The following is a 56,994-nucleotide window of genomic DNA, read 5'->3' as shown; positions in this document are numbered from 1 at the left end:
GATCGGGCAGTAGCACCCTGCGCTTCGAGCTCGCGCGTTATCACCTGCTCGCGCAGACCCGCTTCGCACTCGCTCGCACGCCCGACGCGGTCGACCTTGCGTCGTTGCATCGCCTGCATGACGACACGGTCTCGCGGGGGGACCGATATGCGGCGGTGACGACCGCACTGTTGCTGATCGAAGCGCTGCTGGCGGCGGATCGCCGGGAGGAAGCCGCCGAAGCGCTCGTCGCGCTGTTGAAACAGGCTGCCGATGCGGGGCTATATCAGACGCTCATCGACTGCGGCGAGCGCGTTGCAGGGCTGATCGATGCCGTCGTCGCCGAGGAAATCATGGTCGCGACGGAGGTCCGCGAACTGCTGCCTTATGCACGCGCGCTGATGGCACGGCGCCGGCAGGGCGCGGCCCGCAAGGAGGCAGAAGGCGAGTCGATCCGGGACGCCGCTCGACCGGCGACGAGCGCGGGCCTGAGCGAGCGTGAACATGCGATCATCGGACTGATGGGGTGCGGGTTGACCAACAAGCAGATCGCGATGCGCCTGCGGATAGCGCCGGAAACGGTCAAGTCGTATGCCAAACATCTTTACGCAAAGCTCGGGGCGAGGAATCGGACCGAAGCATCGATGCTGGCGAGCCGTCTGGGACTGATCCGGCTCTCAGGGAGAGACCTCGATTGACCTCAGGGATTCCAGTCAGGACGAAAATCCAGTTCGGAAGCTTTCAACTGGATCTGCTTGATCAGTGCGTTTGGCGATTGCACGATTCGAATGGGACGTCGGGCGAGGACGTGCGCATCGATCTGCCGCCGAAGGCTTTCGACGTACTGCGTCATCTGGCCGAGCATGCCGGAGCGCCCGTCACGTCGGATGCACTGCTCGATGCCGTGTGGCCCGACACGCACGTGCAGCCCGAAGTGCTGAGAAGCCATATCGCGTCGATCCGGCGCGCGCTCGGAGATAATGCGCGGCAGCCGCGTCTCGTCGAAACCCTGCGTGGGCATGGCTATCGGTTAGTCGCCGGCGCCCGGGCCGTCGCGCCCGACGACACGCCGCGCGCGGCCGCGCAGGGGCCGGAGGCGTTCGTCGGCCGCGTGCGCGAGCTGAATGTGCTGCAGGCGGCACTGCAACGCGCGCGCTCGGGCGTGCGGCAACTCGTGGTGGTTGCCGGCGAGGCCGGCATCGGCAAGACCGCGCTCATCGACGGATTTCTCGCGAGGATCGGAGGCGACGAGGTACGCGCTTGCCGCGGCGGATGCGTCGAAGGCCATCGCCGCGGCGAGGTGTTCTATCCCGTGCTCGAAGCGTTGGGACGCTTGTGCCGCGGTGCGCGAGGCGAGGAGGTCGTACGGTCGATCGTGACGATTGCGCCCACCTGGGCGGCACTGATGCCGGCCCACGTGCCCGAAGCGCAGCGCCGGGTTCTGCGGGCCGAGGTCATGGGCGCCGGGAAAGACCGGATCCTGCGCGAAGGCTGCGCGCTGCTCGAGGCGCTCGCCGCCGGGCGGCCATTGCTGCTTGTCCTCGACGATTTGCAGTGGTCCGACTTCGCCAGCGTCGAACTGCTGGAGACGCTGGCGCAGCGCGATGCACCGGCGCGCCTGATGATCGTCTGCAATTGCCGTATCGAACGAACCGGCGTCGAGCGCCCGCCGATGCTGCAATTGAGCGCAGTGCTCGCCTCGCAGCGCCGCTGCGGGTGGTTGCCGCTCGCACAGCTCGCCCTCGATGAGGTCGTCGCGTGGCTGACCGATGGCGCGCCCTCGACCCCGGCCGACGAAGAATTTGCGCACCTTCTTGCCGAGCGTTCCGGCGGGAACCCGCTCTTCATCCGAGCGATCCTCGACCACCTGCTCGACGCGTCGCTCGCCTGCCGGAACGGGCGCGGATGGCGGGCGACTGCGCCGGCCGCGGCGATTCGCGCCGCTCTGCCGCCGACCATCGCGCAGGCGATCGATGCTCGCATCCGACGGCTCGACGAGCCTACCCAGAGGCTGCTCGAAGCGGCCAGCGTCGCGGGGCAGGTATTCTCGTCGGCAACCGTCGCAGATGCCGCGCAGCTGTCCTGCGCGGCGTTCGACGCGCTCTGCGATGCACTCGTGCGCACCGGGCATTTCATTCGCCATGCCGAAGCGCTGGTGCTTCCGGACGGTTCGACATGCCGGCGTTTCAGCTTTCTTCACGCGCTGATCGGCCAGGTGTTCTACGAACGGCAAGGTCTCGCGCGGCGCTCGGCAACGCACCGCCTGATTGGCGAGCGCCTCGAACAGTTGTTTCTGCCCGGGCAGCGTGACGACGTGGCCGCGGAACTATGCCGGCATTTCACCGATGCAGGGCTCTGGAGCAAGGCGCTCGACTGCGTACGCCTCGTGCTGCGCCCGGCGAAAGCGCGCAGCGCGTATCGCGACGCATTGGCGATACTCGATCAGGGCGATGCGCTGCTTGCCAGGCTGCCGACCGACGCGCAGTGGCGCTGGCGTGTCGAGTTCGGCGAGGCGCGCGCGACGCTGCTGGCGGCCGCGCACGATCCGCTTGCGCTCGATGTCTACGTCGCGCTGGTCGACGACGCGGCTCGCGCGGGCATGCTCGACGCCCAGCTGCGCGCGCTGATGGGACTGTCGTACGTGTCCGGCTGGAGCGATCAGACGCGCTCGATCGCCTGTCTCGACGAAGCGCTGCGTCTCGTCGCATCGCATCCGGATCGGCGCGTCGGCGCGTTGACGCAGGTGATCTGCCGCGTCAGGCGAGTGTGGGCCCTCGGCTGGCGAGCGGCTGACGACGAGGCTTGCCGTGCGGCGCTGGCGACGCTGCACGAGACCGGCGACACGATTGCGAGCGCGCGCGGACAGCTCGAATACTCGATGCTCGAGATCGTCTCCACGCGTTACGGCGATGCGCTGAAGAACATGCAGACGGCGCACCGCACGTTGCATGACCACGCGCTGGAGCATCCGCAATTCGATATCGCACGCGGCATGTGGATGATTCGCCTCGGATCGGCATGGGCGTATCTTGCGCTCGGCGAACTGGGCCGCGCACTCGACGAGTTCGATAGCGGCATTCGCTTCTTTCATGACAACGGCAACTATTTTGCCGCACGAACGCTACAGGTGTACCGCGGCTGGCTGCTTGTGCACTCGATGGACTACGAGATCGTCGTCGAACTCGACCAGCAGTTGCGCCGGACGGCGCTGGGCGCGGATGTCGGCGACCGCGATACGCTGCCCGGTCCGCAGCGGCGGGCATGGACGATTGTGGCAGGACTGGCGCACGCCGGCCTCGGCGATGACGCGACTGCATCGGCACGGTTCAGCGAGGCCGAAGCGGAGATGGACCGGGAACCGGTCATGTTCGACTGGTACTGGCGGCTCGCACTCGATTGGGGGCAGGCCGGGCTCGCGCTGGCCGACCCGGCCTGCCGCTCTGCGGCTATGCCTGCACGGCGGTTTCTCGACCGCGCGCTTGCGACCGACGAACGGTTCTGGCATGCGCTGGCCTGGGAGCGGATGACCGAGGCCGCGCTGCGCGATGGCCGCCTGAACGACGCCGCTTCCTGTCTGAACGAGGCGTTCGCGGCCATCGACGGATTTGCGACGCCGCTCGCCGACTGGCGGCTGCATCGCACGGCGGCCGGCGTGCATCGAGCACGTGGCGACGGGAGTGCCGGAGCGCTTGCGCAGTGGCGCGCCGACGAATGCCGCTGTCGCCTGGCGGCTTCGATTGCGTCGGAGCAGGGCATCGGTCGCCGTCTCGCAAAGTTCGACGACGGTTAGCGCATCTCGAACGAACCGCGACGTCGATGCTCCGATGGCAGCGTTGCGCAGGGCGCGTCCTTCATCGTCTTGCCGGGCTTCGCGTCGGCATCGCGGGTCGTTTCGCAGGCCGCCGCAGTTGCGCATCCCCTTCCGCGTTGCTCGTTTACGGCGTGCCCGGCAAGTTGCCCGGAGACATTTCGCGTGCAGCGTGCGCTGCCGTGAAGAGCCATGCCCGGTCTTCCAGCAGCTCGGCTTCGGCCGTCGCGCGTGCCTTGTCGGGCAGGTTGGCGACGAGCATCAGTGCGCGGTCGATGACAGTGACCGCGTCGTGATAAGCGCGGCGTTTCTTCGCCGCCTCGCTCGCGATGCGCAGGTAACGGAGCGCGCGCTCCCAGCTTTTTGCCGCTGCGAAGTGTTGCGCCAGTTCGGCGGCCAGGCCATCGCGCTCGCCCCGTGCGAACCGGGCTTCGAGCACCTCGGCGATGCGAAGATGCGAACCGGCCGTGCGCAAAGCACCCTGCCGATCGTAGAAGCTCTGACGATAGATCGCATGGCGGAACGCATAGAGACGCGCCGGCAAGCGGTAGCCGGACGTCGAGACGGGCTCGCGGCGAATGAAGCTTTCCTGGCGGCAGAGCGCTTCGCAAATGTCTTCGAAACTTTCCGCGTTCATTTCCGCGGCCGGTGCGGCCGTGGCCGCGCTGAATACGGGACCGGCCACGCTGGCGGCTTCGAGCACACGTTGCTGCACGGTTGTGAGCTTCCTGATGCGGCGTTCGATGACCTGGTTCAGCGAAGGTGGCACCTCGATCTGCAATTCCCGCGGTGAAACGCGCAGATGCCATCCATCCGGTGTCGACTCGGCGATGCCTTGCTCGACGAGGTGGTCGAGCGTGGCGATCATGAACAAGGGATTGCCGCCGGAGTGCTCGCGCATGCGCTGCGCGAAGCCCGTCGTTCCCTCGTTCTGTCGAGCCGACAGGGCGCCGCAGCCGAGATATTCTGCTATGGCGCATTCGGCGAGCGGTTCGAGGACGATATCGTGACAGAGTTTGCGCAGCCGCAGGTCACCGGTCAACTGGCTCAGTGGATGCCGTGCGACCTCGACGTCCTCCGGCCGGTACGTGCCGATGATCATCAAATGCGCATGGCTGGGGCGGCGGGCCAGGGCGGACAGCATATCGACCGTCGAATAATCGGACCAGTGCAGATCCTCGAAGATCAGTACGAGCGAACGCTGTTGCGACAGTGCTTCGAGAAATTCGCAGATTTCGCGCAGCATGCGGTCGCTCGACGCGCCGATCATCTGGCGCTGAAGGGCCGGGCGGTACTGCTGAGGCATCGACCCCGACATCTGCAAGGCCCAGCTCGGCGCCACCGACATCAGTGTGTGAGCGATCGTCCGCCCCGCTTCGCCGTGGATCAGCTGCGTGAGCGCACCGAGTACCGGGTAGTACGGCTCGATGCCGCCATGGCCCTCCACGCAATGCCCGAGCGACGTCAGTACCGTGGAATCCTCGCCGAGCGAATCCAGAAACCGATTGACGAGCGTTGTCTTGCCAATGCCCGGCTCGCCGGCGACGAAGACGATGCGCGATGCCCCCTCGCGTACCTCGTCAAACAGCTTCCTCAACTGGTTCAGTTGCGGCAGGCGGCCAACGAACGTGCCGTGGTCGCCCGGGTTCGACGGCGGGGGCGTCTCGGTGGAATTCGTCAGCACAGGCGCGATGAAGCGGTAGCCGCGGCCACGGCGGGTTTCGATAAAGCGCGGACGCTCGGGATCGTCCCCGAGCGCCGTCCGGATGGCCAGGATATGCGTCTTCAGTACCTCGGGTTGAACATGGACATTCCGCCAGAGCGCATCCAGGAATTCGCCGTGCGTGATCAACCTGCCGGCGTGATCGACGAGGTACTGGAGTATGTCGTAAGCGCGCGGAGCAAGCGGAAGCGGGCTGACCGAGCCGTCGACGTCGCGCGCCCAGACGCACCGGTTTTCGTGATCCAGGCGGAAAGGAGGGAAATCGATCACATCGGTTCTCCGATTGGGCGACACCGCAGGTTCAGTGCGATGATCGGCCCGCTGTGGGGCCCCAGGCAATGCAGAGGAAAATATGTCGGCAACGTCATTCACGAGTCTTGTTTCTGCAGATTGAATCAAGCCGCGCCTTTAAACGACGTCGGTCCTGGCGAATTGCCGCCGTGTATTTCCGCGACGCGAGTCTGTCAAACCTGGTCGAGGTTTCCCGCGACAGGTGCGAGCGCCCAGTCGAGAGCGAGGTCGGCGACCTGCTCCCAGCCATGCTCGCCGCAAGTGTAGTGGCTGCGGCCAGGGAATAGTTTGTATGCCGTGACCGCCTGCGAGCGCCTGGCGTTCTTCTCGAAATTCTCCCGCTGCACCGCGGGTGGCAGGATGTGGTCGTTCCCGCCTGCGATGAAGAGCAACGGCGCGCGATCGTCGTTCGCAAAGTTGCAGGTCGTCGAGGCGTTCGGGGTGAAATTCGCGAGTCCCCCCTGGAACAATATCCGCCCCGACACGGGGACGGCATAGCGGTCGTAGACGGCCTTCGATTCCTCGATGCTCAGGTTGTTCGTGAACGCGTAGTGGAAATCCTTCGCGGTGATCGGCACTGCGCGGCGCAGGTTGGCCGGGTTGCGCAGGACCGGGAACGTCGCCTTGATCTCGCTGAAAGGAAGTGCCATCACCCCCTTCACCGCCGCGCCGTCGATGGATATGCCGGCCGCGCCGAAGCCAGCGTCGAGCAGGAGCTGAACAAAGGTCCCGCCGAACGAATGCCCCATGATGACGGGTTTCGTATCGAGGGCGCCGACGATCCCGGCCAGGTGGTCGAAAACCTCTCGCACGCCCAGACCCGCCAGAGGCGATGGATCTCTCCGGAGCGCCTCGACTCCCTCTTCGCCCGGCTCGATGCCCGGGTATCCCGGGGCAATCACCCTGAAGCCCCGTTTCTCGTAGTGGACTACCCAATGCTCCCATGACAAGGGCGTCATCCAGAGGCCGTGAATGAGTACGACCGTGTCCGCATGCATTTCGGGCTTCATGTACCCACTCTTCGTTTTATGGTTGGCGGATTACAAAATCCGATGCCCAGGATTCATCGAGGTTTCCGGATTCGCTTCTCCGATGCCTCGTTGGGTTCGTATGGAAGCGATCCGGTGTCGCCACGCGTTGTATGGCGAAAGCGTAGTCTTTGACATCGGGGCGCGCTATGTGAATGATGCGCCCATCATAAAGATCATCCAGGTACGCGACATGGCTAAAAAACCGGAATTCTTTGCTGAAACGCCGACCGGGCTGGATGACGGATCAGATCCCTTTGCATTCAGGCGAGATGCCTTTTCAGATGTGCTGGAGCTGATCCGCGTCCGCGGCAATACGGTCTTTACATGCGCAGCATCTGCACCTTTCGGGCTGCGCTTTCCAGCCGGCAAATGCCGTTTGCACATCATCAGAAGCGGGAGCGTGGCGATCGAAGTGGAGGGGGACGATGAGCCGTACCACGCCGCGCAGGGAGATCTGGTCATGCTCATGCACGGTCATGGCCATGTGATATCGGATCGGCTTGGGCGTTCCGCAACGCTTCTCACGGATCTCGCGCTCCATCACTACGATCGGGAGCGCCTGACGATCGGACATGGGGATACTACGTGGCTGTGCGGGGATTTCGGCTTTGACGGCGTGTTATCGCAACGCCTGCTGTCGGTGCTTCCACCCGTTCTGATCCTGAAGGGCTTGCGAGAGCGGCCCTTCGAGTGGCTGGAGCTGAGTTGCCGTTTCATTCTGGACGAAGCGTTGAATCCGCGCGCGGGCGCTGCCGCCATGATCTCCCGACTGCTCGACGTAATCTTTGTTCAATTGCTGCGTACCTGGGCGACGGATGGTACTGTCGGTCGTGGCTGGCTATCTGGCGCGATTGATGCCCGTATCAATCCTGCGATGTCCGCCATACACGCCGACCCAGGCCGGACATGGACCGTCGGCGACCTCGCCGGGTTGTCGAATCTGTCCCGGTCGGCTTTCGCGGATCGGTTCCAGCGTGTCGTGGGGATGGCGCCGCTGAGCTATCTCACAAGCTGGCGCCTGGATCGGGCCGCAGAGTTGTTGCGATACAGTCGCGCACCGATCTCGGATATTGCGAACCGGGTCGGGTATACGTCCGAGGCCGCGTTCAGTCGAGCGTTCAGAGGAAGATACGAAATGTCCCCCATGCAATGGCGGAGAATCAACGCCGACTAGAATTTCGGGCAGGACGGAACAGGCTCAGATCCGCTGGATCGGGTTGGGGTTGGTGGTCGGGGCGGTGCCTCGGCTGTAACCCCTTTTTCGTCGGGTATCTCAGCCTCTGCGACACCGTGCGTGCGATCGTTGCCCGCAATCTGCGCCACTTCTTCCGCGGACAATCCAAACGCCTCATACAGCAGGCGGTCGATTTCCCGCGAGCTTGCCTCGGCTTCGGCAGCAAGTCCCGCGCGTTGGTACGCCAGTAGCTCGTCGACCAGACCGGCCAGCGCGCTTCTCGCTTCAGGCGCTCGCGGCACCGGCACCGAATCGATCATGGCCTTGGTGAACGCAATGCCCCCGTTATAACTGGCCGAGGGATAACGCGCGCGCAGATAAAACACCGCAAGCGGGCAATTCAGCACCGCGGCCGCGAACTTCAGCAAGCTGTCGTCGCTGGAGCGCAGGATCAGCGTCGTTTTGCCCGGGATCGTGTCGCCGGCGAGATCGAGCGCGGCGTCGAGCCGCGTGAGTCCCTTCACGATCACTTTCTTTGCCCCGGCCTTTCCGCCGTACGCGTTCGCGAACTCCGCGGCGAAACGCGCGCGATCCACGACGGGTGCCTGATACCGGTTGCCGAGATAGGTCATCGGCCTTTTACCCCAGCGGGAGATGAACTGCCCCAAAGTGCCCGTATTGACCACGCGGAATTGGCGCTGCGGATCGAAGCGGCCATTCGCTTCTTCGACGAGCGGTTTGAGCCGGTAGGCGTCCGAGGTTGCGCACGCGTTTTCACAGCGCAGCAACGATCCGAGCGTTGCGTGCGAGTGCGCCATTTTCTGCACGAACGCATGGTCGGGCGAGAGCAGCGCGTCGAGCCTCCACGGCGCGGCGAGCGCGGACTTGCGCGCATGGGCGAGCGGGATCAGCACGCCCGTTTCGATGCGCGCAGTCGAAACGAACCCGGTGCCTTCGTTCGCGTAGAGCGTGACGATCGAGTCCACGCGCGCACGGTCGAACACGCCGCGGCCTAGCGCGGCGATGCGCTCGATCTTGTCGAGATAGCGCGCGCGGAACGCGTCGCCGAAGGGCTTGGCGAGCCACTTGTCCGGCGTGAGGCACGCCATTGCGCCCGTCGGGGCGAGAAGCGACAGGCCGAGTTCCATGAAGACGACGTACAGATCCCAGTTGCCTCGCGCGGCTGGCCAGCGCTGCGCGAGATGTTCGCGCACGGCCAGCATGCCTTCGTTCGCCATGCGCTCGGAGTCGATGTAGGGCGGGTTCGCGACGATGGCGTCGAAGCCGGGGAACGCGCCTGTGTCGTCGAGGACAGGCGCAAAGGCGGTGCGCCATTCGAAGGCGTTGTCATAGAGGGATGAGGTCGCGCTCGACTTGTGCGGTGCCTCCGGTTTGAGGTCGGGTTCCAGGGGCGACGGGAATCCGGACCGCTGGATTGCGGCATTGCCTTGCTGGATAGGGATGTCGAGATTGGGCAGGGCGGCGAACTGTCCGTTCGCGTCGTACCCGGCATGTTCGAGCAGCTCGATCCAGAGCCGCAGTTTCGTCAGCCGCACCGCATCGGGATTGATGTCCACGCCGAACAAGCCGCGTTCGACGATGGCGCACTTCTCCCTGAACAGGGCAGCGTCGAGGCGCCGGCGTTCTTCCTCTGGCAACGCGCTATCGAGCGATGTGCCGTCTTCCCGTTTCACCGTGAGCCGGTCCGACTCGATCTCGAAACAATAGCCGCAAAGCGGGTTGTCTGCGGCGTCGGTCAGCAAGCCGAGGCGCGACTTTAGCGCCACGCGCGCGTTGAGCGCCGAAACGAGCAGGTGCCCGGAGCCCACCGCCGGATCGCAGACGCGCAGTGCATCCACGACTTCGCGAGCTTCGTTGCGATTCGCAATCGCCTGGCATAACTGATCGATGGATTCGCAGTGCCAGCCTTTGAGCCGGTTGAAGCGGCGGAGCGCAGCCGACTCGATCGCGGCGCCGGCCAGGTACGTCGCGACGCTGCCCGGCGTGAACCATGCGCCTTCCCGATAGCCGTTGAACTTCTCGAAGATCAGGCCGAGCGTTGCCGTATCGACCTTCGGTTTTCCCGCGTTGCCAGGCTGCGTTGCGCGCGGGGAAAAGTCGTAGGCATCGAGAAAATCGAGCAGATAGTGCACGGGGTCCAGCGCTTCTCCAGCCTGCCTGAGCGCGGTTTGCGCGAAAACGGGCAGCGGCGGCGAATCGGCCAGCGCGCCGAGCGGGATTCCCGCGTTTTCCCGATCCTCCGAAACGAGAGCCGAACCCTCGAAGCGCGGAATCAGCGGGAACTGCGCGCGGGATGCCGGGGGCTCGTTCACGAGCACTTCGCGGCACAACGCATCGAGTTCAGCGAAGGAGCGAATACGGCTCGAGCGCAGAAATGCGTAAGCGGGATCGCCGTTGTGCAGCGCGAGAAGCCGTGTTTCGAGCAGCTTGAGAAAGACGAGGCGGCTGAGCCATGCGATGCAAAGGCGCAGCACCGTCTCGAATCGGGCCTGCGGGTTCTCTTGAGCAAGGGGACCGTCGCGCGCCTCGATGCGCGCCAGCGCGTTTTCGACCAGCGCCCCGGGCACCCTTGCGTGCTCGGGGCAGCGGGCGATGGCCGGCTTGCCGCCCGTCACGGTTTCGCGCAAACCCGCGATATGCAGCAGTTCCGCGTAGAAGCGTTGGTCGAGCGTTGCGTGGCGAGGGCGCACGCGTCTCGTCTTGTTGGTCTCGGGCATGATCTTGTTGGGGCAGCGTTTGCCGCGCGTTGCCTGCCAGTTCGCGTGAGGCGCCGGTTGCCGCCCATTTTAAGCGCGTCGCGCCGCCGCGCGCCCTCTGACTTTCGGACGAGTCGATGGACGCGCTCGCGTAGGCGATCATCGTGACATGCTTCGAGTCCCGCAACGCGCCGCTGTGCTCTGCTATATGATGGCGCCGCCGCGGCCAAGCCGTTTTGCCTGTGAATCCTATGACCGACATTCCCACCCTGAGCTGGCCCGATACGGATGGCCCGCGCACCGTCCGCTGGCGTTCGGAGGCCGGCGTCGCGCCGCCGAAGCGCGTGGTGCTCGCCGACGACCGTACTACCGCCGACGCGGCTTACCGGCTCGCCTGCGAAGGCACTGCGCTCCTGTGGCGCGGCGACTACCAGAACGCCCGCCAGTTGCTGCAGGCGATGGCGCGCCGCGCCGACCGCAAGCCGCCCAAAGCACCCGCTTCGCCGCTGGACGCCTTCAACCTGCACCGCCAGGCGCAATCGCAGCGCGCGCGAACGCTCGGCATGGTGCTGATCCCGCTCGAAGGCGACTACACGATTGCGCTGCGCCGCGCACCCGAGGTGCGGCTCGCCTGCGAGGAGGCCTGGGGTCCGGCCACGGGCGAGGCATCGGCGGTTTCGCTGCGCGAGCTGCTTGGCCTCGTCGGCGCGCACGAATGGCGCAAGAAGGGCGTCGAGATCCCGGCGCTTGGCGGCGAGCGCATTCATCCGTACTACGGCGTGTTTTCCCCCGTGCGCGGGGAGTATGTCGATCTCGTCGCGCGCACGCCGCTGCCTTCGTTAGATAAGGCGTTCGACATCGGCACGGGCACCGGCGTGCTGTCCGCGGTGCTGGCGTCGCGCGGCGTGGAGCGGGTGGTCGCCACCGACCAGGACCCGCGCGCGCTCGCTTGCGCGCGCGAGAACCTCGCGCGACTGGGTTATGCCGATCGTGTCGAAGTGATCGAGGCGGATCTCTTTCCGCCGGGGCGTGCGCCGCTTGTCGTCTGCAATCCGCCCTGGGTGCCGGCGCGGCCCGCTTCGCCCATCGAATATGCCGTATTCGATCCGGATAGCCGCATGCTGCGCGGCTTTCTCGACGGCCTGAAGGACCATCTGGAGCCGGACGGCGAGGGCTGGCTGATCCTCTCCGATTTTGCCGAGCATCTCGGGTTGCGTACGCGCGCCGCATTCATGGAAATGATTTCGGGTGCGGGGCTGGAGGTGGTGGGGCGTGAGGATATTCGTGCGCGTCATCCGAAGGCGGCGGACCGCAGCGATCCGCTCCACGAGGCGCGCGCAAAGGAAATCACGTCGCTCTGGCGGCTGAAGGCGGCGAAAAAGTGAGACCGCCGAAGCGTGGGCGCGGGGCCGGCGCTTCGGTGGGATGGGGGGGCAGGGCCGGTCGGCGTTCAGCCTGGATAGGCTTCGTCGACTTTCAGTCCCGCGAGCTTGAAAATCACGCGTAATGTCTGCGGTTTGATGTCCCGGCGGGCCGCGAGGGACGACATCACGAAGTCGAGAACCTTTGCGTATTTCAGCAGGATCAGGCAGGTTTCGAGATCGCTTGCGCCATCGCGCATTTCCTCGGCAATGCGCAACATCTCAACCGATATGTCGCGCGCCATTTCGAGTTCCAGCTGCTGCTTCTCGGTCCACGAAGGAACATCGAGCAGCTTGGTGAGCAATTCCTGAAATTTCTGCTCGGCATTTCCGTCTGGTTTCGTATTCATTGCAAGCCTCGTGCAAGGACGTGCAGCATCGTGCGCTTCCCGAGCAACGATAGACTGCCACGTGCCTGTTCTGTCGCCGCCGGTGGTGCCGGAGCGACCTCCCATACGCGCCGGCCGGTGCATTGCCGGCTGGTCACGCTCCCAGTGGTCCTTTGTGGACATCGGGGACGGATGTCCGCCGTGTCTCTTTTAATCAACCCCTCCCTGCCGTCCGGACGTGGGGTCAGCGTTCCGGACGCTGCGGGCCGCCTGCGACTTTTGCTTTATGACGGCCACGTCGTGCTTTTTTCGTAAAATGGCAGGTAAATCTTCTTCCTTCCGTCGCCTGTCGCACGTTTCCCGATAAAAGACGTCTCTCCTTCGCCCGCACGATGTCCAGCAAGACTTACGAAATCCGTCCGAACCAGTCTGTCGAACTCCTCCAGGAGCTCCACATCCTGACGCGCGACGGCAAGATGAATCAGGATAGCCGCCGCAAGCTCAAGCAGGTCTATCACCTGTTCCAGTTCATCGAGCCCCTTCTCAAGGACCTCAAACAGGATGGCCGCGACATCACGCTCGTCGATCACGGCGCCGGCAAGTCCTATCTTGGTTTTATCCTTTACGACCTGTTTTTCAAGGCGCTTCATGACCAGTCGCACATCTTCGGCATCGAAACGCGCGACGAACTCGTGCAGCGCTCGCGCGATCTTGCGAAGCGGCTAGGTTTCGAAGGGATGTCGTTTCTGAATTTGTCCGTGGCGGACTCGATCGCGTCGGATGCGCTGCCGCCCACCGTCGATATGGTGACGGCGCTGCACGCCTGCGACACGGCCACCGACGACGCGCTACGTTTCGCGCTCAAGAAGCGCGCGCGCCATATCGTGGTCGTGCCGTGCTGTCAGGCCGAGGTGGCGGGCGTGCTGCGGCGCAACAAAGGCAAGTCGCTTGGCCAGGCGCTCACCGAAATCTGGCGCCATCCGCTGCACACGCGCGAGTTCGGCAGCCAGATCACGAACGTGCTGCGCTGTCTGCAGCTGGAGGCCCACGGGTACCAGGTGAGCGTGACGGAACTGGTGGGGTGGGAGCACTCGATGAAGAACGAACTCATCGTTGCCCAATACAAGGATCTGCCGCGGCGTCGGCCCGCCGAACGGCTGACCGAGATTCTCGCGACCTTCGGCCTTGCCGAACTCAACGAGCGATTCTTCGTCGACGATGCCGGCAACGGGCCGTCCCATGCGACTGCGGACGAAGAACCGTCTGCCTGATCTGATTAATCGGCCTGATCTGACTGATCGGCCTGAGCGCCGGCCCGGCGGGGGGCGTTGCTGCCTCCGCCACTGTCGCCACCTTCGCCGTCGCCGCCGGCCATCCAGTCCTGCCAGCCTTGCAGGCCGAGCCGGCGCAGCGTCGCCTGATTGCGTTCGTAGATATCGGCGGCATCCGGGAATGCTTCGGTTGCGCGCTCGATGCTCGCTTCGCGCAGCAGATGCAGGATCGGATAAGGGGTGCGGTTCGTGTAATTTTCGATGTCGCCCGGCTCGCTGCCGTCGAACTGGTACTGCGGATGAAAACTCGCGATCTGCAGCGTGCCTTCGAGCCGTAGCTGCTGAAGCAGCCGGTCGGCGAAATAGAGCGCGTCGTTGAAATCCAGAAAATCGGCTAGCGCGCGAGGCAGAATCAGCAGGGTCGTGTCGATCTGCTCGGGGTCGGCGGCGTCGAGTGTCTTGAGTTCCGCTTCGAGATCGACAAGGACGCCTTCCAGACCGGTCGCCTCGCTCACCACATAGCGGATCTGCTGCTTCACGTGCACGCTCTTCGCGAACGGGCACAGGTTCAGGCCGATCACGGCGCGCGTGAGCCAGTGGCGCGTGGCGGCAAGAACGTCGGCGTGGGCGGGGGCTGAGGCGGTATCGGTCATCGCGCTATTTTACCGGCGCCGGGCAGGCCGCCTCGATCAGCCGCTTCGCCATGCGCGGTCCGGCGAGGATCGGGCCGCAACCCGGGCCGTAGGTCTGGCTTGCCGCATAAATACCTTCGATCAGCAGGGCGAGTTCGTCGGCGAGGGCCGCGGGGTCCGCGGCCTGCGCTTGCCCGGCGAGCGTGGTGAGCCGCGCGATCAGCTTCGCCTTGTTCTCGGCAACCGAATGGCGCGCCGGGTGCGAAGCGTCCGGAAATTCGGCTGCGACGTTCACGAACGGGCAGCCCCGGTAATCGGCCGCCGAGGCGCGCTGCGCCAGGTCTTCGAAATACTGGAGCAACTGCTTGACCGGCTCGCCCGGATGTTTCGCGACGCTCGCTTCCAGGCGGTCGAAAAAGCGCTCGTCGCAGCGCTTCAGATACGCGACGACCAGGTCGTCCTTCGACGAGAATTGGCGGTACAGGCTCATCTTGTTGACGCCCGCGCGCTCGACGACGGCCTCGACGCCCACGGCGCGCACGCCTTCCCGATAGAACAGTTCGTCCGCTGCGAGCAGCAGATGCTCCTGCGCGCGCGGCTTGCTCGTGCGGCGCGCGCGCGGGGTGGGGGAATGATCGGTCATGGAATTCTCGCCGGTGGTTGCTGCTTGACATGTTACCGAGCGGTCACTACTATCGCAACACACTTGTGACCGATCGGTAACAAATTGTTGCTGCGGCGTCCATGAGGCGCAATCGACGATCGGGGCTGGGCACGGTACAACAGGAGCGAGGATGAACTGGGCAGCGAGGATGGTCGGCGGGCGTTTCCACTACGGGTGGCTCGTCGTGGCGGTGGTGTTTCTGGTGCTGCTGGCGGCCGCGGGCACGCGCGCCACGCCGAGCGTGATGATGGTGCCGCTCGAGCATCAGTTCGGCTGGAGCCGCGCGACGATTTCGCTCGCGATTTCGGTGAACATTGCGCTGTACGGCCTGATGGGACCGTTCGCGGCGGCGGCGATGCAGCGCTTCGGCGTGCGCCCGACGCTCCTTGCCGCGCTTGCCACCATGGGCGCGGGCGTGGCGCTTTCGTCGCTGATGACACATCCGTGGCAGATGGTGCTGATCTGGGGCGTGATGGTGGGCGGCGCTACGGGCGTGGCCGCGCTTTCGCTTTCGGCCACCGTGGTGACGCGCTGGTTCACGTCGCACCGCGGCCTCGCGATGGGCATTCTCACTGCGAGCTCGGCCACGGGGCAACTGGTGTTCCTGCCCTTTCTCGCGGCGATTGCGCAGAAGTACGGCTGGCAGCCCGTGGTGCTCGTGGTGGCGGCAGCGGCGGCCGTGGTGATTCCGCTCGTGGCCTTTCTGCTGCCCGAGCGGCCCGCCGACATGGCGCTGCGCCCCTTCGGCGAGGGCCACGACACGCCCGTCGCACCGCCGCAGCCGCAGGGCAATCCGCTCAAGATCGCATTCGGCGCGCTCACCTCGGCCAGCCGCACCCGCGACTTCTGGCTGCTCTTTTTCAGCTTCTTCATTTGCGGCGCGAGCACGAACGGCTACATCGGCACGCACCTGATCGCCATGTGCGGCGACTACGGCATGACGGAAGTGCAGGGCGCTTCGCTGCTCGCCACGATGGGCGTATTCGACCTGTTCGGCACGACCCTCTCGGGCTGGCTTTCCGACCGCTTCAACAGCCGCGTGCTGCTGTTCTGGTACTACGGGCTGCGCGGGCTTTCGCTGATCTACCTGCCGCATGCGTTCGGCATCGACTTCTTCGGGCTGCCGATCTTCGCCGTGTTCTATGGCCTCGACTGGATCGCGACGGTGCCGCCGACGGTGCGTCTCGCGACCGACGTCTACGGCAAGGAGCGCGCGCCCGTGGTGTTCGGCTGGGTGGTGGCGGGGCACCAACTGGGCGCGGCGTTCGCGGCCTACGGCGCGGGCCTCCTGCGCTCGAGCCTCGGCACCTATACCGTGGCGTCGATGATCTCGGGCGGCCTGTGCCTCGTCGCTTCGCTGCTCGTGCTGCGGATCAACCGCGGCCCTCGCGCCGTGGGCGTGCAGGCGGTCTGAGCACCGCCGCGGCGTGCAGTGGCGCACCGGCCCTGCCGAGGATGTATCAGCACGATTCACACCGCGCGGTTATCCTAGTGTCCCCCGGGCGTGCGCCCGAACACACCAAGGACAGACAAGGCATGACGAAGCACAAACCCGCACCGACAGCCGTGCCCATCCATGAACTGATCGCCGGCCGCTGGAGCCCGCGCGCGTATTCGAACGAGCCGGTGAGCCGCGAGGCGCTGCACGCGGTGATCGAGGCGGCGCGCTGGGCGCCCTCGGGCTACAACCTGCAGCCGTGGCGTTTCCTCGTGTTCGACCGCACCGCGAACGAAACCGCGTTCAAGCGCGCGTTCGCCACGCTCGTGCCGTTCAACCAGCAATGGAATGCACCGGCTCCGGTGCTGATCGCGGTGACGGCACAAACGCTTACCGCGAAGGGCGAGGTCAATCGCACGGCGCAGTACGATGCGGGCGCGGCAGCCATGTCGCTGGTGCTGCAGGCGCATGCGCTGGGTCTGGCTGCGCACCAGATGAGCGGCTTCGACGTCAATGCATTCCGCACCGAATTCGCGCTGCCGAACGACGTGGAACCGCTCGCGATCATCTCGATCGGCCACTACGGCGACAGCGAAAAGCTCGAGCCCGTGCTGCGCGACCGCGAGAAGGCGGAGCGCACGCGCTCGGCCGTCGGCGACATCGCCTACGAAGGGGCCTGGAAGCAGCCGTTCAAGGGCTGAATCCCGGAGTCTGGGCGCGAAGCCCGCTGGCGGCCAACGCCAAAAATCAGACAAAACGCGCGGCTTGCCGCGCGTTTCTTATTGCGCCAGTGTTCCTGAAAGGGCCGCGGTTGCCGGTTGCCGGAGTTTCGTGATACAAAGCCCGTCCTCCCAGCCCATCCCTCGCGCTGCGCAGCTCCTGCGCGGTGCTTTTCTGCCATGAACACGTTCTGCGCGATTGACTTCGGGACCTCCAATTCTGCGGTGGCGCTGCCCGCAGCCGCGTCCGGCGGCGCCATGCGGCTCGCGCCCGTGGAGGATGCGCACGTTACGCTGCCCACTGCCGTGTTCTTCAATACCGACGAGCACACCCGCGAGTTCGGCCGGGCCGCGCTCGCGTCCTATATCGACGGCTTCGACGGGCGCCTGATGCGCTCGATGAAGAGCATCCTCGGTTCGGCGCTGGCGGAGAGCACGACCGACCTCGGCGACGGCAGCGCGATCCGCTACACGGACATCATCGCGATCTTCGTGGATCACCTCAAACGCAGCGCCGAAGCCTGCGCCGGCGCGCCGATCGAGCGCGCGGTGCTGGGCCGCCCGGTGTTCTTCGTCGACGAGGATCCGCGTGCCGACCAGCTCGCGCAGGACCAGCTCGAGGCGGCCGCGCGCTCGGTGGGATTCCGGCAAATCCAGTTCCAGTACGAACCCATCGCCGCCGCGTTCGATTACGAGTCGCGTCTCACGGAGGAGGGGCTCGTGCTGGTGGCGGATATCGGCGGCGGTACTTCGGACTTCTCGCTCGTGCGGGTGGGGCCGCAGCGCATGCAGCGGCTCGAACGCAAGGACGATGTGCTCGCGCACCATGGCGTCCACGTTGCGGGCACCGATTTCGACCGCCGCGTCGAACTCGCGACGATCCTGCGCGAAATCGGCTACCAGTCGCTCGATCCGGAAGGGCGCGAAGTGCCGAACCGCGTGTATTTCGATCTCGCGACCTGGCACCTGATCAATACGGTGTACACGCCCAGGCGGGCGGCCGAGCTCAAGCTCATGCGCCACCTGTACCGCGACGCGCGGCACCACGACCGCCTGATGCGCGTGGTGGAGCGGCGTCTGGGGCACGCGCTGGCGGCGCGCGGCGAAGAGGCGAAGATCGGTGTTTCGGCGGGCGGCCAGACCATGATCGATCTGGAGGCGGTGGAGGCGGATCTGCGCCTTGCCTTCGACGACGCCCAACTGGTCGAAGCGGGCCGCGAAGAGACCCGCCGTATCGTGGAAGCGGCGCGCGAGACGGTGCAGGCGGCGGGCGTCAAGTCGGCCGACGTGAACGCGCTCTATTTCACCGGCGGCTCGACGGGCCTTCTGTTCCTCACCGAGGCGCTTGCCGGAGCGTTTGCGCACGCGCGGCCGGTGTTCGGCGACCGCCTCGCCAGCGTGGCGACGGGCCTCGGCATCCACGCGCAGCGCCTGTTCGGCTGAAGCACCCAAGAAAAAACCCCACCTTCCAGAGGAAGCGTGGGGTTTTTCGGTAAGCTTGCCAGGCAGAATCCCAGGTCAGGGATTCTGTGGGGCAATGTACGCTTAGACCGGCTTGATGTTCGCGGCTTGCTTGCCCTTCGGGCCCGTACGAACTTCGAACTGCACCTTTTGGTTTTCTTGCAGCGTCTTGAAGCCGTCGACCTTGATTTCCGAGAAGTGCGCGAACAGGTCTTCGCCGCCGCCGTCCGGAGTGATGAAGCCAAAGCCCTTTGCGTCATTGAACCACTTGACGGTACCGGTTTCCATATTACTTTCCTAAAGATGAAATGAGGCCGAAGCCAAAGAGGTGCATGAAAATCAAGGAAGGGGTATGGGACCAGCCGGAGTACCGTTGATGGGCGAACTACGAGAGACCTAATCATACTCGCCGCCTGAAATCCTGCCCGCACTTTATACGGCGAATTGCTCGGAAGGTCAACTAGAAGACTCCCCCTTCTGGATGTTTTTTTACGTTAGGGTCGAAACAAGAGCTTACAAACCTTGCGTTAATGGCGTTTTTTTTGTAGAGGGCCGCAGATTTTTGGCGCCTTTTGGCAGTGCAACCGTTAAACTACGCGCCGCGCGAAGGTTGCGCCTACGGGTGCAATCGCAGGAGTGCGCGCAGGTGCGACTACCGTGAAAACCCGCCCGCACAACAGACGGGGCTCCCGGTGTCGAACTGCTCTTGAAACAGGAGAAGACGTGAAAAGTTCTATTCAACGGAACATCGGCCCGTTTGCGCTGATGTTTACGGGCCTCGGCTCGATCATCGGTTCGGGCTGGCTGTTCGGCGCATGGAAAGCGGCGAAGATTGCAGGTCCGGCCGCCATCTGCGCGTGGATCATCGGCGCCGTGGTCATTCTGGCCATTGCCCTGACCTACGCCGAACTCGGCGCGATGTTCCCGGAGTCGGGCGGCATGGTTCGCTACGCCCGCTACTCGCACGGCGCCCTGGTGGGTTTCATCAGCGCCTGGGCCAACTGGATCGCCATCGTTTCGGTGATTCCCATCGAGGCCGAAGCCTCCATCCAGTACATGAGCACCTGGCCCTACCCATGGGCGCACGCGCTCTTTGTCGATGGGTCGCTAACCCACTCCGGGTTATCGCTCTCGGCGCTGCTCGTGATCGTGTACTTCATGCTCAACTATTGGGGCGTGACGCTGTTCGCGCGCGCCAATAGCGCCATCACGATCTTCAAGTTCATCATCCCGGGCCTGACCATCATCGGCCTGATGTCCACGGGCTTTCACCACGAGAACTTCGGCCAGTCGACCGATTTCGCGCCCTATGGCTGGTCGGCGGTGTTCACGGCGGTTGCGACGAGCGGCATCGTGTTCGCGTTCAACGGCTTCCAGAGCCCGATCAACCTCGCGGGTGAAGCACGCAATCCGTCGAAGAGCATTCCGTTCGCGGTGATCGGCTCGATCGTCTGCGCGCTCGTGATTTACGTGCTGCTGCAGATCGCGTACATCGGCGCGGTCAATCCCGCCGACGTGCTCAAGGGCTGGAACACGTTCAACTTCAAGTCGCCGTTCGCCGAACTCGCGATTGCGCTGAACCTGAACTGGCTCGCGATCCTGCTCTACGTGGACGCGTTCGTGAGCCCGAGCGGCACCGGCACGACCTACATGGCAACGACCTCGCGCATGATCTACGCGATGGAGCGCAACAACACGATGCCGAAGATGTTCGGCAACGTGCACCCGTTCTACGGCGTGCCGCGCAACGCGATGTGGTTCAACCTGCTGGTGTCGTTCATCTTCATGTTCTTCTTCCGCGGCTGGAGCTCGCTCGCGGCAGTGATCTCGGTGGCGACGGTCATCTCGTACCTCACCGGCCCGATCAGCCTGATGGCGCTCAAGCGCACCGCCACGGACCTCGAGCGTCCGCTCTCCGTGCCGTTCATGAAGGTGATCGCGCCGTTCGCGTTCGTTTGCGCCTCGCTGATCCTCTACTGGGCGAAGTGGCCGCTGACGGGCGAGATCATCCTGCTGATGGTCGTTGCACTCCCGGTGTACTTCTACTTCCAGGGCAAGGAAGGCTGGGCGGGCTGGGGCCAGGATCTGAAGGCGGCGTGGTGGATGTGCGCTTACCTGCCGACGATGGCGGTCCTCTCGCTGATCGGCAGCAAGCAGTTCGGCGGCAGCAACCTGATCCCCTACGGCTGGGACATGCTGGTGGTCGCGCTGTTCTCGCTCGTGTTCTATTACTGGGGCGTCCATTCGGGCTACCGCACGCCGTACCTCAAGGAGCGCGAGGAGCACGACGAAGTGCTCGAAGGCATCGGCGCGCACTGATCGCCGTCACCTTCGCGCGGCGTTCGCGCCGCGCCCGGATGTGAAGAAGCCCGCCTGAAGCGATTCAGGCGGGCTTTTTTGTGCCTGCTGCTTTCGGCGCCAGGTGCCAGATGTCGGGTGCCGGGTGTTGGGCGTTCGGCCGCGTTAGTGCGCCGGGCCGAACACGTAGTTCGTCATCGCGAGCGCGCGCTGGTATGTGCCGAGCGACTGCACGCCCAGCGTGTAGTCGTCGTCGGCGGCGCCGAGGGCCGCGAAGACAGGCAGCAGGTGCTCGTCGGTCGGGTGCATCAACTGCGCGTGCGGGGCGCGGCGCCGGTAGTCGAGCAGCGCGTCGATGTCGCGTGCGGCGAGATGCGTCTCGAACCAGTCGGTGAATTCCGCCACGCGCGGATCGGCGTCTTCCGGCCGGGCCGAGAAGTCCGCCGCGCGCAGGTTATGCGTGATCTGGCCGGAGCCGATCACCATCACGCCGTCGTCGCGCAGGGCGCGCAGCGCGCGGCCAAGGGCGAAGTGGTGGGCGGCGTCGGCGCGCGGCTGGATCGAGAGCTGGGCGACGGGGACATCGGCTTCGGGGAACATCAGCAGCATCGGCACCCAGGCGCCGTGGTCGAGACCGTGCGATTCTTCGCCGACCGCCACGCCGTGCTCGCGCAGCAGCGCCGCGGCGCGCTGCGCCGTATCGGGCGCACCGGGTGCGGGGTACTGGATTTCGTAGAGCGCGCGCGGGAAGCCGTAGAAGTCGTGGATCGTCTCGGGCTGCGCCGCGGTGCTGACGACCGGCTGCAGCGTGCCCCAATGCGCCGAGAGCATCAGCACGGCCTCGGGGCGCGGCAACTGCGAGGCAAGCGCGGAGAAGCCGCCGGAGGGCAGCGACGGGTCGATGGGCAGCGTCGGCGCGCCATGCGAGAGGAACAGGGTGGGCAATCGGGTTGCGGTAGTCATGATCGCGGGCTGCGGTCAGGCAGCCTGACAGGTTCGGTTGCGATCAATATAAGTGCCTACCGCTGCGAATTAAACGTCGCGGATGGGAATTGATTGTGTCGCCAGTGTTGGTAATCGCGCGGATTGCCGTGCCGGGACGAGGTGCACGCGGGGGTGCCGCGGCGTGCTTCAGTCAGCGCTGCCGCTGTGCAGCCCTTGCCACGCGGGCGAAAGCGCGGGGCCGAGCGCGAACAGATCGAGCACGCGCGCGACCGTTTGATCGACCATCTCCTCGATCGAGGCAGGCTGGTTGTAGAACGCGGGCAGCGGCGGGAAGATCACGCCGCCCATCTCCGTCACCGCCGTCATGTTGCGCAGGTGGGCAAGATTGAACGGCGTTTCGCGCACGAGCAGCACGAGGCGGCGGCGCTCCTTGAGCGTGACGTCGGCGGCGCGGGCGATCAGGTTGTCCGAGAGGCCGTGGGCGACGCTTGCGAGCGTCCGCATGGAGCAGGGCGCGACGATCATGCCGTCGGTCGCGAACGAGCCCGAGGCGATGCTCGCGCCCACGTCGCGGACCGAATGCACGACGTCGGCGCGCGCGTGGAGGTCGTCCTTGGCGAGTTGCAGTTCGTGCTGGATATTGAGCCAGCCCGCCGACGAGATCAGCAGATGGGTTTCGACGCCGCCGAGCTTGCGCAGCATGTCGAGAATGCGCACGCCATAGATGGCGCCGGTCGCGCCGGTAATGGCGACGATCAGCCTGCGTGGGGGAGTGCCGGGGAGATTCACGACTTCACGAATGGGCGGCCTGCCGTCCCGTGTGCGCTTCAGGTGCGCGTCAGGCCTGGGCGAACAGTTGCTGCAGTTCGCCGTTCTGGTACATCTCCATCATGATGTCCGACCCGCCGACGAATTCGCCCTTCACGTAAAGCTGGGGAATGGTCGGCCAGTTCGAGAATTCCTTGATGCCCTGGCGGACCGCTTCGTCTTCGAGCACGTTGACGGTCTTGAACTGATCGACGCCGCAGGCCTTGAGGATCTGCACCGCGCGGCCCGAAAAGCCGCACATCGGAAACTGCGCGTTGCCCTTCATGAAGAGGACGACGGCGTTTTCATCGACGATCTGCTTGATGCGTTGTTGGGTATCCATGACTGACCTTGCAATGTATTGATGCGGAACAGGGTGAAATGATAGCGGATTTCGACCGCGCGGGCCGGGCGCCGAAAGGCTGTTGCGGCGTGGCCGGGCGCCCGTTCGGGCATTCGGTCGCTCAGGCGCCGATCCGGCCGCCGCTGATCCGCTCGATGCCGGCGAGATCCTTTTCCGAGCGCACCTCGGCGAAACCTTGTGCCGCGAGCAGCGCGCGCACCGCTTCGGCCTGGCCGTAGCCGTGCTCCATCCAGAGCACGCCGCCTGGCGCGAGATGGGCCGGTGCGCCGGCCACGATCGCGCGCAGGGCCGTGAGGCCGTCGGCCTCGTCGGTGAGCGCGCCGCGCGGCTCGAAGCGCAGGTCGCCTTGATCGAGGTGCGGGTCGCCGCTCGCGATGTAGGGCGGGTTGCTCACGATGGCTTCGAAGCGCAGCGACGGATCGAGTGTGTCGTACCAGCTTGCGGCCGCGAACGTGAGCGGGCCGCCGGGGCGTTTCGCGTCGAGCAGATGCTGTGCGTTGCGGGCGGCCACGTCGAGCGCGGCCACCGAGCGATCGACGGCCCAGACGCGCGCGTCGGGCCGCGCCGAGGCGATCGCCACGGCAATCGCGCCGCTGCCCGTGCCGAGATCGAGCACGCGCGGGTGCGCCATGCCTTCGATGGCGGCCAGCGCCGTTTCGACCAGCAACTCGGTCTCGGGACGCGGAATCAGCACGTCGGGCGTGACTTCGAAGGTGAGACCGTAGAACTCGCGCGCGCCCACCAGTTGCGCCACCGGCTCGCCGCCCGCGCGGCGCGCTTCGAGCGCGCGATACGCCGCTACGCGCGCCGCGTCGAGGACCTGGTCGCCGCGCGTGATGAGTTCGGTGCGGCGCCAGCCCAGCACGTGCATCAGCAGCATGCGCGCTTCGAGCGCGGGCAGCGGCGAGGCACGCAGCAGGGCGTCGGCGGTGATGGCGGCGTCCTTCACGTCGGGCGCGGCGTCAGTCCGCATCGCCGAGCGAGGCGAGCTGTTCGGCCTGATGCTCGGTGAGGAGCGCGCCGATCAGTTCGTCGATTTCGCCGTCCATGATCGATTCGAGGCGGTAGAGCGTGAGGTTGATGCGGTGATCGGTGAGGCGCCCCTGCGGGAAGTTATAGGTGCGGATGCGCTCCGAGCGGTCGCCCGAGCCGACGAGGCTCTTGCGCGTGGCCGCTTCCTTCGCGTGCTGCTCCTGGTACTGCTTGTCCTTGATGCGGGCGGCCAGCACCTTGAGCGCGCGGTCCTTGTTCTTGTGCTGCGAGCGGTCGTCCTGGCACTCCACGACGATGCCGGTGGGGATGTGCGTCACGCGCACGGCCGAATCGGTCTTGTTGATGTGCTGGCCGCCGGCGCCCGAGGCGCGGAACGTGTCGATGCGCAGGTCGGCGGGGTTGATCTCCACCTCGCCGATCTCGTCGGCTTCCGGCATCACGGCCACCGTGCAGGCGGACGTATGGATGCGGCCCTGCGTTTCGGTGGCCGGCACGCGCTGCACGCGGTGGCCGCCCGATTCGAACTTGAGCTTCGAGTACGCGGCTTCGCCCGCGATACGCACGATCACTTCCTTGTAGCCGCCGAGATCCGATTCGCTCGCCGACATCATTTCGATCTGCCAGCGATTGCGTTCCGCGTAGCGCAGGTACATGCGCAGCAGGTCGCCCGCGAACAGCGCCGATTCGTCGCCTCCCGTGCCCGCGCGGATTTCGAGGAACACGTTGCGTTCGTCGTTGGGGTCCTTCGGCAGCAGCATCTTCTGCAGTTCTAGCTGGAGCTGTATCTGGCGTTCGCGCGCGCTTTTCACCTCTTCTTCGGCGAACTCGCGCATGGAGGCGTCCGAAAGCAGGTCTTTCGCCGCCGCTTCGTCGTCGCGCGCCTGGCGCCATTGCGCGTAATGCTCGACCACCGGCTCCAGTTCCGCATGCTCGCGCGTGAGTTTGCGGTACTGGTCGCGGTTGGACGTCACGTCGGGACGGCTCAACAGGTCGTTCAGCTCGGCCAGGCGTGTCGTCAGCTGGTCGAGCTTCGATTGCATGCTCGTTTTCATCGGGCGGTTCGGAGCGGGGTCCGGGTAGGGCTGCGGGAGAGAAAGACAGTAGCGGGCGGCGTGCCCGGGCTGCGGCGTGGGCTGACGCCGCGAAAAGCGGTCCGTACCGCTAACGGTCCGAAGAGCCGGACGATTCGGAAGGCGTATCGGCGGCCGATTCCGCGGACGGCGCCGCCTGCGCGTCGCGCGCAGCCGCCCGGTCCGGCTGGCCATGCCGGTAGAAACCGCCCATCAGCTGGATGAGCGAGTCGCGGTTCTCGCCGCTCGCGCTGCTGAGCGCGTGCGTGGGACCGTGGATCAGCTTGTTGGTGAGCGACTGCGACAGCGCTTCGAGCACGGCGGACGGATCGTCGCCGCGCGCGAGCGCCTTGCGCGCGCGTTCCAGTTCGGCGCGGCGCAGGGTGTCGGCCTGGGTGTGCATGTGGCGGATCACCGGCACGATGCTGCGCGAATCGAGCCACTGCATGAAATTCTGCACGCGCGTTTCGATGATCGTCTCGGCCTGGGCGACCGCCGCCTGGCGCGAGGCATTGCCTTCGCGCACGATGGTGCCGAGGTCGTCCACGGTGTAGAGGAACACGTCTTCGAGCTGGCCGACTTCGGGTTCGATGTCGCGCGGCACCGCGAGATCGACCATGAAGATCGGCCGGCGGCGCCGCGCTTTCACTGCGCGCTCGACGGCGCCGAGGCCGATGATCGGCAGCGTGGAGGCCGTGCACGACACGATGATGTCGAACTCGTGCATGCGCGCGGGCAGGTCGGCGAGCGGAATGGCATGGCCGCCGAAACGTTCGGCGACATAGCGGCCGCGCTCGGCGGTGCGGTTTGCCACCACGAGCTCGCGCGGCTGCTGCGCGGCGAAATGCGCGGCGCACAGCTCGATCATCTCGCCCGCGCCGATGAACAGCACGCGCTGGTTGGCGATCTTGTCGAAGATGCGCTGCGCGAGGCGCACGGCGGCCGCGGCCATCGAGACGGATTGCGCCCCGATTTCCGTCGTGCCGCGCACTTCCTTCGCCACGGCAAAGGTGCGCTGGAACAACTGGTTCAGATAGGTGCCGAGTGCGCCGGCCTCGGTGGCGGTGCGCACGGCGGTCTTCATCTGGCCGAGGATCTGGGTTTCCCCGAGGACCATGGAATCGAGCCCCGACGCCACCCGGAACGCGTGACGCACGGCTTCGGACTGCGGCAGCGCGTAGACGTGCGGCGCCAGTTCCTCTTCACGGAGGCCGTGATACTGCGAGAGCCACTGGACGGCGGCCTCGCGCGAGGCGTGGTCGTCGGTAGCGCAGTAGAGCTCGGTGCGGTTGCAGGTGGAGAGGATGGCGGCCTCGGGCGCGTTGAGCGCGCGGCGGCCCGACCAGGCTTCCTTGAACAGGGCGAGTGCAGGTTTGATCTGTTCGAGCGGAAACGCCACGCGTTCGCGCAAGGCGACTGGCGCGGTGTGGTGATTGATTCCGATCGTTAGAAGCTGCATACCATGGGGGAAAGATTTAGGCGGATATTATAACTTTTCCTCGCTTCCGACATGATAGACAACGGAGTCCGGGTATTCCTCCCCGGACATCGCCCGGGTGGATGCCGGCACCCTGTCCAGTTGATACCCGAAGCCGTACAGCGTGGCGAGGCGCCAGCCGTGTTCGGGCGACAGTTGCAATTTGCTGCGCAGGCGGGAGGCGTGGGTGTCGAGCGTGCGCGACCGTACGTCGCGGTTCAGATTCCAGACCGTTTCCAGAATGCGCGCCCGCGAAACGGGGCGCGATGCGTTGGTGAAGAGCAGCAGCGCGAAGCGGAATTCCTTCGGCGTGAGCGTGATGGTCTGGCCCCGGAACGAGGCCCGAGAGCGGCCGGAGTCGAACACATAGTCGCCGAATACCTGGCGCGCGCGGTTGTGTGGCCGGCGTACGCCCGCGCGGCGCAGCAGGGCGTCGATGCGCGCCAGCATTTCCGGGCCGCGGACCGGCTTGGCGATGCAGTCGTCGGCGCCACCGTGCAGCGCCGAGACAATCTCGCTTTCGTGCGGTGCCACCATGAGCACGATGGCGGGCAGCCCCGGCAGCGCGCGGCGCGCCAGGGGAATCAGGTCGTCGGCGCCGGTATCGCCGCACCACCAGGTGGCCAGGAGGAGGTCGAAGGCGTCTTCCTCCAGGGCTTCGAGGAAGGCCGTGCCGCTGGAAAACCGTTGACAGGCATGGCCGCCGCCAATCAGGAGGCGCAGGATAATTTCAGCCTGACTCGCGTCGGGCTCGACAAGGGCGATTCGCATGAGGGTTGCATGCCGCTGCGGCCCGATGCGCTTGCCTTGCGTCATCCCGCCCCCTACACTCATTCGCTACGCGGGACGCGCCGAGCCGACCGTTTTCCAGTGAAGACCAGTTGATGAGAAATAGATGCTAGCCGGGGCGGAGCAACGGCCCAATCAGATAAGTCCGAAAGTGTGTGAGGCAGAACGCTGATGGGCGCAGCCGGCATCGTCTTCACCGGTATCGTCGCCGGGCTGGCGGGATGGTGGCTTCATCCGCTGCGCCACGGCGCGCGCGGCGGCCTCATACTGGCGATCGTGGCCGGCTTGGCTGGCGCCGCACTCGCAAGCGTTGCCGGTCGTGTCACCGGTCTTTTCTACGATGGCGAACTGCTCGAGTGGCCTGTGTGCACGGCCTTCTCGCTCGCTTTCGTCGCTCTGGCGGTTGCGCTGCGCTCGCGCCGCCAGGCACCGCCCCGCTAGACCCAACGCGCGCTACGCTTATAAGAAATCTTCTCGCAGGTGAAATGATGAACGCCCGACTTCCTGAAACCTCCACGATTCCCGAACGGATTGCCGCCTTGCGCGCCGCCATGGCGCGCAAGGGTGTCGATGCCGTGCTTGTGCCGTCCGCCGATCCGCACCTGTCCGAATATCTGCCGCCGCGCTGGCAAGGCCGGCAGTGGCTCTCGGGCTTCACGGGGTCGGTGGGCACGCTCGTGGTGGCGAAGGATTTCGCGGGCGTCTGGGTGGACAGCCGCTACTGGGAACAGGCGGATCATCAGCTCGCGGGCAGCGGCGTTCAACTGATGAAGATGACGGGCGGTCAGCAGACCGCGCCGCACATCGAGTGGCTTGCGCAGAACGTGGCGGCGGGCGGCACGGTGGCCGTGGACGGCGCGGTGCTGGGCGTCGCCTCGGCGCGCGTGCTCACGGATGCGCTTTCCGCGCACGGCGTGACGCTGCGCACCGATCTCGACCTGCTCGACGACGTGTGGAGCACGCGTCCCGCGCTGCCGCTGCAACCCGTGTACGAACACGCCGCGCCGCACGCCGACACGAACCGTGCGGGCAAGCTCGAAGCCGTGCGTCGCACGATGCAGGAGAAGGGCGCGCAGTGGCACTTCGTTTCGTCACTCGACGACCTCGCCTGGCTCTTCAATCTGCGCGGCGCCGACGTGAGCTACAACCCCGTGTTCGTCGCGCATGCCCTGATCGGGCTGGACGCGGCCACGCTCTTCGTCGCCGACGGCAAGGTGCCCGATGCGCTCGCCCAGTCGCTCGCGCGCGACAACGTGCGCATCGAGCCTTACGGCAACGCCGCGGCGGCGCTCGCCGCGCTGCCGGCCGGCGCCGCGCTCCTCGTCGATCCGCGGCGCGTGACGCACGGCCTGCTGCAGGCACTCGCCCCGGCCGTGAAACTCGTCGAATCGATCAATCCGAGCACGTTCTTCAAATCGCGCAAGACCGCGGCCGAAGCCGAGCATGTGCGCAGGACCATGGAGCAGGACGGCGCCGCGCTCGCCGAATTCTTCGCGTGGTTCGAAGGGGCGCTGGGCCGCGAGACGATCACCGAACTGACCATCGACGAAAAGCTGAGCGCGGCGCGCGCGCGGCGCCCCGGTTTCGTGTCGCTCTCGTTCGGCACGATCGCAGGTTTCAACGCGAACGGCGCGATGCCGCATTACCGCGCGACGCCCGAAGCGCACAGTGTGATCGAAGGCAACGGGCTGCTGCTGATCGACTCGGGCGGCCAGTATCTGGACGGCACGACCGACATCACGCGCGTGGTGCCGGTGGGCACCCCGAGCGACGAGCAGAAGCGCGATTTCACGATCGTCCTGAAGGGCATGATGGCGCTCTCGCGCGCACAGTTCCCGCGCGGCATCCGCTCGCCGATGCTCGACGCCATCGCCCGCGCGCCGATCTGGGCCGCGGGTGCCGACTACGGCCACGGCACGGGCCATGGCGTGGGCTACTTCCTGAACGTGCACGAAGGCCCGCAGGTGATTTCGCACTACGCGCCCGCCGAGCCGTGGACGGCCATGGAGGAGGGCATGATCACTTCGGTCGAGCCGGGCATCTACCGGCCGGGCAAGTGGGGCGTGCGCATCGAGAATCTGGTGCTGAACCAGAGCGCGCAGAAGACCGGGTTCGGCGACTTCCTGAAGTTCGAGACGCTCACGCTCTGCCCGATCGATACGCGCTGCATCGACCTCTCGCTGCTGCAGGACGACGAGCGCGCGTGGCTGAACGACTATCACCGCACGGTGCGCCTGCGGGTCTCGCCGCTGGTTTCCGGCGAAGCGCTCGCGTGGCTCGAAGCGCGCACGCAACCGGTCTGAGCGTAAAAGCGGGCACGGCCTCCGAGGAAAGACGACGATGGCGATCAAGGCAGTGGTGTTCGATTTCGGCGGCGTGCTGGTGGACTGGAGCCCGGAGTATCTGTATCGCCACCTGATTCCGGATGCCGACGAGCGCCGCTGGTTCTTCACCCACGTCTGCACGATGGACTGGGTGGTGCGCCAGGACGGCGGCCAGCCGATCGCCGAGGGCACCGAAGAACTGGTCGCGAAGTTTCCCGGGCACGAGGCGTTGATCCGCGCGTTCTACACGCGCTGGCACGAGATGATCGGCGGGCTGCTCGAGGGCGGCGTGGCGACCTTCGACCGGCTCGAGGCGGCCGGCGTGCCGCTCTTCGGCTTGACGAACTGGTCGGCCGAGACTTTTCCGTGGGCCTGGGAGCGCTTCGGCGTGCTGCGGCGCTGCCGCGACGTCGTGGTGTCGGGGCGCGTGAAGCTCGTGAAACCCGATCCGGCGATCTTCCACGAGATGTTCCGCCGCATCGACGCCCAGTTGCCCGGCGTGCGGCCCGAAGAACTCGTCTTTATCGACGACAACCGCCATAACGCCGAGGCTGCCGCGGCACTCGGCTGGCACGGCGTGCATCATACGAGCAACGCCGCCACCGACGCACGCCTGCGCGAACTGGGCCTGCCGGTCTGACGCAATCCGGCACAGCGCCCGCACCAACCCGACCTATCGGGAAGGCGGCGTGGCCGTGCCGCCGCCGAGCAGATTGCGCAGTGCGTCCGTGAGGCCCTTCGCGGTCTGGCCCGCACCCTGCACCACGCCCTCCGCGCTTACGCCCAAAGCTTTCGCAAAGCCCGCCCGCAGATCCGTCGTCAGACTTTCGTCGAGATGGAACTTCGGGTCGCGCAAATTCCCGTCCAGCACGAAATGCAGCGTGATGTCGCCGTTGTGCGCCTTGAGCGCCGCGATGGCGATGCGCGTGGGGATGGCGAGGAAGGTGTCGAGCGGATCGCTGCTGGGGGCGAGCTGCAACTGGTGCAGCGTGATCGTGCCCGGCGCGTGCAGGCGGTAGGCATTCACCGTGGAGTCGAGGTCGAGATCGAGCGTGCCGCCCGTCACGCGCGCCTTCGTGCGGGCCTTCCTGAGCAGCCAGGGATCGAGCGTCGAGATATCGACGCCGCGCAGCGTGGTGGTGGTCTGCGAATCCTTGTTCGCGATGCGCACCCAGCCGCGAAACGACACCTGCCCCGTATGCTGCGGCCCCTTGATCGCGCCCGTCACCGATAGCTGGGTCGGTTCGGCGAGCGCGGGCAAATGGATGTTGTCGACCGTGGCGCTGGCATCGCTCACGGTCACGCGATAGGGCGGATTGCTCACGCTGCGGTCGTAGAACACGAACTCACCGGCTTCGAAGGCGACGTGATCGATGCGCTTTTCGGCGGGCAACGATGCCGGGGGCGCCGAGGCGCCGGAAGCCGGCGGCGCGCCGGGGTTTTCCACGCCGCTGCGCAGATTCGGCAGGATCTGGATCGAGCCGTCCGCCCGGCGCAGGACGTTCATCGTGAAGCCGCGCACGGTGACGTCGCGGATATGGATGCGGTGCGCGAGGAGCGCGCGCAGGTCGGGCGCGAGGGTGATGCGGGCCGCGTGCAGGCTGTCGGCGGTCGGCCAGCCCGGTGGTGCCTTGAGGTGGACGTCGGAAAGCTCGACCGAGGTCAGCGTGAACGCCACGTCGATCCTGCCGGCCGTGCCGATCGGCGCGAGCGCCTCGGCCACGCGCGCTTTCGCTTCGCGCTGGAGCAGATACAGGCCGCCGAGCGCGCCCAGCACGAGCACCGCCACGACGATCGCCGCGACGAGGGCGAAGCGGGGGAGCGTGCGATGGGTGGGCGGCGGCGTCATGTGAAGCATCTCGCGCTGGGAGTGTAAAAAGCGGGCAACGCTGACGAAGCGGGCGCCGGCAACGCGGCCCCGCCGGGCGCAACGGACATAGCGTAGCGGGTTTTCAGCAACCGCCGTGCCGCGCGCGCCAGAAAAAACGGCAGCCCGAGGGCTGCCGTTCGCTGCGAGTGGCCAGGGGCGCAACGATGCGCCGTCCCGTCCCGTCCCGCGCGCCGCTCGTGCCGCTCGTGCAGCGAATTAGCGGCTGATCGGCTTGTAGCGCAGACGCTTCGGCCGTGCGCCTTCCTCGCCCAGACGCTTGATCTTGTCGGCCTCGTACTCCTGGTAGTTGCCGTCGAAGAACGTGACCTGCGAGTCGCCCTCGAACGCGAGGATGTGCGTGGCGATGCGGTCGAGGAACCAGCGATCGTGCGAGATCACCATGACGGAGCCCGCGAATTCGAGCAGCGCGTCTTCGAGCGCACGCAGCGTTTCGACGTCGAGGTCGTTCGACGGTTCGTCGAGCAGCAGGACGTTGCCGCCCGAGATCAGCGTCTTGGCCAGATGCAGACGGCCGCGCTCGCCGCCCGAGAGGTTGCCGACGATCTTCTGCTGGTCGCCGCCCTTGAAGTTGAAGCGGCCGATGTACGCGCGCGACGGCGTTTCGTACTTGCCCACCGTCAGCACGTCCGCGCCGCCCGAGATTTCCTCGAACACGGTCTTGCTGGCGGCCAGTGCGTCGCGGCTCTGGTCGACGTAGGCGAGCTTGACCGTCGGGCCCTGCACGATCTCGCCCGAATCCGGCTGCTCCTTGCCCGTGAGCATGCGGAACAGCGTGGACTTGCCGGCGCCGTTCGGCCCGATGATGCCGACGATCGCGCCGGCCGGAATCTTGAAGCTCAGATTGTCGATCAGGAGGCGGTCGCCGTACGACTTGCTGACGTTCTTGAACTCGATCACTTCGTTGCCGAGGCGCTCGCCCGCCGGAATGAAGATTTCCTGCGTTTCGTTACGCTTCTGGTAGTCCGTGCTCGACAGTTCCTCGAAGCGCGCGATACGCGCCTTCGACTTCGCCTGGCGGCCCTTCGGGTTCTGGCGCACCCACTCCAGTTCCTTCTTGATGGCCTTCTGGCGCGCCGATTCCGTCGCCTCTTCCTGCTTCAGGCGCTCTTCCTTCTGGTCGAGCCAGCTGGAGTAGTTGCCCTTCCAGGGAATGCCATGGCCGCGGTCGAGTTCGAGAATCCATTCGGCGGCGTTGTCGAGGAAGTAGCGGTCGTGGGTCACGGCGACCACGGTGCCCGGGAAGCGCGTGAGGAACTGCTCCAGCCACTCGACCGACTCGGCGTCGAGGTGGTTGGTCGGTTCGTCGAGCAGCAGCATGTCGGGCTTTTCGAGCAGCAGCTTGCACAGCGCGACGCGGCGCTTTTCACCGCCCGACAGATTGCCGATCTTCGCGTCCCAGGCCGGCAGGCGCAGCGCGTCGGCGGCAATGTCGATCTGCTGTTCCGCGCTGCCGTCGGTCGTGGCGAGGATCGCTTCGTACTTCGCCTGCTCGGCGGCGAGCGCGTCGAAGTCGGCGTCCGGCTCCGCGTAGGCGGCGTAGATCTCGTCGAGCTTCTTCTGCGCGTTGAACACGTCGCCGAGACCCTCTTCGACCGCTTCGCGCACGGTCTTTTCCGGGTCGAGCTGCGGCTCCTGCGGCAGATAGCCGATGTTGAGGTTGGGCATCGGCGTGGCTTCGCCTTCGATGTCCTTGTCGACGCCGGCCATGATCTTGATGAGCGTGGACTTGCCCGAGCCGTTCAGACCGAGCAGGCCGATCTTCGCGCCCGGGAAGAACGACAGCGAGATGTCTTTCAGGATCTGGCGCTTGGGCGGCACGATCTTGCCGACCCGGTTCATGGTGAAGACGTATTGGGCCATGAGAGTGTCTTTGGAAACGGGAAGAAAAGGGGGCGGGACGCGGGCGCCGCGCTTGCAGGCGCCGCGCCGGACCGCGAATAGGGGTAACGCGCAAACCGCTATTGTACGGGGCGCGGGCGGCGGGGGAGCGAATCCGGGCGGCGGTCGCGCCCGTTGCCGCGCGTGCCTACAACCATTGGGCGACGCCGCCGTGACGGGAGCAGGTGCCGCTGTGATGGCGGCTGAAGCTGTATGTGCCGTCGCGGCAGCGCGCGCTCGCGCCTTCGGGCGCGTTGCCCGAGCGCGTATGGGCCGGGGAATGGACCGTTTCGCCGTCGCGGTTCTGGTAGGTGCTGTGATTGTCGAGATCGCTTTCGTTCGGGGCGGCGCCGGGGGCCTGGTAGGCGAAGGCGGGGGCGGCGACGCAAAGCGCAAGCAGCAGGGCGGCGAGCCAGCGCGCTGCGCGTGGCGGGAGGTGAAGTCTCATGTTTCGTATCGCTGGATTTGGCGGCTTGTCGGGCAACGCTTGAGTCGGGCACAAAAGCAGGCACAAAAAAGCCCGCTCGAAAGCGGGCTCGGTGCTGCGCGACGCCGGGCGCCGCTTACACGTTGAACAGGAAGTTCATCACGTCGCCGTCGTGCACCACATATTCCTTGCCTTCGGCGCGCATCTTGCCGGCTTCCTTCGCGCCGGTTTCGCCCTTGTACTGGATGTAGTCGGCGTAGGCGATGGTCTGCGCGCGGATGAAGCCGCGCTCGAAGTCGGTGTGGATCACGCCGGCCGCCTGGGGCGCGGTGTCGCCGACGTGGATCGTCCACGCGCGCACTTCCTTCACGCCCGCCGTGAAGTACGTCTGCAGGCCGAGCAGCTTGAAGCCCGCGCGAATCACGCGGTCGAGGCCCGGCTCTTGCATGCCCATGTCGGCGAGGAAAGCAGACTTGTCTTCGTCGTCGAGGTCGGCGATTTCGGCTTCGATCGCGGCGCACACGGCCACGACCGGCGAGCCTTCCGCTTCGGCGTACTTGCGTACGGCCTCCAGGTGCGGGTTGTTCTCGAAGCCGTCTTCCTTCACGTTCGCGACGTACATCGTCTTCTTCGCCGTGATGAGGCAGAACGGCTTGAGGAGCGCCTGTTCGTCTTCGTTCAGGTCGAGCGCGCGCACGGGCTTTGCCTGATCCAGTTGCGCACGCACCTTTTCCAGCACGGCGGCGAGCTTCGCTGCTTCCTTGTCGTTGCCCGACCTGGCGGCCTTCGCATAGCGCGTGAGCGACTTTTCGACGGTGCCGAGGTCGGCGAGCGCGAGTTCGGTGTTGATGACTTCGATGTCGGCGAGCGGATCGACCTTGCCGGCCACGTGAATCACGTTCTCGTCCTCGAAGCAGCGCACGACGTGCGTGATCGCATCGGTTTCGCGGATGTTCGCGAGGAACTGGTTGCCGAGCCCTTCACCCTTGCTTGCGCCCGCGACGAGGCCCGCAATATCGACGAACTCGACCACGGCCGGCACCACGCGCTCGGGCTTGACGATGTCCGAGAGCGCCACGAGCCGCGGATCCGGCACTTCGACCACGCCGACGTTCGGCTCGATCGTGCAGAACGGATAGTTCTCGGCGGCAATGCCTGCCTTGGTCAGCGCGTTGAACAGGGTGGACTTGCCGACGTTGGGCAAGCCGACGATGCCGCATTTGAGGCTCATGAAATTCTCTGCTTGTCAGGGTGGGGACGTGCGGCTCGCCGGATGGAGGCGCCTGCCGGCGCTTGCCGGGCGCTCGGGCCCTGCGCACGGGGGAGCGCGAGGCGCGCACGGGCGGCACGTCGGGGGAGCGGTTCTGGCCGCTCGAAACCGTAATTGTAACCTTGTCCGGGCGCGGGTTCGCCCTGCGCGGGAGCCGTCGCCTCGCGCGCGGTTGGTGAGGCGTGCCGGGACGAGCGCCGGGCGGTGCCTGCGGCAATGGACCGCGCGGTCAGGTACGTGGCATGCCGGCAGCGGCCAGGCGCGTGTGAGAGGGCCGCCCGGCGGCCGTTTGTGCCCATTTACCTTCATTTGCCGCTCTTTTCCAGCGCGTTGGGCACGGGCTGCACACCTGCGCCGCGCCGGTCCGTCCGGCCCTTTCAGGCGGTGCCCCGCAGCTATAATGCGCGCATGACTGCATCCAACCAGACCTTCGACGTCGCCGTGATCGGCGGCGGGCTCGTCGGCAAGTCGGCAGCGCTCGCGCTGAGCCAGAGCGGCCTGCGCGTCGCGCTGCTCGCGCAGCCTTGTGCGCCGCTGCCCGCCGGCGCCGTGTTCGACGCGCGCGTCTATGCGTTTTCGCGCAGCTCCCAGGCGCTGTTCGAGCGGCTGCGGGTCTGGCAGGCGATCGACCCGGCGCGCCTCACCCCCGTGTACGACATGCGCGTTTTCGGCGATGCCGCCGCCGAGCTGCACTTTTCGGCCTACCAGGCTTCGGTGGCGCAGCTCGCGTGGATCGCCGAATCGTCGGTGATCGAGCGCGCGCTCGATTCGGCGCTGCATTTCCAGCCCAACCTCACGTGGATCGACGCGCGCGCCCAGACGCTCGACGTCAAGCCGCACGCCGCCGTGATCGGCCTCGCGAACGGCCGCACGCTCGAAGCCGACCTCGCGCTCGGCGCCGATGGCGCGCATTCCTGGGTGCGCGCGCAGATCGGCTCGAAGGTGGAGCGGCGCGAGTATCACCAGTCGGGCGTGGTCGCGAATTTCCGCGCCGCGCGCCCGCATGGCGAAACCGCCTGGCAGTGGTTCAGGGGCGGCGAGATCATCGCGCTCCTGCCGTTGCCGGACCAGCACGTGTCGCTCGTCTGGTCGGCGCAGACGCAGCATGCCGAGGCGCTCTTGCGGCTCGATCCCCAGCAGCTCGCCGCCGAAGTCGAACGCGTCACGCAGGAGCAGGTGGGCGCGCTCGAATGCGTGACCCCCGCGCGCGGTTTCCCGCTCGCGCTCCAGACCGTGGACCGCCTGATCGCCCCGCGCGTGGCGCTGGTGGGCGATGCCGCTCACCTCATCCATCCGCTCGCCGGCCAGGGAGTGAATCTGGGTTTGCGCGACGTGGCGGCGCTCGCCGATGTCATCGCGCAGAAAGAGGCGTTCCGCGACCTCGGCGACACCGTGCTCCTGCGCCGCTACGAGCGCGGCCGCCGCGAGGACATCCGCAAGCTCGTCGTCGCCACCGACGGCCTGCAACGGCTGTTCTCGATTCCCGGTACGATTGCGCAGGCCGTGCGCAACACGGGCATGGCCTTCGTGGGCGCCCAGCCGCTCCTCAAGCGCTGGCTGGTTGCGTCGGCACTGGGGTAAGGGGCTCATAGGGGCCTATAGGGGCCAAGGGGTTAAGCGCTCGAAGCCCCGGCTGCTGCGGCGCAACGGGAACCGCGGTTGCGCCGGCGGTTGCCGCGCCCGCCGTGCGGCGTCAGAATGGCCGAATCCGCTGGACAGCACTCAGGGCACCGGCTGGACGAACGGAACACCGGCGCGCGCAAACCGCACGCGCCAGAATCAGGAAGCAAGTCATGCAAAAACGAATCCGGATTGCCGCGTTTGTTCTCGCGGCGGCGGCCACGCTGCTCGGCTGCTCGGCCGAGGCCGACCAGGTCACCGACAAGCTGAAGGCCACGCTGCAGGCGCGCCTCGGCTCGGACGCCGACATCAAGGGCATCACGAAGTCGCCCGTGGCCGGCCTCTACGAAGTCAACCTCGGCTCGCAGATCATCTATAGCGATGCGAACGGCGACTACGTGCTGATCGGCGACCTCGTCGATACCAAAAGCCACCGCAATCTCACCGATGCGCGCCTCTCGGACCTGAACCGCATCGACTTCGCGAGCCTGCCGTTCGCGAACGCGGTGAAGGTGGTGAAGGGCAACGGCAGCCGCAAGATCGCGGTGTTCTCGGACCCGAACTGCCCGTACTGCCATCAGCTCGAAAACACGCTCAAGTCGATCGACAACGTGACGGTCTACACCTTCCTCTATCCGGTCCTTTCGGAAGATTCGACGGTGAAGGCCAAGTCGATCTGGTGTTCGTCGGATCGCGCGAAGGCGTGGGAGTCGTGGATGCTGAGCCGCCAGACGCCAACGGCGGCCGGCACCTGCAACACCGCCGCCATCGACAGCAATCTCGCGCTCGGCGCGAAAATCAACGTGACCGGCACGCCCACCGTGATCCTCGCCGATGGCCGCCGCCTGCCCGGCGCGGTCTCCGCCGACCGGCTCGAACGCGAGCTGAGCGAGGCGCACTGAGCCCACGCATTACCCCACCGGCCGCTCGATGCGGCCGGTCTTTTTTTGCCTATCCCGCCGATGAAGCCGATCCGATACACCATCGTTCCGAAGAATCCCGCCGCGCACCTGTTCGAGGTGACGCTCACCGTCGAGGACCCTGCGCCGGAAGGGCAGCGCGTCATGCTGCCCGTGTGGATCCCGGGCAGCTACATGGTGCGCGAGTTCGCCCGCAACATCGTCACGCTGCGCGCGTTCAACGACGCCGGCCGCAAGGTGCGCGTGACCCGGACCGACAAGCACACGTGGCAGGCGGCGCCGGTGAAGGGCGCGCTCACGCTGCGCTACGAGGTGTACGCGTGGGATCTCTCGGTGCGTGCGGCGCATCTGGACGACACCGTTGGCTTCTTCAACGGCACGAGCGTGTTTCTCGCGGTGCTCGGCCACGAAGAGGCGCAGTGCATCGTCGATATCCAGCGGCCGGACGGCCACGCGTATCGCCACTGGCGCGTCGCGACCGCCATGGCGGAGGCGCGCGGCACCAAGCGCTACGGCTTCGGCGAATACGTGGCGTCGGGCTATGACGAACTGATCGACCATCCGGTGACGCTCGGCGATTTCACGCTCGCGAGCTTCAAGGCGCACGGCGTGCCGCACGATATCGTGATCGCGGGCCGCGTGGTCGGCCTCGACACCGAACGTCTCGCGAACGATCTGCAGAAGGTCTGCGAAGCGCAGATCGCGCTTTTCGAGCCGCGCACGAAGCGCGCGCCGATGGACCGCTACGTGTTCATGACCCAGGCCGTGAGCGACGGCTACGGCGGCCTCGAGCATCGCGCCTCCACGGCGCTCATCTGCAATCGCACGGACCTGCCGGTGAAGGGCAAGCCCGAGATGAGCGAGGGCTATCGAACGTATCTGGGCCTGTGCAGCCACGAGTACTTCCACACCTGGAACGTGAAGCGCATCAAGCCGGCCGCGTTCGTGCCGTACGACCTCACGCGCGAGGACTACACCTCGCTCCTCTGGCTCTTCGAAGGCTTCACCTCCTACTACGACGACCTGATGCTGGTGCGAAGCGGCCTCATTTCCGTCGACGACTATTTCGCGCTGGTCGGCAAGACGATCGGCGGCGTGCTGCGTGGCGCCGGGCGCCTGAAGCAGAGCGTCGCGGAGAGTTCGTTCGACGCGTGGGTCAAGTACTACCGCCAGGACGAGAACGCGTCGAATGCGATCGTCAGCTACTACACGAAGGGCTCGCTCGTGGCGCTGGCGTTCGATCTCACGATCCGCGCCGAAACGGGCGGGCGCAAGTCGCTCGACGACGTGATGCGCCTCCTGTGGCAGCGCTATGGCCGCGACTTCTATCGCGGCAAGCCGGTGGGCGTGGGCGAGGACGACGTGGAGGCATTGATCGCCGAAGCGACCGGCGTGTGGCTGGGCGGTCTCTTCGCCGACGCGGTGCGCGGCACGCGCGACCTGCCGCTGGCGGCGCTTTTCGAGCCGTTCGGCGTGACGCTCGAAGGGGAGCCCGAGCGCGGCGCGAAGCCCTCGCTCGGCGCGCGCCTGCGCGGCGGCGCCGATGCGACCCTGGCGGTGGTGTACGAGGGCGGTGCGGCGCAGAAAGCGGGCCTCTCGGCCGGCGACGCGCTGGTGGCGCTCGACGGCCTGCGCGTGACGGGCGCGAACCTCGACAGCCTGCTGTCGCGCTATCAGCCGGGCGCGAAGGTGGAAATCCACGCGTTCCGCCGCGACGAACTGCGGGTGGCGCGTCTCACGCTCGATACGCCGGACGTCGCGCGCTACAAGCTGATCGCGGCGGACAAGCGCCCGGGGCCGCGCGGGCTGCGCGAGCGGTGGCTGGCGGTCTGAACGGGCCTTGCCAGCCTGAAATCGCGCGTCCTGCGCGTAAAAATCAGACGAAAGCGGTGCGGGCGTGACAACCCGCACCGCTTTTTTTATGCCGGCGATTGTTCTACCGCTGCAACAATCCGTCATCGGTGGACTACTTTTTCGGGGCGCCGCAAAAAAACACAATGCCTTCACTCGCGCAACGCTGCGCGCCCCAACCCCGAAGGAGTCACCATGACCACGATCCTGCAAGTCAACTCGGCCGCCCGCTCGCAAGGCTCGCAATCGACGCTGCTCGTCAACGAATTGACGAACAAGCTGCAACAATCGAACGCCGGCGCCAAGGTCGTCACGCGCAACCTGCAAGCCGAACCGCTGCCGCACCTCGACGACGCCGTGCTGGGCGCGTTCTTCACGCCGGCCGAGCAGCGCACGCCGGAGCAGCAGGCCATCGCCGCACGCAGCGAAGCGCTGATCGCCGAACTGCAGGCTGCGGACATCGTCGTGATTGGCGCGCCGCTGTACAACTTCGGGATTTCGTCGCAGCTCAAGACCTACTTCGACTGGATCGCGCGCGCAGGCATCACCTTCCGCTACACCGCGAACGGTCCCGAAGGCCTCGTGAAGGGCAAGAAGGTGTTCGTGGTGTCGGCGCGCGGCGGCAAGTACCAGGGCACCCCGCACGACAGCCAGACGCCGTACCTGAAGTCGTTCCTCGGCTTCCTCGGCATGACGGACGTGAACTTCATCTTCGCCGAAGGCCTGAACCTGGGACCGGAAGCGGCGGGCGCCGCATTGGCGAGCGCACGCGAGGCGATCGCCGCGGCGTAAATGCCGGGTGAGGCGGCGCTCCCGAGCGCCGCGACTGCCGAAAAAAAACGCCACGAAATGACTTTTCGTGGCGTTTTTCTATGGGTTCGGTGCAACTGCCTGGCATTGGCCTCAGGCGAGCACTTGGGCTTCGTCGGGCAGACGCCAGTCGATGGGCTGGCGTCCCTGCGATTCGAGGTAGGCGTTGGCCTCGGCAAAATGTCCGCAGCCCAGAAAGCCCCGGTGTGCCGAGAGCGGCGAAGGATGCGGCGCTTCCAGCACGCGGTGCGGCTGCCCTTCGATGAGCGCGCGCTTTGCCTGCGCATGGGCGCCCCACAGCATGAACACGAGATGCTCGTGGCGGGCGGCGAGTTCGCGGATCAGCGTGTCCGTGCAGCGTTCCCAGCCGCGCTTCGCGTGGCTCGCCGCATTGGCGCGCTCGACCGTGAGCACGGTGTTGAGCAGCAGCACGCCCTGGCGCGCCCACGCATCGAGACAGCCATGCGCCGGAGCTTCGATACCGAGGCTCGCGGCGATCTCCTTGAAGATATTGCGCAGCGACGGCGGCGGACGGACCGCGGGCGGGACCGAAAACGCAAGCCCGTGGGCCTGCGGCGTGCCGCGATCTTCGCCGTGGTACGGGTCCTGGCCGAGAATCACGACCTTCACCTCGTCGGGCGAGGTGAGGCGCAGCGCGCGGAACACGTCGGCGGGATAGACGGTCTTGCCCGCGGCGCGCTCCGCATCGACGAAACGGCACAGCGGCCCGTAAGCATCGCTCGCGATGAACGGCGCGAGCAGGTCGCGCCAGGCGGCGGGCAGCGCGGCGAACTGGTCTTCGAGGCGCTGGACGGGCGCGTGAGCAGCGGGGGCAGCAGGAGCGGTGCGGGGCATGGCGGCCTGGGTGGGCGTGGAGGACGTGTGGGGCGGCGTGGCGGGCGTCGGCCCGTCGTCGAGCAGCGAGAAGATCGTGATCTGGCGCGGATCGACTTCGGGCGCGAGCGGGTCGTCGAGCGTGTCCTGGGTCGTGTCCGGCAGGTCGTCTTCGAAGAGCGAGGCTTGCACCGGTTCCGCGGCGCGCAGGCGTTTCGTGGCAGTCATGGGCGGGAAGTGTCGCAGCAAACGGGCGGCGTTTCAATGCGCCCGCCGGTAGGGCGGCCCCGCTCAGCCTTCGCGCAACCGGTAGCCGCGCTGCGCCTTGCTGATATCGTCGGGTGCGAGGCCCGGCAGTTCGGCGCAAAGCTGTGCCGCGAGCGTGTGCAATGCCGCTTCGTCGCCCGCTTTCAGTTCCAGTTCGATTTCGCAGATCGGCGCGCTTCGCGTCTGGCCATTCACGTTCGCCGTAATCTCGCCCTGATCGATCGCCGCTTCGATTTCCGAGCCATCGACGGAAAGCATCCACAGCGTGCGCGTGAAGTCGGTGCGAAAGAGGGCGACGAGGGAGGCGGCGGCGTCGGAGAGCGCCGTGGCCACGCCTGCTTCGTCGCATTCGTGCAGCAGCCGCCCGGTTTCGAGCGCTTCGCCCGCCACCGGCATTTCCCATTCGTGCCGCGCATGCAGGCCGTTTTGCGCGACCCCCACGGTCTTGAACGTCTGCAGCCAGCCATCCGGCGTGCGGCGCAGCCGCAGCGCGCTCTTCGCGCGCGCGAGGGTGAGCGAAGGCGTGTCGAAGTAGATGTTCTCGAGGCGCACGGCATGTCCCGCACGGCCCGCCCGCGCTTCGAAGAGCCGCAGCGCGGCCCCTACCTGTTCGCGCGGCAGCGCGAGCTTGATTTCCCGCTCGATGCCCATGATTCGTGCCCCGCTCTCAGAAGAACATGCGCGCGAGTTCCGCGCCCGGATGCGCCGCGCGCATGAACGCCTCGCCCACGAGGAACGTATGCACGGAAAGCGCACGCATTTCCTCGACATCCGCCCGCGAGAGAATGCCCGATTCGGTCACGACGATGCGGTCCTCCGGCACGTCGTCCAGCATGCCGATGGTGGTTTGCAGCGTCGTTTCGAAGGTGCGCAGATTGCGGTTGTTGATGCCGATGAGCGGCGTTTTCAGCGTGAGCGCGTGCGTGAGTTCGTCGCGGTCGTGCACCTCCACGAGCACCGCGAGGCCGAGCGAATGCGCATACGCTTCGAGATCGCGCATCTTGCCCGGATCGAGCGCGGCGGCGATCAGCAGGATCGCGTCGGCGCCCATCGCGCGGGCTTCGAGGATCTGGTACGGATCGACGATGAAGTCCTTGCGCAGCACGGGCAGTGCGCATGCGGCGCGCGCGGCTTCGAGATAGGCCGCGCTGCCCTGGAAGAACTGCACGTCGGTGAGGACCGAAAGGCACGCCGCGCCGTGTTCCGCGTAGGAACGCGCGATTTCGGCCGGGACGAAGTGCTCGCGCAGCACGCCTTTCGAGGGGCTCGCCTTCTTCACTTCGGCGATCACGGCCGCCTGGCCGTTCGCGTGTTTTGCGCGCAACGCGCCGACGAAGTCGCGCAGATCGCGCGCCGCCGCCGCGAGGCGCAGTTCTTCGAGCGGTGCGCTCTGCTCCGCGGCGCGCACTTCTTCACGCTTGACCGCGATGATCTTTTCGAGGATGTCGCTCATGATGGCCTGCTAAAACGGTGCTGGATCAGCGTTTGAACTGTTGGGTGAAGCGTACCAGTTCGTCGACTTTGGCGCGTGCGCGGCCGCTTGCGATGGTCTCGCGCGCAAGCACGATGCCGTCGGCGATCGATGCCACGATGTTCGCCGAATAGAGCGCCGTGCCCGCATTGAGCGCGACGATCTCGCGCGCCACGCGAGACGCCGCGACGCCCGGCTCGTTCGAGAGCGCGCCGAGCAGCATCGCCTTCGATTCGTCGGCGTTCTCGACCTTCAGCGTGCGGTTCGAGACCATCTGCATGCCGAAGTCTTCGGGGTGGATCTCGTACTCGCGAATTTCGCCGTCCTTCAGTTCGCCGACGAGCGTGGCCGCGCCGAGCGACACCTCGTCCATGCCGTCCTTGCCGTACACCACGAGCACGTGCCTCGCGCCGAGGCGCTGCATCACGCGCACCTGGATGCCCACGAGGTCCGGGTGGAACACGCCCATCAACTGGTTCGGCGCGCCGGCGGGATTGGTGAGCGGGCCGAGGATGTTGAAGATCGTGCGCACGCCCAGTTCGCGGCGCACGGCCGCGATATTCTTCATGGCCGGGTGATGGTTGGGCGCGAACATGAAGCCCATGCCCGTTTCCGCGATCGAGGCCGCCACCTGGTCGGGCTGCAGGTCGATGTTCACGCCGAGCGCTTCGAGCACGTCCGCGCTGCCCGATTTGCTCGACACGCCGCGATTGCCGTGCTTGGCCACCTTCGCGCCCGCTCCCGCGACGACGAACATCGACGCGGTGGAGATGTTGAACGTGTGCGAGCCGTCGCCGCCCGTGCCCACGATGTCGATGAAGTTCGAGTTGTCCTTCACGTCCACGTGATTCGCGAATTCGCGCATCACGGTCGCGGCGGCCGCGATCTCGCCGATGGTTTCCTTCTTCACGCGCAAGCCCGTGATGATGGCCGCCGAGAGCACCGGCGAAAGCTCGCCGCGCATGATCATGCGCATGAGGTGCAGCATCTCGTCGTGGAAGATCTCGCGGTGCTCGATCGTGCGTTGCAGCGCTTCTTGCGGGGTAATCATGATGTCCGCCTCCGTATCAAGCACGCTTCGTCTGCTTGAGGAAATTCTCGAAGAGCGCGTGGCCGTGCTCGGAGAGGATCGATTCGGGGTGGAACTGCACGCCCTCCACGGCCAGTTCGCGATGGCGCACGCCCATGATCTCGCCGTCTTCGGTCCAGGCCGAGACTTCGAGGCAGTCGGGCAGCGACTCGCGCTCGATGGCGAGCGAGTGGTAGCGCGTCACGTTGAAGTGCTTCGGCAGATCCGCGAACACGCCTTTGCCGTCGGTTTCGATCTGGCTCACCTTGCCGTGCATGATGGTTTTCGCGCGCACGACGCGGCCGCCGAACGCTTCGCCGATCGCCTGGTGGCCGAGGCACACGCCGAGGATGGGCGTCTTGCCGGCGAATTCGCGCAGCACGCCGAGCGTGATGCCCGCATGCTGCGGGTTGCTCGGGCCCGGCGAGAGGCAGATGCGCGCGGGGTTCAGCTTCGCGATGTCGTCGATCGTGATTTCGTCGTTGCGGTACGTGCGGACGTCTTCGCCGAGCTCGCCGAAGTACTGGACGATGTTGTAGGTAAACGAATCGTAGTTGTCGATCATGAGCAACATGTCTTTTCTCCCGCTCAGAAGTCGCTGTCGAGGCCGTCCTGCACCTGCTCGGCGGCGCGCAGCACGGCGCGCGCCTTGTTTTCGGTCTCCTGCCATTCCGACTCGGGCACCGAATCCGCGACGACGCCCGCCGCGGCCTGCACATACAGATTGCCGTTGTGGATGAGGCCGGTGCGGATCGCGATTGCAAGATCCATCTCGCCGTTGAACGAGAGATAGCCGACCGCGCCGCCGTAAAGGCCGCGCTTCACCGGCTCCAGTTCGTCGATGAGTTCCATCGCACGCACTTTCGGCGCGCCGGAGAGCGTGCCGGCGGGGAAGGTCGCGCGCAGCACGTCGAAATTGTTCATGCCGGGCTTGAGCTTGCCTTCGACCGAACTCACGATGTGCTGCACGTGCGAGTACTTTTCGATGACCATCTTGTCGGTCACCGCCACCGAGCCGATTTCGGCGATGCGGCCCACGTCGTTGCGCGCGAGGTCGATCAGCATCACGTGCTCGGCGATTTCCTTCGGATCGCTGAGCAATTCGGTGGCGAGTTCCGCGTCGCGCTCGGGCGTGTTGCCGCGCGGCCGCGTGCCCGCGAGCGGGCGGATCGTCACGATGCGGTCCTCGCCGCGCTTTTCCTGGCGCACCAGGATCTCCGGCGAAGCGCCCACCACGTGGAATTCGCCGAAGTTGTAGTAGTACATGTACGGCGAAGGATTGAGCGAGCGCAGCGCCCGGTAGAGCGAAAGCGGATTGTCGCGATACGGCTTGGTGAGGCGCTGGCCCACCTGCACCTGCATCAGCTCGCCCGCGGCGATGTATTCCTTGGCCTTGCGCACGGCGGCGAGGTAGTCGTCCTTCTTGAACTCGCGGAAGGTTTCGGTGCGCACGCTCGCCGACGTCACGGGCGGCTGCACGGTCGTGCGCAGGCGCTGCTTCAGCTCGCGCAGACGCTGTTTGGCCTTCGTGTAGGCTTCGGGCGTTTGCGGATCGACGTAGAGGATGAGGTAGAGCTTGCCCGCGAGGTTGTCGATGACGGCCACTTCTTCCGTCAGCAGGAGCTGGATGTCGGGCAGGCCGAGGTCGTCGGGCGGGGCGGTATCGGCGAGCTTCTTCTCGATGTAGCGCACCGCGTCGTAGCCGAAGTAGCCCGCGAGGCCGCCGCAGAAGCGTGGCAGGCCGGGGCGCTGCGCGACCTTGAAGCGCGCCTGGAACTGCGCGATGAATTCGAGCGGATCGCCTTCGTGCGTTTCGATCACCTGAGCGTCGCGCACGACTTCGTTGATTCCGTTGCGTGCGCGGATCAGCGTGCGCGCCGGCAGGCCGATGAACGAGTAGCGCCCGAAGCGCTCGCCGCCCACCACGGACTCCAGCAGGAATGAGTTCGCGCCGCTGCGCTCGGGCTGCGCGAGCTTCAGATACAGCGAGAGCGGCGTTTCGAGATCGGCGAGGGCTTCGGCGATCAGCGGGATGCGGTTGTAGCCCTCGTTGGCGAGGGACTGGAATTCGAGTTCGGTCATGTTCCGATCCTGTTCGTGCGGGCCGGTCGCGGCTCTGAAAGGGCGCGGCGGTGAGCGCGATGGCGGCTTTGTTTGAGCCTTGCTGGGGCCTTGCTGTGCCGGCGCTCGCTCGTGTTCCCGGCGCCTGCGAATCTGGCAGCAGGGCGCCGATGTGCGGATGTTACTCGACCGCCCGGGCGGCGCGGCAATCCGCTCTGCGCTGCGCGCCTCGCCGGGTAAGACGAAGCGACACGCAGGACAACGAATGCCAACGGCCAGCCAGCCGACGGGTGAGTTACCGCAACAGTTTAGAAACGAGACACGCGCGAGAGCGCAGCGACATAAAAAACGGGGCTGAAGACGAGTTTCTTGCTCGAACTCAGCAAACCTCGGGCGAGGTTAGCGCGACCAGCGACGCCAGGGCCAAGCTCCCCGGTCGATGCTGCTCAGACTCCGTTTTTTATTCAGAAACATGAGGAAAAGAGACGTTAAGTTGATAACTTAGGTCAGATCATTGTGTGCCGCGATCGCCTTGGCGGCGTCGAGCAGCGTGGCCACTATACCATCCGAATCGATATTTTGCACAGGCTGGCCGTGGTTGTAGCCGTAGGGGACCGTGAGCGTCGCCATGCCGGCCGCACGGCCCGCGAGTGCATCGTTCTCCGAATCGCCGATCGCCACCGCCGCCTGCGGCTTCACCCCGAGGCGCTCGCACGCGATGAGCATGGGCAGCGGATCGGGCTTCTTCGCGGGCGTGCTGTCGCCGCCCAGCACGACTTCGAAGTAGCGCGACAGACCGTACTGCTGCAGCAATTCGACGGCGAAGCGGTGCGGCTTGTTGGTCACGCACGCAAGCCGCACGCCCGCTTCGCGCAGTGCGCCAAGTCCGGCCTCGACGCCCGGATACAGGTGCGTGTGCCGGCCGTTGATCTTCGCGTACTCGTCCTGGTAGCGCGCGAGCGCTTCCTCGAAGCGCGACTGGGCGTCGTCGGCGCTGAAGCGCGGCGCGAGCACGCTTTTGATCAGATGCTCCGAGCCCTTGCCCACGTAGCCCATCACCTCTTCGCGCGTGGTTTCCTCGGCGTCGAACTGGGCGAGCATGCCGTTCAGGCCCGCGGCGAAGTCGTCGGCGGTATCGACCATCGTGCCGTCGAGGTCGATCAGCGCCGCCTCGATGCGCGGCGCCGAAAAAACGATCGCCGCGCTCATTGCGCCTGCCCGACCGTGGCGAGCTGCGCGCGCATCTGGTCGATCACGGCCTTGTAGTCGGGCTTGCCGAAGATCGCCGAACCGGCGACGAAGGTGTCGGCGCCGGCCGCCGCGATTTCGGCGATGTTGTCGATCTTCACGCCGCCGTCGATCTCCAGATGAATTTCGCGGCCGCTGCGCTCGCGGTAGGCGTCGATCTTCGCGCGCGCCTCGCGCAGCTTGACGAGCGCCTCGGGAATGAACGACTGGCCGCCAAAGCCCGGATTCACCGACATGATCAGCACGAGATCGAGCTTGTCCATCACATAGTCGAGGTAATTGAGCGGCGTGGCCGGGTTGAAGACGAGGCCGGCCTTGCAGCCGTGGTCGCGGATCAGCGAGAGCGTGCGGTCGATGTGGTCCGAGCCTTCCGGGTGGAAGCTGATCACGTTCGCGCCCGCCTTGGCGAAGTCGGGCACGATGCGGTCCACGGGACGCACCATCAGGTGAACGTCGATCGGCACGTCGACGTGCGGGCGGATCGCCTCGCACACGAGCGGGCCGATGGTGAGGTTCGGCACGTAATGGTTGTCCATCACGTCGAAGTGGATCCAGTCGGCGCCTGCCGCGACGACGTTACGGACTTCTTCGCCAAGGCGCGAGAAGTCGGCGGACAGGATGCTGGGGGCGATGCGGAATTGCGTCATGGCGAGATGGCGTGCAGATAGACGGAAAAACGCCATTTTACCGCTGCCTGCCCGGGCGAGCCCCTATGCGCGCCGGGTTGCGGGCACCCGCCGCATCAAGCAGAATGCGAAACCATATGCCCGGCAGGGCGCGATCCCTGCGCTGCCTTGGTGCGCGGCGCGCGCGACGTTGCCGCACCGCCTTATCGACCGGAATCAGGATGAGCCAGTACGAATTCAGCGTGACGTCGCAGGTGCGCTACCTGCCCGAAGAATCGGACCCCGAGCGCCGTCAATACGCGTTCGCCTACACGCTGACCATCCGCAACACGGGGCAGGTGAGCGCGCAACTGATCGCGCGCCATTGGGTCATCACCGACAGCGAAAACCACGTTCAGGAAGTGAAGGGGCTGGGCGTGGTGGGCCACCAGCCGCTGCTCAAGCCCGGCGAACAGTTCGAGTACACGAGCTGGGCCGTGATCGCGACCCCCGTGGGCACCATGCGGGGCGAGTACTTCTGCGTGGCCGAGGACGCCGAGCGCTTCGAGGCGCCCGTTCCCGAGTTCGTTTTGCGCATGCCGCGCACACTTCATTGAACCGTAGCGCCGGTTTGCAGTCTGCTAGTCCTGACGCCGGTCGTGCGGGGCGCGTTTCTTCCTGCCCGACGCGGTCCATACGACGATGAAAATCAGCAGGAAGAGCGCGATCAACGCTTCCAGCCCAAACATGAGCATCGGGTATTCGTCGAGCAGATCAGACATGGCGGTATCCATCGAGAACAAGCATTGTATGCGCGATTTGGGGCAGTTTTCCGGGCGGATGCCCGGGTTCAGCAGTGAGCATGATGATGCGCCTGCGGGCGCAGCGAGACGGACCCTCGGCCGCGCGGCCGGCTGGCTGGGGGCGGCCGCGCTGGCGGCGCTGCTGGCCGCGTGCGGCGGCCCGAGCTATGTGCGGACCTCGCCGCCCACGGGGACGCCCTACGTTCCCGGCCAGATCGCGGCGGCCCGCCTCACGCCGGTTGCCTGGCAACAGGTGCCGGGCTGGCAGGACGATTCGCTGATCGGCGTGACCGCGGCGCTGCGCGCCAACTGCACGCGCCTCGCGCGCGATCCGCGCTGGCAGCGCGCCTGCGCCGCCGCCTCGCAGCTCGACGACCTCGATCCGGCGAGCGCCCGGGCCTTCTTCGAAACCTACTTCACGCCCTACCAGTTCGCCAACAACGACGGCACGCTGGACGGCCTCGTGACCGGCTACTACGAACCCTTGCTGCATGGCTCGCGCACGCGCCACGGCATCTATCAGACGGCGCTCTACCACTGGCCGTCCGGCTATCGCGCGGGCACGCCGCTGCCGCCGCGCGCGCAGCTCGAGCGCTCGGGCGTGCTCGACGGCAACGAACTCGTCTGGGTGGACGATCCGATCGAGGCGTTCTTCCTGCAGGTGCAGGGGTCCGGGCGTGTCGTGATGGAAGACGGCAGCGTGATGCGCGTGGGCTTTGGCGGGACCAACAACCAGCCGTACCGCTCGATCGGCAAATGGCTGCTCGACCGCGGCGAACTTACGCCGGCGCAGGCGACCATGCAGGGCATCAAGGCCTGGGCGCGGGCGAATCCCTCGCGCGTGGACGCGCTGCTCGACACGAATCCGCGCTTCGTCTTTTTCCGCGAGATGCCCGGGGCCGATGGCTCGGCGCAGGACGGCGCCGACGGCCCGGTCGGTGCGCTCGGCGTGCCGCTCACGCCGGAGCGCTCGATTGCCGTGGATCCCTCGTCGATTCCGCTGGGCACGCCGGTGTTCCTGCAGACCACGCGGCCGCTGACCAATACGCCGCTCAACCGCCTTGTGTTCGCGCAGGACACCGGGACGGCGATCAAGGGCGGCGTGCGCGCCGACTACTTCTGGGGCCTCGGCGACGACGCGGGCGATCTGGCCGGCAAGATGAAGCAGGGCGGCCGGATGTGGCTGCTGTTTCCGAACTCGTGAGTGCGGGTTCGACCTGAAGGAAAAAGCCGGTGCGCAGTCGGCACGCGCCGGTTTTTTCTTTGGGGGATGTCCGGCGGCTTGCCGGGGACAGCAGGGCGCTTACTTCGGACGTTTGTCGATGACGCGGCGCGCCTTGCCCACCGAGCGCTCGATGCCGTTTACCTCCAGCACATTCACGAGGGCGGTTACGCCGATCAGCGCCTTGATATCGTAGGCGAGCGCGTTGCGCGCCTTTTCCAGCGCCGCGCCGTCGGGTGCGCTTTCCGGGGACGGCTCGACATTGAGCGCCATCACATCGAGCGGCCCTTCCTTGGTCAGCACGATCTGGTAGTGCGGCGCAAGCACCGGCTGCTTGAGCAACAGCTCTTCGATCTGCGTCGGGAACACGTTCACGCCGCGGATGATGAGCATGTCGTCCGAGCGGCCCGTGATCTTTTCCATGCGGCGCATCGTGCGCGCGGTGCCCGGCAGCAGGCGCGTGAGGTCGCGCGTGCGGTAGCGGACGATCGGCAGCGCCTCTTTGGTGAGCGAGGTGAACACCAGTTCGCCGAACTCGCCGTCAGGCAGCACTTCGCCCGTTTCCGGATCGATGATTTCCGGGTAGAAGTGGTCTTCCCAGATGGTGGGGCCGTCCTTGGTTTCGGCGCACTCCGAAGCCACGCCTGGGCCCATCACTTCCGAAAGTCCGTAGATATCGACCGCGGTAATGCCCATGCGCTGCTCGATGGCCGCGCGCATGTCGTTGGTCCACGGCTCGGCGCCGAAGATGCCGATGCGCAGCGAGCTGCTGGCCGGATCGATGCCCTGGCGCTCCATTTCATCGGCGATGGCGAGCATGTAGCTCGGCGTGACCATGATGATGTCGGGGCGGAAGTCCTGGATGAGCTGAACCTGCTTCTCGGTCTGGCCGCCGCCGAACGGGATCACCGTGAGGCCCGCGCGCTCGGCGCCGTAATGCGCGCCGAGGCCGCCCGTGAAGAGCCCGTAGCCGTAGCTGATGTGGACCTTGTCGCCGCGCCGCGCACCCGATGCGCGCACCGAGCGTGCAACCAGATTGGCCCAGGTGTCGATGTCGCGCGCGGTGTAGCCGACCACGGTGGGCTTGCCGGTGGTCCCGGACGAAGCGTGAATGCGCGAAATCTGCTCCTGCGGCACGGCGAACATGCCGAACGGGTAGTTGTCACGCAGGTCTTTCTTGGTCGTGAATGGAAAGCGGGCGAGGTCGGAGAGCGACTGGAGCTGCGACGGATGAACGCCTGCCTCGTCGAACTTGCGGCGGTAGACCGGCGAGTTCTCGTAAGCGTGGTTGAGCGACCATTTCAGCCGTTCGAGCTGAAGTGCCGCAAGTTCGTCTCGGCTTGCCTTTTCGATGGGGTCGAGCGGCAGCGTGGTAGTCATCGATGTCTCCTGTGTCGGCCAGAGTGGGGGCGCTGACTCTGACCCCATGCAAGGCTGCGCCTTGGGTTCTGTACGTGGATTGCGTGGATACGTTGAAAAGCCGTCGGGATTCCCGCTCACTCCGCTACCGGAATGACGTTGCCGCGAATTTGCGCGGACTTGCCCCGGAAGAGCGCGACGGTTTCGCCCGCGCGGTTCGTGACGCGGATGTCGTACACGCCGTTGCGTCCCGAAAGAATCTGTTCGACGGCTTCGGCGGTGAGCACGTCGTCCGGTTGCACGGGGCGCAGAAATTCGATCGAGCAGCCGGCCGCGACGGTGTTCACGTTGTACGAATTGCATGCGAACGCGAATGTCGAGTCGGCGAGCGTGAAGATCAGGCCGCCGTGGCAGATCTGATGGCCGTTGAGGAATTCGGGCCGCACGGCCATGGAAAGGCGCGCATAGCCCGCGCGCACTTCGATGAGTTCGATGCCGAGCGCGCGGCTGCAGGCGTCGGCGTCGTACATGGCTTGTGCGGTGGCGCGGGCAAGTTCGTCGGCAGACATGGCGCCAGGCGCAACGCGCGGTGTGGACGTTTGCGTGGACATGTCAGCGGCCCTCGAAGCGCGGTGCGCGCTTTTCCAGGAACGCCTGAACGCCCTCGGCATAGTCGTGCGACGCGCCGAGTTCGCGTTGCAGATCGCGTTCGAGATCGAGCTGCTGGTCGAGCGTTTGCGTGGCTGAGGCGCGCATTGCTTCGCGTGTCGCCACGATGGCGCGGGTGGGTTGCTTCGCGAGTTGCGCGGCGAGCGCGGTGGCGGTGGCCGCCAGGTCGGCGTCTTCGGTGACTTGCCAGACGAGTCCCCAGCTCTCGGCCTTTTCGGCCGGCAGGCGTTCGCCGGTCATCGCAAGTCCCAGCGCGCGTGCCATGCCGACGCGCTTCGGCAGGAACCACGTTCCGCCGGAGTCGGGCACGAGGCCGATCTTGACGAAGGCCTGGATGAAGCTGGCGGAGCGCGCCGCGAGCACGACGTCGCAGGCGAGCGCGAGATTGGCGCCCGCGCCCGCCGCGGTGCCGTTGACGGCGGCGATCACGGGCATGGGCAGTGCCTGCAGGCGTTTGATGAGCGGATTGAAATACTCTTCGATCAGCGCGCCGAGGTCCGTCATTGCGCCGGGCGTGAAGTCGAGATCCGCGAGATCCTGGCCAGCGCAGAAGCCCCGGCCCGCGCCGGTGAGCACCAGCGCGCGCGCGCCGGCGGCGACGACTTCGTCGAGCGCGGCGGCGAGTTCGCGGTGCATCGCGCGCGTGAAGCTATTGAGCTTGTCGGGGCGGTTGAGCGTGATCGTCGCCACGCGTGTGGATGCGTCGGTTTCGACGCGGATCGAATCGTAGGGCACCGGTTGTCTCCTGCAGCTCCAAGGCCGCCGTGCTACGCCCGGCGGCCGGCCGATAGTTGCGTTCGGATCAGAGGCGTTCAATGGCGAGGGCAATGCCCTGGCCTACGCCGATACACATCGTGCAGAGCGCATAACGTCCGTTGATGCGCTCCAGCTGGTACAGGGCCGTGGTCACGAGCCGCGCACCGGAGGCGCCGAGCGGATGACCGAGCGCGATCGCGCCGCCGTTCGGATTGACGCGCGCGTCGTCGTCCTTCAGGCCGAGCTGGCGCAGCACGGCGAGCCCTTGCGAAGCGAAAGCCTCGTTGAGCTCGATCACGTCGAACTGATCCAGCGTCATGCCGAGCTGCTTCAGCAGCTTCTGTGTGGCGGGGGCCGGCCCGATGCCCATGATGCGGGGCGCGACGCCGGCCGTTGCCATGCCGAGCACGCGGGCGCGGCGGCGCAGGCCATACTGGCTGGCGGCGGCTTCGTTGGCGATGAGCAACGCGCACGCGCCATCGTTCACGCCCGAAGCATTGCCGGCGGTGACAGTGCCGTCGGGGCGCACGATGCCCTTGAGCTTGCCCAGTGCTTCGAGCGACGTTTCGCGCGGATGTTCGTCGAGTGCGACGCGGATCGGGTCGCCTTTCTTCTGGGCGATTTCCACGGCCACGATTTCTGCGGCGAGCGTACCGTCCTTCTGCGCGCGGGCGGCCTTTTGCTGGCTGCGCAGCGCGAACGCGTCCTGGTCGGCCCGGCCGATGCCGAACTCGACGGCGACGTTCTCCGCCGTCTCGGGCATCGAGTCGATACCGTACTCGCGTTTCATCAGCGGATTGACGAAACGCCAGCCGATGGTGGTGTCGTAGATACTCGCATCGCGTGCGAATGCCGATGCCGCCTTGCCCATGACGAAGGGCGCGCGCGTCATGCTCTCCACGCCGCCCGCGATCATCAGGCGCGCTTCGCCTGCCTTGATCGCGCGCGCGGCGCTGCCGACAGCGTCGAGGCCCGAGCCGCAAAGGCGGTTGATCGTGGCGCCGGGGGCGTCGGTTGGTAGGCCCGCGAGCAGGGCGGACATACGCGCGACGTTGCGGTTGTCTTCGCCGGCCTGGTTCGCGCAGCCGTACAGCACGTCGTCGAGCGTGCGCCAGTCCACGCCCGGGTTGCGCTCGACGAGTGCGCGGATCGGCACGGCGCCCAGGTCGTCCGCACGGACGTCTTTCAGTACGCCGCCGTAGCGGCCGAACGGGGTGCGGATCGCGTCGCAGATATAGGCTTCGGTCATCTCGGATTCCTGAGGCACGAGCGCGGAAGTACGCTCATGCATACATGCTAGAGGGATGGCGAATCAGGTTCTATTCGGCCAAACGGCATAGGCCGTTCAGCCGGCTACAACAGGGGCGGCTTTCGGTTCAACATGAACCCGGCTCTGAACCACGCGGAAGCGGTTTGCCACGAATGCGGCATCGGCCAGGGCCGCGTTCGCCGCCGGGTTGGCACCCGTGCCGTGGAAGTCCGAGAACGCCGCCGACTGATTGACGAACACGCCGCCCGTGAGGTTGATCGACAGCGCCACGCCGCCGGTGATCGCGGCTTCGTGGGCGGCTTCGATGACCGCGTCGTCGGTGCTGTACACGGAGAGCGTGAGTGCGCCATGGTCGCGAGCGATCGACCCGGCCAGTTCGAGCGACTGCGCGGTCGAATCGGTGGCGATCACGAACGAAATCGGGCCGAACCACTCGCGCATGAACGAGGCCGCGTCGCGGGCGGCGTCGAGCGAGAGCACGAGCGGCGTGCGCACGCGTGCGCCGGGGAACTGAGGATGTTCGAGTATCAGGCTTTCGGCCAGCACCGTGCCTAACGTGCGCGCTTCGTCGATGCGGGCTGTCACGCCTTCGTTCTGGATTGCACCAAGCACTTCGACGGCGCGGGCCGGATCGGCCACGAACTTCGTGACGGCACCGGCAAGCGCCTGTGCAACGGCTTCGAAGCTGAGGTGGCCTTCAGCCGTGCGGATGCCGTCGCGCGGCACATAGATGTTTTGGGGCGCGGTGCACATCTGGCCCGAGTAAAGCGAAAGCGAGAAGGCGATATTGCGCGCGGCTGCCTTCAGGTCGTCCACCGAGTCGATCACAATCTGATTGACGCCGGCCTTCTCGGTGTACACCTGGGCCTGATGGGCGTGTTGCTCGAGCCAGTCGCCGTTCTGCGTGCTGCCGGTGAAATCGATCAGCTTGATTTCGGGGCGCAGCGCGAGCGATTGCACGAGCGCGCCGTCGTTGGGGTTGGTGGCGAGCAGCGTGACCACGTTCGGGTCGAAGCCTGCTTCGCGCAGGACTTCGCGCGCGATCCGCACCGTGATTGCGAGCGGCAGGATCGCGCCCGGGTGCGGTTTGACGATGACGGTATTGCCGGTCGCGAGATCGGCGAAGAGGCCGGGGTAGCCGTTCCAGGTCGGGAACGTGCAGCAGCCGAGCACGAGGCCGGTACCGCGCGGCACGACCGTGTAGCGTTTGTGCATGGCGAGCGGCGGATTCTTGCCTTGCGGCTTTTCCCAGTGCGTATCGGCAGGAATGCGGCGCAGCTGGTCCCAGGCATAGGTCACGGCTTCGAGCGCGCGGTCCTGCGCGTGGGGGCCGCCGGCCTGGAAGGCCATCATGAAGGCCTGACCGGTGGTGTGCATGACGCTGTAGGCGATCTCGAAGCTTGCGCGGTTCAGGCGCTCGAGGATTTCGAGGCTGACACCCACCCATGCTTGCGGTCCGGCGGCGCGCCAGTCGCGCTGCGCTGCCTGGGCGGCGGCGATCAACTGCTCCGGGGAGGCTTCCGGATAGCGTGCACCCAGCGCGAACCCGAACGGCGAGGCTTCGCTGCCGACGGTCGCGCCGGTGGTCGGCTGGTCGAGTTCGAACGTCCGGTTCAGGTGCGCCTTGAATGCGGCTTCGCCTTCGGCACTGGCGGTTTCCCCGTACACTTTTGGACTGGGCATTTCAGCGAACGGGCTCCAGTAGCCACGGGTCTCGATGGCGGCGACCGCCTTTTGCAGCACGCTCTCGTGCTTGGCGAACAAGGGATGTGTCATGGCGCAACATAGATTGAGAGGTTGGGGCAGGCCCGCGCCGATTAATTAACCGACCGGTTGGTTGGCAAATGTTAGCATTAGTCAAAGTTTGGCGTGAAAATTTTTTTGGGGGACTTTTCATAGATGGAAGGAGGACGTATGGCGTACGAGAACATCCTGGTCGAAACGCGCGGCAAAGTCGGTTTGATCACGCTTAACCGCCCGAAGGCGCTCAATGCGCTGAACGATGCGCTGATGGACGAACTGGGCGCGGCGCTGAAGGCGTTCGACGTGGACGAGAGCATCGGGACGATCGTCATCACCGGCAGCGAGAAGGCGTTCGCGGCCGGCGCGGACATCGGCATGATGGCGACCTACAGCTTCATGGATGTCTATAAGGGCGACTACATCACGCGCAACTGGGAGACGATCCGCTCGATCCGCAAGCCGATCATTGCTGCGGTGGCCGGGTTCGCGCTGGGCGGCGGCTGCGAGTTGGCCATGATGTGCGACATCATCTTTGCGGCGGATACGGCGAAGTTCGGTCAGCCTGAAATCAAGCTGGGTGTGATTCCCGGCGCGGGCGGCACGCAGCGTTTGCCGCGCGCGGTTTCGAAGGCGAAGGCAATGGATCTGTGTCTGACCGCGCGCATGATGGATGCGGCCGAAGCGGAGCGCGCGGGCCTCGTCTCACGCGTGATTCCGGCGGCCGACCTGTTGAACGAGGCGATTGCGGCGGCGACCACGATCAGCGAGTACTCGCTCCCGGCGGTGATGATGGCGAAGGAGTCGGTGAACCGCGCGTACGAAACCACGCTGGCCGAAGGGGTGCACTTCGAGCGCCGCCTGTTCCATTCGCTGTTCGCGACGGAGGATCAGAAAGAGGGGATGGCAGCCTTCGTGGAGAAGCGCAAGCCGGTCTTCAAGAACAAATAACGGGCAGAGCTTGCTGCCGCTCCTCCTGGAAAGGCGGCAGGCAAATTTTTTCGTGTTTCCCCTTGCGGGATGGGGGTGGGGGGCGGTAAGATTCGCCCCCTTCGCAGTTCACGGGTGACACCGGTGCAGCGGCGAAGGCCGCCGGAGGGAACGGGCGGACGCGAGGTTGACAGCTTTCAGGCGGCGACGCAAAAAAAAGATGTTGACGAAGCGAAAAAGATTCTTCATAATCTCGTTTCTCTGCTGCAGACGCAGCGACGCAGAAAGAAGCCGGTAG

49 protein-coding genes and 1 pseudogene (1 of these 50 only partly in view) are annotated in these 56,994 nt (G+C 66.1%); 19 read left to right on the top strand and 31 right to left on the bottom strand.

Going from position 1 to position 56,994, the window contains the following annotated elements:
* A protein-coding gene (locus tag BFE01S_RS26300) for a LuxR family transcriptional regulator (protein ID WP_084170176.1) crosses the window boundary here: on the top strand, positions 1-677 show its 3' portion. Its footprint begins 961 nt before the window's first position; only the last 677 of its 1,638 coding nucleotides appear in the window; its start codon lies beyond the left edge, outside the window; it ends in the stop codon at positions 675-677.
* 77 nt (positions 678-754) lie between these two features.
* Positions 755-3,769 carry an ATP-binding protein gene (locus tag BFE01S_RS40270; protein WP_042338616.1) on the top strand — a complete coding sequence of 1,005 codons (3,015 nt, stop codon included), beginning with the start codon at positions 755-757 and terminating at the stop codon, positions 3,767-3,769.
* A gap of 145 nt (positions 3,770-3,914) precedes the next feature.
* Here the strand turns inward: BFE01S_RS40270 and BFE01S_RS26285 are convergent, their stop codons facing one another.
* Both BFE01S_RS26285 and BFE01S_RS26280 read right to left on the bottom strand, forming a co-directional pair.
* On the bottom strand, positions 3,915-5,882 hold the full coding sequence (locus tag BFE01S_RS26285) for an ATP-binding protein (protein ID WP_169742669.1): 1,968 nt from the start codon (positions 5,880-5,882) through the stop codon (positions 3,915-3,917).
* Between the two features lie 92 nt (positions 5,883-5,974).
* Positions 5,975-6,811: an alpha/beta hydrolase gene (locus BFE01S_RS26280; protein WP_218002926.1), complete on the bottom strand. Its 837-nt coding sequence runs from the start codon at positions 6,809-6,811 to the stop codon at positions 5,975-5,977.
* Between the two features lie 100 nt (positions 6,812-6,911).
* Between BFE01S_RS26280 and BFE01S_RS40260 the strand changes: the two genes are divergently transcribed.
* Positions 6,912-8,006, top strand: a complete 1,095-nt coding sequence (locus BFE01S_RS40260) for an AraC family transcriptional regulator (protein WP_169742668.1) — start codon at positions 6,912-6,914, stop codon at positions 8,004-8,006.
* On the opposite strand, the gene BFE01S_RS26270 is transcribed toward BFE01S_RS40260, so the two are convergent.
* Positions 8,003-10,744 (bottom strand): type IIG restriction enzyme/methyltransferase, encoded by a 2,742-nt coding sequence (locus BFE01S_RS26270; protein WP_028228070.1) that lies wholly within the window; start codon positions 10,742-10,744, stop codon positions 8,003-8,005. The genes BFE01S_RS40260 and BFE01S_RS26270 overlap by 4 nt on opposite strands.
* A gap of 230 nt (positions 10,745-10,974) precedes the next feature.
* Between BFE01S_RS26270 and BFE01S_RS26265 the strand changes: the two genes are divergently transcribed.
* Positions 10,975-12,108, top strand: coding sequence for a methyltransferase (locus BFE01S_RS26265; protein ID WP_028228069.1), 1,134 nt, complete (start codon positions 10,975-10,977; stop codon positions 12,106-12,108).
* A 65-nt stretch (positions 12,109-12,173) separates the two neighbouring features.
* Here the strand turns inward: BFE01S_RS26265 and BFE01S_RS26260 are convergent, their stop codons facing one another.
* On the bottom strand, positions 12,174-12,494 hold the full coding sequence (locus BFE01S_RS26260; protein ID WP_028228068.1) for a hypothetical protein: 321 nt from the start codon (positions 12,492-12,494) through the stop codon (positions 12,174-12,176).
* Between the two features lie 371 nt (positions 12,495-12,865).
* On the opposite strand from BFE01S_RS26260, the gene BFE01S_RS26255 reads away from it, so the two are divergent.
* Positions 12,866-13,744 (top strand): class I SAM-dependent methyltransferase, encoded by an 879-nt coding sequence (locus BFE01S_RS26255; RefSeq protein ID WP_028228067.1) that lies wholly within the window; start codon positions 12,866-12,868, stop codon positions 13,742-13,744.
* A gap of 5 nt (positions 13,745-13,749) precedes the next feature.
* On the opposite strand, the gene BFE01S_RS26250 is transcribed toward BFE01S_RS26255, so the two are convergent.
* Positions 13,750-14,397: a DUF1415 domain-containing protein gene (locus tag BFE01S_RS26250; RefSeq protein ID WP_028228066.1), complete on the bottom strand. Its 648-nt coding sequence runs from the start codon at positions 14,395-14,397 to the stop codon at positions 13,750-13,752.
* Positions 14,398-14,401: 4 nt separating this feature from the next.
* Entirely contained in the window at positions 14,402-15,019 is a 618-nt protein-coding gene (locus BFE01S_RS26245; protein WP_028228065.1) for a TetR/AcrR family transcriptional regulator, read from the bottom strand.
* A 151-nt stretch (positions 15,020-15,170) separates the two neighbouring features.
* Between BFE01S_RS26245 and BFE01S_RS26240 the strand changes: the two genes are divergently transcribed.
* The 3 genes from BFE01S_RS26240 (at position 15,171) to BFE01S_RS26230 (ending at position 18,640) form a co-directional block, all read left to right on the top strand.
* Positions 15,171-16,454 carry an MFS transporter gene (locus BFE01S_RS26240; protein WP_028228064.1) on the top strand — a complete coding sequence of 428 codons (1,284 nt, stop codon included), beginning with the start codon at positions 15,171-15,173 and terminating at the stop codon, positions 16,452-16,454.
* Positions 16,455-16,576: 122 nt separating this feature from the next.
* Positions 16,577-17,179: a nitroreductase family protein gene (locus BFE01S_RS26235; RefSeq protein WP_028228063.1), complete on the top strand. Its 603-nt coding sequence runs from the start codon at positions 16,577-16,579 to the stop codon at positions 17,177-17,179.
* 198 nt (positions 17,180-17,377) lie between these two features.
* Positions 17,378-18,640 (top strand): Hsp70 family protein, encoded by a 1,263-nt coding sequence (locus tag BFE01S_RS26230; RefSeq protein ID WP_028228062.1) that lies wholly within the window; start codon positions 17,378-17,380, stop codon positions 18,638-18,640.
* A gap of 102 nt (positions 18,641-18,742) precedes the next feature.
* Here BFE01S_RS26230 and BFE01S_RS26225 read toward each other — a convergent pair whose 3' ends face one another.
* Positions 18,743-18,946, bottom strand: coding sequence for a cold-shock protein (locus tag BFE01S_RS26225; RefSeq protein ID WP_027797379.1), 204 nt, complete (start codon positions 18,944-18,946; stop codon positions 18,743-18,745).
* 435 nt (positions 18,947-19,381) lie between these two features.
* Between BFE01S_RS26225 and BFE01S_RS26220 the strand changes: the two genes are divergently transcribed.
* Entirely contained in the window at positions 19,382-20,977 is a 1,596-nt protein-coding gene (locus tag BFE01S_RS26220) for an APC family permease (protein ID WP_028228061.1), read from the top strand.
* Between the two features lie 144 nt (positions 20,978-21,121).
* Here BFE01S_RS26220 and BFE01S_RS26215 read toward each other — a convergent pair whose 3' ends face one another.
* The 7 genes and pseudogenes from BFE01S_RS26215 to BFE01S_RS40250 all read right to left on the bottom strand — a co-directional run bounded on the left by BFE01S_RS26215 (position 21,122) and on the right by BFE01S_RS40250 (position 27,383).
* On the bottom strand, positions 21,122-21,919 hold the full coding sequence (locus BFE01S_RS26215; protein WP_042338614.1) for a DODA-type extradiol aromatic ring-opening family dioxygenase: 798 nt from the start codon (positions 21,917-21,919) through the stop codon (positions 21,122-21,124).
* A gap of 168 nt (positions 21,920-22,087) precedes the next feature.
* A complete protein-coding gene (locus BFE01S_RS26210) occupies positions 22,088-22,690 on the bottom strand; it encodes a UbiX family flavin prenyltransferase (protein ID WP_042338613.1) in 603 nt (200 codons plus the stop codon).
* Between the two features lie 49 nt (positions 22,691-22,739).
* On the bottom strand, positions 22,740-23,051 hold the full coding sequence (gene grxD, locus BFE01S_RS26205) for a Grx4 family monothiol glutaredoxin (RefSeq protein ID WP_028228058.1): 312 nt from the start codon (positions 23,049-23,051) through the stop codon (positions 22,740-22,742).
* A gap of 121 nt (positions 23,052-23,172) precedes the next feature.
* The gene (gene prmC, locus BFE01S_RS26200; RefSeq protein ID WP_042338611.1) at positions 23,173-24,045 is read right to left on the bottom strand and encodes a peptide chain release factor N(5)-glutamine methyltransferase; all 873 of its coding nucleotides are present in this window, start codon (positions 24,043-24,045) and stop codon (positions 23,173-23,175) included.
* A complete protein-coding gene (prfA, locus tag BFE01S_RS26195; protein WP_028228056.1) occupies positions 24,035-25,117 on the bottom strand; it encodes a peptide chain release factor 1 in 1,083 nt (360 codons plus the stop codon). Before prfA ends, prmC begins: the two co-directional genes overlap by 11 nt.
* Before the next feature lie 211 nt (positions 25,118-25,328).
* Positions 25,329-26,594 (bottom strand): annotated as a pseudogene (gene hemA, locus BFE01S_RS40255) (glutamyl-tRNA reductase); the annotation flags it as partial.
* A gap of 27 nt (positions 26,595-26,621) precedes the next feature.
* A complete protein-coding gene (locus BFE01S_RS40250; RefSeq protein WP_042338657.1) occupies positions 26,622-27,383 on the bottom strand; it encodes a response regulator transcription factor in 762 nt (253 codons plus the stop codon).
* A gap of 189 nt (positions 27,384-27,572) precedes the next feature.
* Between BFE01S_RS40250 and BFE01S_RS26180 the strand changes: the two genes are divergently transcribed.
* Genes BFE01S_RS26180 through BFE01S_RS26170 form a run of 3 tightly spaced genes read left to right on the top strand, consistent with a single transcriptional unit; the run spans position 27,573 to position 30,365 of the window.
* A complete protein-coding gene (locus BFE01S_RS26180; protein WP_028228055.1) occupies positions 27,573-27,842 on the top strand; it encodes a hypothetical protein in 270 nt (89 codons plus the stop codon).
* A 47-nt stretch (positions 27,843-27,889) separates the two neighbouring features.
* On the top strand, positions 27,890-29,704 hold the full coding sequence (locus tag BFE01S_RS26175; protein WP_028228054.1) for an aminopeptidase P family protein: 1,815 nt from the start codon (positions 27,890-27,892) through the stop codon (positions 29,702-29,704).
* 37 nt (positions 29,705-29,741) lie between these two features.
* A complete protein-coding gene (locus tag BFE01S_RS26170; protein WP_028228053.1) occupies positions 29,742-30,365 on the top strand; it encodes an HAD family hydrolase in 624 nt (207 codons plus the stop codon).
* Between the two features lie 33 nt (positions 30,366-30,398).
* Here BFE01S_RS26170 and BFE01S_RS26165 read toward each other — a convergent pair whose 3' ends face one another.
* From BFE01S_RS26165 to ychF, 4 genes are all read right to left on the bottom strand, one after another.
* The gene (locus BFE01S_RS26165) at positions 30,399-31,574 is read right to left on the bottom strand and encodes a DUF748 domain-containing protein (RefSeq protein WP_028228052.1); all 1,176 of its coding nucleotides are present in this window, start codon (positions 31,572-31,574) and stop codon (positions 30,399-30,401) included.
* A gap of 237 nt (positions 31,575-31,811) precedes the next feature.
* Positions 31,812-33,476 carry an energy-dependent translational throttle protein EttA gene (gene ettA, locus BFE01S_RS26160; protein ID WP_028228051.1) on the bottom strand — a complete coding sequence of 555 codons (1,665 nt, stop codon included), beginning with the start codon at positions 33,474-33,476 and terminating at the stop codon, positions 31,812-31,814.
* Positions 33,477-33,642: 166 nt separating this feature from the next.
* Entirely contained in the window at positions 33,643-33,942 is a 300-nt protein-coding gene (locus BFE01S_RS26155; RefSeq protein WP_028228050.1) for a DUF3761 domain-containing protein, read from the bottom strand.
* Between the two features lie 115 nt (positions 33,943-34,057).
* A complete protein-coding gene (gene ychF / locus BFE01S_RS26150) occupies positions 34,058-35,152 on the bottom strand; it encodes a redox-regulated ATPase YchF (RefSeq protein ID WP_028228049.1) in 1,095 nt (364 codons plus the stop codon).
* 447 nt (positions 35,153-35,599) lie between these two features.
* Between ychF and BFE01S_RS26145 the strand changes: the two genes are divergently transcribed.
* The 4 genes from BFE01S_RS26145 to BFE01S_RS26130 all read left to right on the top strand — a co-directional run bounded on the left by BFE01S_RS26145 (position 35,600) and on the right by BFE01S_RS26130 (position 40,374).
* A complete protein-coding gene (locus BFE01S_RS26145) occupies positions 35,600-36,772 on the top strand; it encodes a UbiH/UbiF family hydroxylase (RefSeq protein WP_028228048.1) in 1,173 nt (390 codons plus the stop codon).
* A 212-nt stretch (positions 36,773-36,984) separates the two neighbouring features.
* Positions 36,985-37,713 carry a DsbC family protein gene (locus tag BFE01S_RS26140; protein WP_028228047.1) on the top strand — a complete coding sequence of 243 codons (729 nt, stop codon included), beginning with the start codon at positions 36,985-36,987 and terminating at the stop codon, positions 37,711-37,713.
* A gap of 60 nt (positions 37,714-37,773) precedes the next feature.
* Positions 37,774-39,564 (top strand): M61 family metallopeptidase, encoded by a 1,791-nt coding sequence (locus BFE01S_RS26135; RefSeq protein ID WP_028228046.1) that lies wholly within the window; start codon positions 37,774-37,776, stop codon positions 39,562-39,564.
* A gap of 213 nt (positions 39,565-39,777) precedes the next feature.
* Complete coding sequence (locus BFE01S_RS26130) at positions 39,778-40,374, top strand: FMN-dependent NADH-azoreductase (protein ID WP_028228045.1); 597 nt, start codon at positions 39,778-39,780, stop codon at positions 40,372-40,374.
* 111 nt (positions 40,375-40,485) lie between these two features.
* Here BFE01S_RS26130 and BFE01S_RS26125 read toward each other — a convergent pair whose 3' ends face one another.
* The 8 genes from BFE01S_RS26125 to rpe all read right to left on the bottom strand — a co-directional run bounded on the left by BFE01S_RS26125 (position 40,486) and on the right by rpe (position 47,989).
* Positions 40,486-41,247 (bottom strand): uracil-DNA glycosylase, encoded by a 762-nt coding sequence (locus BFE01S_RS26125; RefSeq protein WP_407668249.1) that lies wholly within the window; start codon positions 41,245-41,247, stop codon positions 40,486-40,488.
* Between the two features lie 270 nt (positions 41,248-41,517).
* The gene (locus BFE01S_RS26120) at positions 41,518-42,144 is read right to left on the bottom strand and encodes a CYTH domain-containing protein (protein WP_028228043.1); all 627 of its coding nucleotides are present in this window, start codon (positions 42,142-42,144) and stop codon (positions 41,518-41,520) included.
* A gap of 16 nt (positions 42,145-42,160) precedes the next feature.
* Positions 42,161-42,946, bottom strand: a complete 786-nt coding sequence (trpC, locus tag BFE01S_RS26115; protein WP_028228042.1) for an indole-3-glycerol phosphate synthase TrpC — start codon at positions 42,944-42,946, stop codon at positions 42,161-42,163.
* A gap of 25 nt (positions 42,947-42,971) precedes the next feature.
* On the bottom strand, positions 42,972-44,018 hold the full coding sequence (trpD, locus tag BFE01S_RS26110; RefSeq protein ID WP_028228041.1) for an anthranilate phosphoribosyltransferase: 1,047 nt from the start codon (positions 44,016-44,018) through the stop codon (positions 42,972-42,974).
* Positions 44,019-44,031: 13 nt separating this feature from the next.
* On the bottom strand, positions 44,032-44,607 hold the full coding sequence (locus BFE01S_RS26105; protein WP_028228040.1) for an aminodeoxychorismate/anthranilate synthase component II: 576 nt from the start codon (positions 44,605-44,607) through the stop codon (positions 44,032-44,034).
* Between the two features lie 14 nt (positions 44,608-44,621).
* Positions 44,622-46,115: an anthranilate synthase component I gene (gene trpE, locus BFE01S_RS26100; protein WP_028228039.1), complete on the bottom strand. Its 1,494-nt coding sequence runs from the start codon at positions 46,113-46,115 to the stop codon at positions 44,622-44,624.
* A gap of 480 nt (positions 46,116-46,595) precedes the next feature.
* Positions 46,596-47,303 (bottom strand): phosphoglycolate phosphatase, encoded by a 708-nt coding sequence (locus BFE01S_RS26095; RefSeq protein WP_028228038.1) that lies wholly within the window; start codon positions 47,301-47,303, stop codon positions 46,596-46,598.
* The gene (gene rpe, locus BFE01S_RS26090) at positions 47,300-47,989 is read right to left on the bottom strand and encodes a ribulose-phosphate 3-epimerase (RefSeq protein WP_028228037.1); all 690 of its coding nucleotides are present in this window, start codon (positions 47,987-47,989) and stop codon (positions 47,300-47,302) included. Before rpe ends, BFE01S_RS26095 begins: the two co-directional genes overlap by 4 nt.
* 200 nt (positions 47,990-48,189) lie before the next feature.
* Between rpe and apaG the strand changes: the two genes are divergently transcribed.
* The gene (gene apaG, locus BFE01S_RS26085) at positions 48,190-48,564 is read left to right on the top strand and encodes a Co2+/Mg2+ efflux protein ApaG (protein WP_028208771.1); all 375 of its coding nucleotides are present in this window, start codon (positions 48,190-48,192) and stop codon (positions 48,562-48,564) included.
* Between the two features lie 85 nt (positions 48,565-48,649).
* Positions 48,650-49,954, top strand: a complete 1,305-nt coding sequence (mltA, locus tag BFE01S_RS26075; protein ID WP_084170171.1) for a murein transglycosylase A — start codon at positions 48,650-48,652, stop codon at positions 49,952-49,954.
* A 99-nt stretch (positions 49,955-50,053) separates the two neighbouring features.
* On the opposite strand, the gene paaK is transcribed toward mltA, so the two are convergent.
* The 5 genes from paaK to paaN all read right to left on the bottom strand — a co-directional run bounded on the left by paaK (position 50,054) and on the right by paaN (position 55,802).
* Entirely contained in the window at positions 50,054-51,352 is a 1,299-nt protein-coding gene (gene paaK / locus BFE01S_RS26070; RefSeq protein ID WP_028228034.1) for a phenylacetate--CoA ligase PaaK, read from the bottom strand.
* Between the two features lie 116 nt (positions 51,353-51,468).
* Positions 51,469-51,942: a hydroxyphenylacetyl-CoA thioesterase PaaI gene (gene paaI / locus BFE01S_RS26065; RefSeq protein WP_028228033.1), complete on the bottom strand. Its 474-nt coding sequence runs from the start codon at positions 51,940-51,942 to the stop codon at positions 51,469-51,471.
* 1 nt (position 51,943) lies between these two features.
* Entirely contained in the window at positions 51,944-52,735 is a 792-nt protein-coding gene (paaG, locus tag BFE01S_RS26060; protein WP_028228032.1) for a 2-(1,2-epoxy-1,2-dihydrophenyl)acetyl-CoA isomerase PaaG, read from the bottom strand.
* Between the two features lie 67 nt (positions 52,736-52,802).
* The gene (pcaF, locus tag BFE01S_RS26055) at positions 52,803-54,005 is read right to left on the bottom strand and encodes a 3-oxoadipyl-CoA thiolase (protein ID WP_028228031.1); all 1,203 of its coding nucleotides are present in this window, start codon (positions 54,003-54,005) and stop codon (positions 52,803-52,805) included.
* A 96-nt stretch (positions 54,006-54,101) separates the two neighbouring features.
* A complete protein-coding gene (paaN, locus tag BFE01S_RS26050) occupies positions 54,102-55,802 on the bottom strand; it encodes a phenylacetic acid degradation protein PaaN (protein WP_028228030.1) in 1,701 nt (566 codons plus the stop codon).
* 138 nt (positions 55,803-55,940) lie between these two features.
* Here paaN and BFE01S_RS26045 point away from each other — a divergent pair, with 138 nt between their 5' ends.
* Positions 55,941-56,717, top strand: a complete 777-nt coding sequence (locus BFE01S_RS26045; RefSeq protein ID WP_028228029.1) for an enoyl-CoA hydratase — start codon at positions 55,941-55,943, stop codon at positions 56,715-56,717.
* Positions 56,718-56,994 lie beyond the last annotated feature (277 nt).

The sequence above is a fragment of the Paraburkholderia ferrariae NBRC 106233 genome, assembly GCF_000685035.1.
Classification (GTDB): domain Bacteria; phylum Pseudomonadota; class Gammaproteobacteria; order Burkholderiales; family Burkholderiaceae; genus Paraburkholderia; species Paraburkholderia ferrariae.
Note: the sequence above shows the minus strand (reverse complement) of the source record. Positions and strands in the feature narration are given on the sequence as shown.

Bases quoted from the DNA above. Each gene is read 5' to 3' on its own strand.
- BFE01S_RS26215 (WP_042338614.1), bottom strand. From the start codon at position 21,919: ATGACTACCGCAACCCGATTGCCCACCCTGTTCCTCTCGCATGGCGCG.
- BFE01S_RS26130 (WP_028228045.1), top strand. From the start codon at position 39,778: ATGACCACGATCCTGCAAGTCAACTCGGCCGCCCGCTCGCAAGGCTCG.
- BFE01S_RS26270 (WP_028228070.1), bottom strand. From the start codon at position 10,744: ATGCCCGAGACCAACAAGACGAGACGCGTGCGCCCTCGCCACGCAACG.
- BFE01S_RS26105 (WP_028228040.1), bottom strand. From the start codon at position 44,607: ATGTTGCTCATGATCGACAACTACGATTCGTTTACCTACAACATCGTC.
- pcaF (WP_028228031.1), bottom strand. From the start codon at position 54,005: ATGACCGAAGCCTATATCTGCGACGCGATCCGCACCCCGTTCGGCCGC.
- rpe (WP_028228037.1), bottom strand. From the start codon at position 47,989: ATGACGCAATTCCGCATCGCCCCCAGCATCCTGTCCGCCGACTTCTCG.
- grxD (WP_028228058.1), bottom strand. From the start codon at position 23,051: ATGGATACCCAACAACGCATCAAGCAGATCGTCGATGAAAACGCCGTC.
- prfA (WP_028228056.1), bottom strand. From the start codon at position 25,117: ATGAAAACGAGCATGCAATCGAAGCTCGACCAGCTGACGACACGCCTG.
- BFE01S_RS26250 (WP_028228066.1), bottom strand. From the start codon at position 14,397: ATGACCGATACCGCCTCAGCCCCCGCCCACGCCGACGTTCTTGCCGCC.
- BFE01S_RS40250 (WP_042338657.1), bottom strand. From the start codon at position 27,383: ATGCGAATCGCCCTTGTCGAGCCCGACGCGAGTCAGGCTGAAATTATC.
- BFE01S_RS26135 (WP_028228046.1), top strand. From the start codon at position 37,774: ATGAAGCCGATCCGATACACCATCGTTCCGAAGAATCCCGCCGCGCAC.
- BFE01S_RS26280 (WP_218002926.1), bottom strand. From the start codon at position 6,811: ATGAAGCCCGAAATGCATGCGGACACGGTCGTACTCATTCACGGCCTC.
- paaI (WP_028228033.1), bottom strand. From the start codon at position 51,942: ATGTCCACGCAAACGTCCACACCGCGCGTTGCGCCTGGCGCCATGTCT.
- BFE01S_RS26095 (WP_028228038.1), bottom strand. From the start codon at position 47,303: ATGAGCGCGGCGATCGTTTTTTCGGCGCCGCGCATCGAGGCGGCGCTG.
- BFE01S_RS26235 (WP_028228063.1), top strand. From the start codon at position 16,577: ATGACGAAGCACAAACCCGCACCGACAGCCGTGCCCATCCATGAACTG.
- BFE01S_RS26145 (WP_028228048.1), top strand. From the start codon at position 35,600: ATGACTGCATCCAACCAGACCTTCGACGTCGCCGTGATCGGCGGCGGG.
- paaN (WP_028228030.1), bottom strand. From the start codon at position 55,802: ATGACACATCCCTTGTTCGCCAAGCACGAGAGCGTGCTGCAAAAGGCG.
- trpE (WP_028228039.1), bottom strand. From the start codon at position 46,115: ATGACCGAACTCGAATTCCAGTCCCTCGCCAACGAGGGCTACAACCGC.
- BFE01S_RS26120 (WP_028228043.1), bottom strand. From the start codon at position 42,144: ATGGGCATCGAGCGGGAAATCAAGCTCGCGCTGCCGCGCGAACAGGTA.
- BFE01S_RS26180 (WP_028228055.1), top strand. From the start codon at position 27,573: ATGGGCGCAGCCGGCATCGTCTTCACCGGTATCGTCGCCGGGCTGGCG.
- BFE01S_RS26245 (WP_028228065.1), bottom strand. From the start codon at position 15,019: ATGACCGATCATTCCCCCACCCCGCGCGCGCGCCGCACGAGCAAGCCG.
- apaG (WP_028208771.1), top strand. From the start codon at position 48,190: ATGAGCCAGTACGAATTCAGCGTGACGTCGCAGGTGCGCTACCTGCCC.
- BFE01S_RS26165 (WP_028228052.1), bottom strand. From the start codon at position 31,574: ATGACGCCGCCGCCCACCCATCGCACGCTCCCCCGCTTCGCCCTCGTC.
- BFE01S_RS26155 (WP_028228050.1), bottom strand. From the start codon at position 33,942: ATGAGACTTCACCTCCCGCCACGCGCAGCGCGCTGGCTCGCCGCCCTG.
- mltA (WP_084170171.1), top strand. From the start codon at position 48,650: ATGAAAATCAGCAGGAAGAGCGCGATCAACGCTTCCAGCCCAAACATG.
- paaK (WP_028228034.1), bottom strand. From the start codon at position 51,352: ATGACTACCACGCTGCCGCTCGACCCCATCGAAAAGGCAAGCCGAGAC.
- ychF (WP_028228049.1), bottom strand. From the start codon at position 35,152: ATGAGCCTCAAATGCGGCATCGTCGGCTTGCCCAACGTCGGCAAGTCC.
- BFE01S_RS26170 (WP_028228053.1), top strand. From the start codon at position 29,742: ATGGCGATCAAGGCAGTGGTGTTCGATTTCGGCGGCGTGCTGGTGGAC.
- BFE01S_RS40260 (WP_169742668.1), top strand. From the start codon at position 6,912: ATGGAAGCGATCCGGTGTCGCCACGCGTTGTATGGCGAAAGCGTAGTC.
- BFE01S_RS26175 (WP_028228054.1), top strand. From the start codon at position 27,890: ATGAACGCCCGACTTCCTGAAACCTCCACGATTCCCGAACGGATTGCC.
- ettA (WP_028228051.1), bottom strand. From the start codon at position 33,476: ATGGCCCAATACGTCTTCACCATGAACCGGGTCGGCAAGATCGTGCCG.
- BFE01S_RS26265 (WP_028228069.1), top strand. From the start codon at position 10,975: ATGACCGACATTCCCACCCTGAGCTGGCCCGATACGGATGGCCCGCGC.
- BFE01S_RS26125 (WP_407668249.1), bottom strand. From the start codon at position 41,247: ATGCCCCGCACCGCTCCTGCTGCCCCCGCTGCTCACGCGCCCGTCCAG.
- trpC (WP_028228042.1), bottom strand. From the start codon at position 42,946: ATGAGCGACATCCTCGAAAAGATCATCGCGGTCAAGCGTGAAGAAGTG.
- BFE01S_RS26260 (WP_028228068.1), bottom strand. From the start codon at position 12,494: ATGAATACGAAACCAGACGGAAATGCCGAGCAGAAATTTCAGGAATTG.
- BFE01S_RS26225 (WP_027797379.1), bottom strand. From the start codon at position 18,946: ATGGAAACCGGTACCGTCAAGTGGTTCAATGACGCAAAGGGCTTTGGC.
- BFE01S_RS26255 (WP_028228067.1), top strand. From the start codon at position 12,866: ATGTCCAGCAAGACTTACGAAATCCGTCCGAACCAGTCTGTCGAACTC.
- BFE01S_RS26230 (WP_028228062.1), top strand. From the start codon at position 17,378: ATGAACACGTTCTGCGCGATTGACTTCGGGACCTCCAATTCTGCGGTG.
- BFE01S_RS26140 (WP_028228047.1), top strand. From the start codon at position 36,985: ATGCAAAAACGAATCCGGATTGCCGCGTTTGTTCTCGCGGCGGCGGCC.
- BFE01S_RS26240 (WP_028228064.1), top strand. From the start codon at position 15,171: ATGAACTGGGCAGCGAGGATGGTCGGCGGGCGTTTCCACTACGGGTGG.
- prmC (WP_042338611.1), bottom strand. From the start codon at position 24,045: ATGCGGACTGACGCCGCGCCCGACGTGAAGGACGCCGCCATCACCGCC.
- BFE01S_RS26045 (WP_028228029.1), top strand. From the start codon at position 55,941: ATGGCGTACGAGAACATCCTGGTCGAAACGCGCGGCAAAGTCGGTTTG.